The 52,905-nt window shown below is 66.0% G+C and carries 68 protein-coding genes and 1 pseudogene (1 of these 69 only partly in view); 12 read left to right on the top strand and 57 right to left on the bottom strand.

Annotation, left to right across the window (positions count from 1 at the left end):
• Positions 1-441 precede the first annotated feature (441 nt).
• Positions 442-2,826: an ATP-dependent helicase HrpB gene (gene hrpB, locus I0K15_RS11970; protein WP_196101752.1), complete on the top strand. Its 2,385-nt coding sequence runs from the start codon at positions 442-444 to the stop codon at positions 2,824-2,826.
• Between the two features lie 106 nt (positions 2,827-2,932).
• Complete coding sequence (locus I0K15_RS11965) at positions 2,933-3,781, top strand: N-formylglutamate amidohydrolase (protein WP_196101751.1); 849 nt, start codon at positions 2,933-2,935, stop codon at positions 3,779-3,781.
• Here the strand turns inward: I0K15_RS11965 and I0K15_RS11960 are convergent, their stop codons facing one another.
• The 4 genes from I0K15_RS11960 to I0K15_RS11945 all read right to left on the bottom strand — a co-directional run bounded on the left by I0K15_RS11960 (position 3,782) and on the right by I0K15_RS11945 (position 8,276).
• The gene (locus I0K15_RS11960; RefSeq protein WP_196101750.1) at positions 3,782-5,083 is read right to left on the bottom strand and encodes a DUF2254 domain-containing protein; all 1,302 of its coding nucleotides are present in this window, start codon (positions 5,081-5,083) and stop codon (positions 3,782-3,784) included.
• A 296-nt stretch (positions 5,084-5,379) separates the two neighbouring features.
• Positions 5,380-6,633, bottom strand: a complete 1,254-nt coding sequence (locus I0K15_RS11955; RefSeq protein WP_196101749.1) for a DNA polymerase IV — start codon at positions 6,631-6,633, stop codon at positions 5,380-5,382.
• 122 nt (positions 6,634-6,755) lie between these two features.
• Positions 6,756-7,451: an orotidine-5'-phosphate decarboxylase gene (pyrF, locus tag I0K15_RS11950; protein WP_196101748.1), complete on the bottom strand. Its 696-nt coding sequence runs from the start codon at positions 7,449-7,451 to the stop codon at positions 6,756-6,758.
• A gap of 123 nt (positions 7,452-7,574) precedes the next feature.
• Positions 7,575-8,276 (bottom strand): DUF3108 domain-containing protein, encoded by a 702-nt coding sequence (locus I0K15_RS11945; RefSeq protein ID WP_196101747.1) that lies wholly within the window; start codon positions 8,274-8,276, stop codon positions 7,575-7,577.
• A 111-nt stretch (positions 8,277-8,387) separates the two neighbouring features.
• Between I0K15_RS11945 and meaB the strand changes: the two genes are divergently transcribed.
• The 3 genes from meaB to rpmB all read left to right on the top strand — a co-directional run bounded on the left by meaB (position 8,388) and on the right by rpmB (position 10,254).
• Complete coding sequence (meaB, locus tag I0K15_RS11940) at positions 8,388-9,377, top strand: methylmalonyl Co-A mutase-associated GTPase MeaB (protein WP_196101746.1); 990 nt, start codon at positions 8,388-8,390, stop codon at positions 9,375-9,377.
• On the top strand, positions 9,370-9,834 hold the full coding sequence (locus tag I0K15_RS11935) for a DUF3592 domain-containing protein (protein ID WP_196101745.1): 465 nt from the start codon (positions 9,370-9,372) through the stop codon (positions 9,832-9,834). Before meaB ends, I0K15_RS11935 begins: the two co-directional genes overlap by 8 nt.
• A gap of 132 nt (positions 9,835-9,966) precedes the next feature.
• Entirely contained in the window at positions 9,967-10,254 is a 288-nt protein-coding gene (gene rpmB, locus I0K15_RS11930) for a 50S ribosomal protein L28 (RefSeq protein WP_196101744.1), read from the top strand.
• 108 nt (positions 10,255-10,362) lie between these two features.
• Here rpmB and I0K15_RS11925 read toward each other — a convergent pair.
• Positions 10,363-11,067 (bottom strand): annotated as a pseudogene (locus I0K15_RS11925) (NAD-dependent deacylase).
• A gap of 114 nt (positions 11,068-11,181) precedes the next feature.
• Here I0K15_RS11925 and I0K15_RS11920 point away from each other — a divergent pair.
• From I0K15_RS11920 to I0K15_RS11910, 3 genes are all read left to right on the top strand, one after another.
• Positions 11,182-11,535 (top strand): low molecular weight protein-tyrosine-phosphatase, encoded by a 354-nt coding sequence (locus I0K15_RS11920; RefSeq protein WP_338420742.1) that lies wholly within the window; start codon positions 11,182-11,184, stop codon positions 11,533-11,535.
• 66 nt (positions 11,536-11,601) lie between these two features.
• Complete coding sequence (gene lepA / locus I0K15_RS11915; protein ID WP_196101742.1) at positions 11,602-13,401, top strand: translation elongation factor 4; 1,800 nt, start codon at positions 11,602-11,604, stop codon at positions 13,399-13,401.
• A 46-nt stretch (positions 13,402-13,447) separates the two neighbouring features.
• Positions 13,448-14,029 (top strand): hypothetical protein, encoded by a 582-nt coding sequence (locus tag I0K15_RS11910; protein WP_196101741.1) that lies wholly within the window; start codon positions 13,448-13,450, stop codon positions 14,027-14,029.
• Positions 14,030-14,130: 101 nt separating this feature from the next.
• Here I0K15_RS11910 and I0K15_RS11905 read toward each other — a convergent pair whose 3' ends face one another.
• Positions 14,131-14,547 (bottom strand): VOC family protein, encoded by a 417-nt coding sequence (locus tag I0K15_RS11905; protein ID WP_196101740.1) that lies wholly within the window; start codon positions 14,545-14,547, stop codon positions 14,131-14,133.
• Between the two features lie 133 nt (positions 14,548-14,680).
• On the opposite strand from I0K15_RS11905, the gene dctP reads away from it, so the two are divergent.
• The gene (dctP, locus tag I0K15_RS11900) at positions 14,681-15,685 is read left to right on the top strand and encodes a TRAP transporter substrate-binding protein DctP (protein ID WP_196101739.1); all 1,005 of its coding nucleotides are present in this window, start codon (positions 14,681-14,683) and stop codon (positions 15,683-15,685) included.
• Between the two features lie 55 nt (positions 15,686-15,740).
• Here the strand turns inward: dctP and I0K15_RS11895 are convergent, their stop codons facing one another.
• From I0K15_RS11895 to I0K15_RS11850, 10 genes are all read right to left on the bottom strand, one after another.
• On the bottom strand, positions 15,741-16,043 hold the full coding sequence (locus I0K15_RS11895) for a DUF6280 family protein (RefSeq protein WP_196101738.1): 303 nt from the start codon (positions 16,041-16,043) through the stop codon (positions 15,741-15,743).
• Positions 16,044-16,190: 147 nt separating this feature from the next.
• Entirely contained in the window at positions 16,191-16,598 is a 408-nt protein-coding gene (mnhG, locus tag I0K15_RS11890) for a monovalent cation/H(+) antiporter subunit G (protein ID WP_196101737.1), read from the bottom strand.
• Positions 16,591-16,896, bottom strand: coding sequence for an MrpF/PhaF family protein (locus tag I0K15_RS11885; protein ID WP_196101736.1), 306 nt, complete (start codon positions 16,894-16,896; stop codon positions 16,591-16,593). The genes mnhG and I0K15_RS11885 overlap by 8 nt, the downstream gene beginning before the upstream one ends.
• On the bottom strand, positions 16,893-17,231 hold the full coding sequence (locus tag I0K15_RS11880; RefSeq protein WP_196101735.1) for a Na+/H+ antiporter subunit E: 339 nt from the start codon (positions 17,229-17,231) through the stop codon (positions 16,893-16,895). The genes I0K15_RS11885 and I0K15_RS11880 overlap by 4 nt, the downstream gene beginning before the upstream one ends.
• A complete protein-coding gene (locus I0K15_RS11875; protein ID WP_196101734.1) occupies positions 17,228-18,712 on the bottom strand; it encodes a Na+/H+ antiporter subunit D in 1,485 nt (494 codons plus the stop codon). The genes I0K15_RS11880 and I0K15_RS11875 overlap by 4 nt, the downstream gene beginning before the upstream one ends.
• A 40-nt stretch (positions 18,713-18,752) precedes the next feature.
• Positions 18,753-19,112 carry a Na+/H+ antiporter subunit C gene (locus tag I0K15_RS11870; RefSeq protein WP_196101733.1) on the bottom strand — a complete coding sequence of 120 codons (360 nt, stop codon included), beginning with the start codon at positions 19,110-19,112 and terminating at the stop codon, positions 18,753-18,755.
• The gene (locus I0K15_RS11865) at positions 19,112-19,591 is read right to left on the bottom strand and encodes an MnhB domain-containing protein (RefSeq protein ID WP_196101732.1); all 480 of its coding nucleotides are present in this window, start codon (positions 19,589-19,591) and stop codon (positions 19,112-19,114) included. Before I0K15_RS11865 ends, I0K15_RS11870 begins: the two co-directional genes overlap by 1 nt.
• Positions 19,588-21,813: a hydrogen gas-evolving membrane-bound hydrogenase subunit E gene (mbhE, locus tag I0K15_RS11860; protein ID WP_230374098.1), complete on the bottom strand. Its 2,226-nt coding sequence runs from the start codon at positions 21,811-21,813 to the stop codon at positions 19,588-19,590. Before mbhE ends, I0K15_RS11865 begins: the two co-directional genes overlap by 4 nt.
• Positions 21,814-21,974: 161 nt before the next feature.
• Complete coding sequence (locus I0K15_RS11855; RefSeq protein WP_196101730.1) at positions 21,975-22,265, bottom strand: DUF1330 domain-containing protein; 291 nt, start codon at positions 22,263-22,265, stop codon at positions 21,975-21,977.
• Positions 22,266-22,323: 58 nt separating this feature from the next.
• Positions 22,324-22,869 (bottom strand): chloramphenicol phosphotransferase CPT family protein, encoded by a 546-nt coding sequence (locus tag I0K15_RS11850; RefSeq protein WP_196101729.1) that lies wholly within the window; start codon positions 22,867-22,869, stop codon positions 22,324-22,326.
• 241 nt (positions 22,870-23,110) lie between these two features.
• Here I0K15_RS11850 and I0K15_RS11845 point away from each other — a divergent pair, with 241 nt between their 5' ends.
• Positions 23,111-23,515, top strand: a complete 405-nt coding sequence (locus tag I0K15_RS11845) for a nuclear transport factor 2 family protein (protein WP_196101728.1) — start codon at positions 23,111-23,113, stop codon at positions 23,513-23,515.
• A gap of 178 nt (positions 23,516-23,693) precedes the next feature.
• On the opposite strand, the gene I0K15_RS11840 is transcribed toward I0K15_RS11845, so the two are convergent.
• The 4 genes from I0K15_RS11840 to I0K15_RS11825 form a co-directional block, all read right to left on the bottom strand.
• Positions 23,694-24,467, bottom strand: a complete 774-nt coding sequence (locus tag I0K15_RS11840; protein ID WP_277882916.1) for an amino acid ABC transporter ATP-binding protein — start codon at positions 24,465-24,467, stop codon at positions 23,694-23,696.
• Positions 24,468-24,485: 18 nt separating this feature from the next.
• Complete coding sequence (locus tag I0K15_RS11835) at positions 24,486-25,775, bottom strand: amino acid ABC transporter permease (RefSeq protein ID WP_196101727.1); 1,290 nt, start codon at positions 25,773-25,775, stop codon at positions 24,486-24,488.
• A gap of 1 nt (position 25,776) precedes the next feature.
• Positions 25,777-27,000: an amino acid ABC transporter permease gene (locus tag I0K15_RS11830; RefSeq protein WP_196101726.1), complete on the bottom strand. Its 1,224-nt coding sequence runs from the start codon at positions 26,998-27,000 to the stop codon at positions 25,777-25,779.
• A gap of 153 nt (positions 27,001-27,153) precedes the next feature.
• Positions 27,154-28,170, bottom strand: a complete 1,017-nt coding sequence (locus I0K15_RS11825) for an amino acid ABC transporter substrate-binding protein (protein ID WP_196101725.1) — start codon at positions 28,168-28,170, stop codon at positions 27,154-27,156.
• A 459-nt stretch (positions 28,171-28,629) separates the two neighbouring features.
• On the opposite strand from I0K15_RS11825, the gene modA reads away from it, so the two are divergent.
• Both modA and I0K15_RS11815 read left to right on the top strand, forming a co-directional pair.
• Positions 28,630-29,331 (top strand): molybdate ABC transporter substrate-binding protein, encoded by a 702-nt coding sequence (gene modA / locus I0K15_RS11820; RefSeq protein ID WP_230374097.1) that lies wholly within the window; start codon positions 28,630-28,632, stop codon positions 29,329-29,331.
• Positions 29,328-29,936 carry a hypothetical protein gene (locus I0K15_RS11815; RefSeq protein WP_196101723.1) on the top strand — a complete coding sequence of 203 codons (609 nt, stop codon included), beginning with the start codon at positions 29,328-29,330 and terminating at the stop codon, positions 29,934-29,936. The genes modA and I0K15_RS11815 overlap by 4 nt, the downstream gene beginning before the upstream one ends.
• Here the strand turns inward: I0K15_RS11815 and I0K15_RS11810 are convergent.
• From I0K15_RS11810 to fusA, 37 genes are all read right to left on the bottom strand, one after another.
• A complete protein-coding gene (locus I0K15_RS11810; RefSeq protein WP_196101722.1) occupies positions 29,923-30,408 on the bottom strand; it encodes a PaaI family thioesterase in 486 nt (161 codons plus the stop codon). The genes I0K15_RS11815 and I0K15_RS11810 overlap by 14 nt on opposite strands.
• A 1-nt stretch (position 30,409) precedes the next feature.
• Positions 30,410-31,123: an ATP12 family chaperone protein gene (locus tag I0K15_RS11805; RefSeq protein ID WP_196101721.1), complete on the bottom strand. Its 714-nt coding sequence runs from the start codon at positions 31,121-31,123 to the stop codon at positions 30,410-30,412.
• Positions 31,120-31,776 carry an HAD-IA family hydrolase gene (locus I0K15_RS11800; RefSeq protein WP_196101720.1) on the bottom strand — a complete coding sequence of 219 codons (657 nt, stop codon included), beginning with the start codon at positions 31,774-31,776 and terminating at the stop codon, positions 31,120-31,122. Before I0K15_RS11800 ends, I0K15_RS11805 begins: the two co-directional genes overlap by 4 nt.
• Entirely contained in the window at positions 31,773-32,813 is a 1,041-nt protein-coding gene (locus tag I0K15_RS11795; RefSeq protein ID WP_196101719.1) for an RluA family pseudouridine synthase, read from the bottom strand. Before I0K15_RS11795 ends, I0K15_RS11800 begins: the two co-directional genes overlap by 4 nt.
• Positions 32,810-33,184: a fluoride efflux transporter CrcB gene (gene crcB / locus I0K15_RS11790; RefSeq protein WP_196101718.1), complete on the bottom strand. Its 375-nt coding sequence runs from the start codon at positions 33,182-33,184 to the stop codon at positions 32,810-32,812. Before crcB ends, I0K15_RS11795 begins: the two co-directional genes overlap by 4 nt.
• 63 nt (positions 33,185-33,247) lie before the next feature.
• Positions 33,248-33,718, bottom strand: coding sequence for a BLUF domain-containing protein (locus I0K15_RS11785; RefSeq protein WP_196101717.1), 471 nt, complete (start codon positions 33,716-33,718; stop codon positions 33,248-33,250).
• Positions 33,719-33,874: 156 nt separating this feature from the next.
• Positions 33,875-35,188 carry a replication-associated recombination protein A gene (locus I0K15_RS11780; protein ID WP_196101716.1) on the bottom strand — a complete coding sequence of 438 codons (1,314 nt, stop codon included), beginning with the start codon at positions 35,186-35,188 and terminating at the stop codon, positions 33,875-33,877.
• A gap of 3 nt (positions 35,189-35,191) precedes the next feature.
• A complete protein-coding gene (locus I0K15_RS11775; protein ID WP_230374096.1) occupies positions 35,192-36,481 on the bottom strand; it encodes an O-antigen ligase family protein in 1,290 nt (429 codons plus the stop codon).
• Positions 36,482-36,569: 88 nt separating this feature from the next.
• Positions 36,570-36,989 carry a 50S ribosomal protein L17 gene (gene rplQ / locus I0K15_RS11770; protein WP_196101714.1) on the bottom strand — a complete coding sequence of 140 codons (420 nt, stop codon included), beginning with the start codon at positions 36,987-36,989 and terminating at the stop codon, positions 36,570-36,572.
• Positions 36,990-37,162: 173 nt separating this feature from the next.
• Complete coding sequence (locus I0K15_RS11765) at positions 37,163-38,179, bottom strand: DNA-directed RNA polymerase subunit alpha (protein WP_196101713.1); 1,017 nt, start codon at positions 38,177-38,179, stop codon at positions 37,163-37,165.
• 130 nt (positions 38,180-38,309) lie between these two features.
• Positions 38,310-38,699, bottom strand: a complete 390-nt coding sequence (gene rpsK, locus I0K15_RS11760) for a 30S ribosomal protein S11 (protein WP_196101712.1) — start codon at positions 38,697-38,699, stop codon at positions 38,310-38,312.
• A 12-nt stretch (positions 38,700-38,711) separates the two neighbouring features.
• Positions 38,712-39,080, bottom strand: coding sequence for a 30S ribosomal protein S13 (gene rpsM / locus I0K15_RS11755; protein WP_196101711.1), 369 nt, complete (start codon positions 39,078-39,080; stop codon positions 38,712-38,714).
• A gap of 194 nt (positions 39,081-39,274) precedes the next feature.
• On the bottom strand, positions 39,275-39,919 hold the full coding sequence (locus tag I0K15_RS11750; protein ID WP_196101710.1) for an adenylate kinase: 645 nt from the start codon (positions 39,917-39,919) through the stop codon (positions 39,275-39,277).
• A complete protein-coding gene (gene secY / locus I0K15_RS11745) occupies positions 39,919-41,280 on the bottom strand; it encodes a preprotein translocase subunit SecY (protein WP_196101709.1) in 1,362 nt (453 codons plus the stop codon). The genes I0K15_RS11750 and secY overlap by 1 nt, the downstream gene beginning before the upstream one ends.
• 103 nt (positions 41,281-41,383) lie before the next feature.
• The gene (gene rplO / locus I0K15_RS11740; protein ID WP_196101708.1) at positions 41,384-41,869 is read right to left on the bottom strand and encodes a 50S ribosomal protein L15; all 486 of its coding nucleotides are present in this window, start codon (positions 41,867-41,869) and stop codon (positions 41,384-41,386) included.
• A 183-nt stretch (positions 41,870-42,052) separates the two neighbouring features.
• Positions 42,053-42,238 carry a 50S ribosomal protein L30 gene (gene rpmD / locus I0K15_RS11735; protein WP_196101707.1) on the bottom strand — a complete coding sequence of 62 codons (186 nt, stop codon included), beginning with the start codon at positions 42,236-42,238 and terminating at the stop codon, positions 42,053-42,055.
• A 3-nt stretch (positions 42,239-42,241) separates the two neighbouring features.
• Positions 42,242-42,814, bottom strand: a complete 573-nt coding sequence (rpsE, locus tag I0K15_RS11730) for a 30S ribosomal protein S5 (protein ID WP_196101706.1) — start codon at positions 42,812-42,814, stop codon at positions 42,242-42,244.
• A gap of 10 nt (positions 42,815-42,824) precedes the next feature.
• A complete protein-coding gene (gene rplR, locus I0K15_RS11725; protein WP_196101705.1) occupies positions 42,825-43,184 on the bottom strand; it encodes a 50S ribosomal protein L18 in 360 nt (119 codons plus the stop codon).
• 12 nt (positions 43,185-43,196) lie between these two features.
• Positions 43,197-43,730, bottom strand: coding sequence for a 50S ribosomal protein L6 (gene rplF, locus I0K15_RS11720; RefSeq protein ID WP_196101704.1), 534 nt, complete (start codon positions 43,728-43,730; stop codon positions 43,197-43,199).
• A 13-nt stretch (positions 43,731-43,743) separates the two neighbouring features.
• Positions 43,744-44,142 carry a 30S ribosomal protein S8 gene (rpsH, locus tag I0K15_RS11715; RefSeq protein ID WP_196101703.1) on the bottom strand — a complete coding sequence of 133 codons (399 nt, stop codon included), beginning with the start codon at positions 44,140-44,142 and terminating at the stop codon, positions 43,744-43,746.
• 12 nt (positions 44,143-44,154) lie between these two features.
• Complete coding sequence (rpsN, locus tag I0K15_RS11710) at positions 44,155-44,460, bottom strand: 30S ribosomal protein S14 (protein ID WP_196101702.1); 306 nt, start codon at positions 44,458-44,460, stop codon at positions 44,155-44,157.
• 16 nt (positions 44,461-44,476) lie between these two features.
• Positions 44,477-45,037 (bottom strand): 50S ribosomal protein L5, encoded by a 561-nt coding sequence (gene rplE, locus I0K15_RS11705; RefSeq protein ID WP_196101701.1) that lies wholly within the window; start codon positions 45,035-45,037, stop codon positions 44,477-44,479.
• The gene (gene rplX / locus I0K15_RS11700; RefSeq protein WP_196101700.1) at positions 45,030-45,344 is read right to left on the bottom strand and encodes a 50S ribosomal protein L24; all 315 of its coding nucleotides are present in this window, start codon (positions 45,342-45,344) and stop codon (positions 45,030-45,032) included. The genes rplE and rplX overlap by 8 nt, the downstream gene beginning before the upstream one ends.
• The gene (gene rplN, locus I0K15_RS11695; protein WP_196101699.1) at positions 45,344-45,712 is read right to left on the bottom strand and encodes a 50S ribosomal protein L14; all 369 of its coding nucleotides are present in this window, start codon (positions 45,710-45,712) and stop codon (positions 45,344-45,346) included. Before rplN ends, rplX begins: the two co-directional genes overlap by 1 nt.
• A 62-nt stretch (positions 45,713-45,774) precedes the next feature.
• Positions 45,775-46,017 carry a 30S ribosomal protein S17 gene (gene rpsQ / locus I0K15_RS11690; RefSeq protein ID WP_196101698.1) on the bottom strand — a complete coding sequence of 81 codons (243 nt, stop codon included), beginning with the start codon at positions 46,015-46,017 and terminating at the stop codon, positions 45,775-45,777.
• Between the two features lie 3 nt (positions 46,018-46,020).
• Complete coding sequence (gene rpmC / locus I0K15_RS11685) at positions 46,021-46,227, bottom strand: 50S ribosomal protein L29 (protein WP_196101697.1); 207 nt, start codon at positions 46,225-46,227, stop codon at positions 46,021-46,023.
• Positions 46,228-46,451: 224 nt separating this feature from the next.
• Positions 46,452-46,865, bottom strand: coding sequence for a 50S ribosomal protein L16 (gene rplP / locus I0K15_RS11680; protein WP_196101696.1), 414 nt, complete (start codon positions 46,863-46,865; stop codon positions 46,452-46,454).
• 20 nt (positions 46,866-46,885) lie between these two features.
• Entirely contained in the window at positions 46,886-47,584 is a 699-nt protein-coding gene (rpsC, locus tag I0K15_RS11675) for a 30S ribosomal protein S3 (protein WP_196101695.1), read from the bottom strand.
• On the bottom strand, positions 47,584-47,973 hold the full coding sequence (gene rplV / locus I0K15_RS11670) for a 50S ribosomal protein L22 (protein ID WP_196101694.1): 390 nt from the start codon (positions 47,971-47,973) through the stop codon (positions 47,584-47,586). Before rplV ends, rpsC begins: the two co-directional genes overlap by 1 nt.
• A gap of 4 nt (positions 47,974-47,977) precedes the next feature.
• On the bottom strand, positions 47,978-48,256 hold the full coding sequence (gene rpsS / locus I0K15_RS11665; protein WP_196101693.1) for a 30S ribosomal protein S19: 279 nt from the start codon (positions 48,254-48,256) through the stop codon (positions 47,978-47,980).
• Positions 48,257-48,270: 14 nt separating this feature from the next.
• Complete coding sequence (rplB, locus tag I0K15_RS11660; RefSeq protein ID WP_196101692.1) at positions 48,271-49,104, bottom strand: 50S ribosomal protein L2; 834 nt, start codon at positions 49,102-49,104, stop codon at positions 48,271-48,273.
• A gap of 80 nt (positions 49,105-49,184) precedes the next feature.
• Positions 49,185-49,481 carry a 50S ribosomal protein L23 gene (locus I0K15_RS11655; RefSeq protein ID WP_196101691.1) on the bottom strand — a complete coding sequence of 99 codons (297 nt, stop codon included), beginning with the start codon at positions 49,479-49,481 and terminating at the stop codon, positions 49,185-49,187.
• Positions 49,478-50,098 (bottom strand): 50S ribosomal protein L4, encoded by a 621-nt coding sequence (rplD, locus tag I0K15_RS11650; RefSeq protein ID WP_196101690.1) that lies wholly within the window; start codon positions 50,096-50,098, stop codon positions 49,478-49,480. Before rplD ends, I0K15_RS11655 begins: the two co-directional genes overlap by 4 nt.
• A complete protein-coding gene (rplC, locus tag I0K15_RS11645) occupies positions 50,095-50,970 on the bottom strand; it encodes a 50S ribosomal protein L3 (RefSeq protein WP_196101689.1) in 876 nt (291 codons plus the stop codon). The genes rplD and rplC overlap by 4 nt, the downstream gene beginning before the upstream one ends.
• 13 nt (positions 50,971-50,983) lie before the next feature.
• Complete coding sequence (gene rpsJ, locus I0K15_RS11640; protein WP_097930436.1) at positions 50,984-51,292, bottom strand: 30S ribosomal protein S10; 309 nt, start codon at positions 51,290-51,292, stop codon at positions 50,984-50,986.
• Positions 51,293-51,368: 76 nt separating this feature from the next.
• Entirely contained in the window at positions 51,369-52,544 is a 1,176-nt protein-coding gene (gene tuf, locus I0K15_RS11635) for an elongation factor Tu (RefSeq protein ID WP_196101674.1), read from the bottom strand.
• A 54-nt stretch (positions 52,545-52,598) separates the two neighbouring features.
• On the bottom strand, positions 52,599-52,905 hold the end of the coding sequence (gene fusA, locus I0K15_RS11630; RefSeq protein ID WP_196101688.1) for an elongation factor G. It continues 1,811 nt past the right edge of the window; 307 of the gene's 2,118 nt are visible here — the last part of the coding sequence; its start codon lies beyond the right edge, outside the window; its stop codon occupies positions 52,599-52,601.

Genomic DNA, 52,905 nt, shown 5'->3' with positions numbered 1-52,905 from the left:
GATGGGCAACGGTTGGAGCGTTGGCTCGTGCTTTCGCTAGCGGAAACCGACGGGGCCGGGCTCAACCATTGGAACCCGTAAATACCGTCCCGGCCGAAGCGCCGGTACCGATCGCAAATAGAGCACTTCGCAGCGAACGGCCCCGGATCACGTCCGGGGCGGTATCGAAGAGAAGTACCGTCCCGCCCGGCGGGACCGCCGTGCAGCGCCCGACCCTCACCAGGGGAGGGCGACTTTGCTCCGTCTGATGTAGCATCTACCTCGCGCGCACCCTGCGAAGGAGGCGAAGCGAAGCGAGGTCGACCAGCGCCCAACCCAGGCTCGGACGCGGCCCCCCTAGCCCATCACAATGAACCTTAACATGAGCCGGGACCACTACCGAGAGGCGCTTGCCACCGCCCCCCTCGACAACGACCGCGCCCTGCCCCATCCCTTTCGCTCATGTCGCTGCCCATCGATCCGATCCTGCCGGAGCTCGTTTCGGCCCTGACCGCGCAACGCCGCGCGGTGCTGCAAGCAGCACCCGGCGCAGGCAAGACCACCCGCGTGCCGCTCGCCCTGCTCGAGGCGATCCCGGGCAAGATCGTCATGCTGGAACCCCGTCGCGTTGCGGCCCGCGCCGCCGCCGCCCGCCTTGCCGAGAGCCTCGGCGAGGAGCCGGGCCGGACCATCGGCTACCGGATGCGGGGCGAGAGCATGAGGGGCAACCGGATCGAAGTCGTCACCGAGGGCATCCTCACCCGCATGCTGCAATCCGACCCGGAGCTGCCCGGCATCGGCTGCATCATCTTCGACGAGTTCCACGAGCGCTCGCTTCAGGCCGATCTCGGCCTCGCCCTGTCGCTGGAGGTTGCAGGCGCGCTGCGCGATGACCTCCACCTGCTCGTCATGTCCGCGACGCTCGACGCCCAACCCGTGGCCGACCTGATGGGCGGCGCGCCGGTCATCACCTCCAAGGGTCGCGCCTTCCCGGTCGAGACCCGCTGGGCCGAGCGCCCCCTGCCCGCGCGCCATGGCCGTCAGCTTGCCGACGCGGTGGCGGCGCAGGTCCGCGAGGCACTGAACGAGGACGGCTCGATCCTCGTCTTCCTTCCGGGCGCGGGCGAGATCCGTGCGGTGGCCGAGCGCCTGACCGGCCTGCCCAAGGATATCGCCGTCCGCGCGCTCTACGGCGCGATGCAGCTGAAGGCACAGCGCGCAGCCATCGCGCCAGCGCGCGACGGGCGTAAGATCGTGCTCGCGACCTCCATCGCCGAAACCTCGCTGACCATCGAGGGCGTGCGGATCGTCATCGACGCTGGCCTCGCCCGGCGCGCGCGGTTCGATCCCGGCTCCGGCATGTCGCGCCTCGTCACAGAGCGCGTCACGAAGGCGGAGGCCGAGCAGCGTCGGGGCCGCGCGGGCCGCACCGCGCCGGGGCTCTGCTACCGGATGTGGACGAAGGGGGAGGAGGGTGGCTTCGCCCCCTATCCCCTGCCCGAGATCGCGGAGGCGGACCTCGCGCCGCTGGCTCTCGAACTCGCGGCCTGGGGGGCGGAGGCGGCGGACTTGCCTTTCCTGACCCAACCGCCGGAAAAGACACTGGCCGAGGCGCGGGCGCTGCTGACCGAGCTGGGTTGCCTCGACGCCACCGGCATCACGGCGCACGGGAAGGCGGTCGCGGCGCTGCCGACCCATCCAAGGCTCGGCCACATGCTGCTAACCGGAGGCCGCGCCGCCGCCGACCTCGCCGCTCTTCTGGAGGCGCGGCGACCGATCCTGCCGGGGGCCGACATCACTCCTTATGTACGGGCGCTGCCGCGCGATCTGCAGTTGGCCGAGGCGCGGGAGATCGCGAAGCGGCTCCGGCGGCTCGCCCCGGACCGCCCCGCCCTCTCCCCCGGCGCGCTCCTGTCGCTCGCCTATCCCGACCGGATCGCACGGCGGAGGTCGGGCAAGGATCCGCGCTATCATCTCTCCGGCGGCAAGGGCGCGAAGCTGCCGCCGGACGATGCGCTGGCGGGCGAGACTATGCTGGTCGTCGCCGATACTGACGGCCACCCGACCGAGGCCACCATCCGCCTCGCCGCCCCCGTCACCATGGCCGATATCCGGGAGCTGCACGGCAACCGGATCGCGGAGGTCGCAACCTGCGACTGGTCGAAGCGCAACCGCCGCATCGAGCCGCGCCTGCGGGAGATGCTCGGCGCCCTCATCCTCGACGAACGCCACTGGAAAGATGCGCCACCGGAGGCGATCGGCGCCGCGCTGGCCGAGGGCATCCGCGACCTCGGCCTCGACGTGTTGAACTGGACGTCGGCCGCCAAGCGGCTGCGCGCCCGCATTGCGCTGGTCGGATCGCCTCTGCCGCCCGTCAATGACACCGCCCTGCTCGACACGCTGGAGGACTGGCTCGTCCCCCATCTCAACGGGCAGCGCAGTGCGGAGGATCTCGCCCGCTTCGATCCGCACGACGCGCTCTTCGCCCTGCTCGACTGGCCGCAGCGCCAGCGGCTCGACGCCGAGGCGCCGTCGCACTTCACCGCGCCCACCGGCTCGAAAGTGCCGGTGGACTGGTCCGACCCGGCCCAGCCCGGGATAGCGATCCGGCTGCAGGAGCTCTTCGGCCTCACCGAGCATCCGCGGGTCGGGCGCACGCCGCTACGGATCGACCTGCTCTCCCCCGCCGGGCGGCCGGTGCAGACGACCTCCGACCTGCCGGGCTTCTGGGCCTCGTCCTACGCGGATGTGCGCAAGGACATGCGCGGCCGCTATCCGAAGCATCCGTGGCCGGAGGACCCGGCCGTCGCCGCCCCCACCCGCCGGGCCAAGCCGCGGGGCACCTGACACGACTTCTGACACGGGGCCACAAGCGCGCGAGATTCCGCCACATGGCATGGACGCACGCGCCCGAGCCACTATGGTAGTCCTCACTCGTTTAGGGAGGGAGCGGATGGAGCCATTCACCCTGTCGGCCGCGACCGGAACGCCGGGTGCAGTGGTATTTTCATCTCCTCATTCCGGCGACTTCTATCCCGCGACGTTCCTGCGGGACAGCCAGCTCGATCCGCATACGCTCCGCTCCTCCGAGGATGCCTTCGTCGATGAGCTGTTCGCGGCGGCACCAACCCATGGTGCGCCCCTGATCGCGGCGCGCTATCCGCGGGCCTATGTGGACCTGAACCGGGCGGCGACGGAGCTCGACCCGGCGGTCGTGACCGTGGCCCCCCGGCCCGGCGTCAATCCGCGGGTGGCCGCGGGGCTTGGCGTCATCCCGCGGGTGGTGGCGGAGGGGCGGGTGATCCGCTCCGGCCGCATGACCCTGCGCGCGGCCCAAGCCCGGCTCGACAGCGTCTACCACCCCTATCACACCGCGCTCTACCGCCTGCTGGAGGCGGCGCGCATCCGCCACGGCACTTCGCTGCTGATCGACTGCCACTCCATGCCGCGGGAGGCGCTGCGCAGTCAGACCAATAGGGAGCGGCCGGATGTCGTGCTGGGCGACCGGTTCGGGACCTCTTGTGCCACCTGGATCACCGATGCCGCGGTCGACGCGTTCTCCCGCGCGGGGTTCAAGGTCGCACGCAACACGCCCTTCGCCGGTGGCTACATCACACAGAGCTATGGGCGGCCCGTGCAGGGGCGGCACGCGCTGCAGATCGAGATCGACCGCTCGCTTTACATGAACGAGAAGACGATCGTGAAGCGACCCGATTTCGGAGAGTTGGCCGACCGACTCGGCAACGTGATCGCGGAGCTGGTGACCCTGCTCCCTTCGGCCAACCGGGTCGCGGCGGAGTAGCTATCCGCCAAGCTCCGCATCGACGCGGGACTCCAAGGCCTCCAACGCCGCCTGCGAGACCGGATCCTTCAAAAGGCCCCGCGACATGGCGAGGAGGTCGCGCACCTCCCGCTCTACCAGCGCCCGCCGTGGTCCCTGCGCGAGACGGGCGGCCAGCGTCAGCAGCAGCTCCACCGCCGCCTGCGTCACGTTGAGATCGGCGGCGACATAGGGCCGGATCTGTCCGTGACCGCGGGCGAGGATGTCAGCGAAGCCCACGGATCGCACCCGCAGCCGTCCCGAGGAACTGAGCCGCTCGCCGGGCGGCAGCTCTGCCGCCGCGCGCAGGGCCGCATGCAGCCAGTTGAGGCAGTTGATCGCGGTAAAGGGATCGTTGATGCCGGGCGACAGGGCACGGCCCACGATCTCACCGAGCTGATCGACGACGAAGAGCAGGTTCTGATGCTCCGTCCGTGCGCTGCCGAGAGCGAACGTGCCGCGCAGGTCCTGCGTGATCTCATCGGTCAGCACGGGGCCTGCGAAGACCCGAAGCACCTCGGCCTGCCGATCGACGAAGTCGCCGGGCATGGCCGTGACCTCGATCCAGAAGCCGCGATCCTGCGCGATCCGGTCGAGCGCCACCGTATCGAGAGTCTGGAGATAGCCCGAGGCGCCGGCGCTCACGGCCTGCACCTCCGCCCCGTCGGGCCAGGGCGCATCCCGCTCCCGCGCATCCGGGGTGCCCGCCGTCTGCTCAACCGCGGCGCACAGGCGGGTGCCGAGACCGGCGGTGATGTTGGCGATGTTGATCGTCTCCGGCACGTGATGGACGAAGAGGATGACCGTGACGGTCGAGACAAAGGCGAGGCCGATCGCCACCACTACCGAAAGATGCGGCACGAACATCTCGACCGCGCCATCGCCCGATCCCGCATCCTGCACCGCACGCAGGATCAGGAGCGTGTAGGCGAAGGTCGCGATCAGGATGCCGAGGCTGGTCTGATTCCGCCCGTCCCGCATGAAGTTGCCAATGAGCCGCGGGCCGTAATTGGAGCTCGCGAAACTCACCGCGACCATTGTCATCGAGAACATGACGCCCGCGACCCCGATGGTTGATTGCGCGATGACGCCGAGCACCGCACGGGCACCCGCGGGCTGCGTGTCGAGCAATCGTTGCGGCAACACGGCACCCCACCCCGCCCGATCCGCGGCCTGCGTGAACTGGGCAAGCAGCACCGCGAGCACCAGGAGGACGATCGGGCGAAACCAGTAGCTGGCGCGCACGTCCTGCAACATCTTGCGGAGAAAGGCGGTGGATCCCATGGCCGCACACCATATGGAGCGCGATGGGCCCAGGACGAAAAAAAGGCCGTGTCAAATGACACGGCCCAAGTCTAGGGAGGAAACGCCCATGAAGGGCGACAATGCAAAAGCATCGTGGGATTGAGTATATGCTGCATCGCACATAAGGCAAGCACGGATGACGCTCCGTCAGCTAAACCAAGGATCAAAAAGCCTTTTACCCTTGTTTTGCAGGCCTCTTATACCGTTTGGCAGACGCTCAGCCGCCCACCTGATGCATGGCTGCCATGCGTCAATGTTGCAACGCGAAAAACCGCCTAGCGCAACGCACGACCCTTGAGGATTGCATCGGGCCCGAACCGCGCGCGGATCGAGTCGCTTGCCCGCTCCGCCGCTCGACGCTTCGGCGCACCCGGATCGAGCAGATCGGGCGCCGCATCCGCGCCCTGCCAGTCCGACAAATGCGAGAGGCCCACGCCCAGCAGGCGGAACGGTCCCTTGTCGAGTTCCCTGTCTAGCAAGGGCCGCGCGGCGTTGTAGATCTCGTCCGCGAGCTGCGTCGGCTCCGTCAGCCGCGTCTGACGGCTGAGGAGCCGGAAATCCTTGCGTTTCAGTTTGAGGTTCACCGTGGCACCGACCAGATCCTTCGCCTTCGCCCGGTCGGAGACCTTGAGCGCCAGCCGCCACAGATGCCCGTCGAGCTCGTCGAGCGCGCCGATATCCTCGTTGAACGTCCGCTCGTTGGAGATCGACTTCACCGGGTCGCGATTCGACACACGGCGGCTGTCGATCCCGTAGGCGAGGCGCCAGACATGGGCGCCCATACCCCCGTACTTCCTGAACAAATCCTCTTCGGAGTAGCGGCGGATATCGGTGATCGTCCGGATCCCGTCACGCGCCAGCCGGTCCTGCATCGCGCGGCCGACGCCCCAGATGATGCTGACCGGCTGCCCGTCGAGGAAGTCCTCCGTCTCCGCCCGCCCGATGACGGAGAAGCCGCGTGGCTTGTCGAGGTCTGAGGCGATCTTAGCCAGGAACTTGTTGTGGCTCAGCCCGATGGAGATGGTGACGCCCAGCTCCTCCTCGATCCGTTTTGCAAGTCTTGCCAACAGGATAGCGGGCGGCGCGCCGTGCAGGCGGCCAGTGCCGGTGAGGTCGAGAAACGCTTCGTCGAGGCTGATGGGCTGGATCGCGGGGGTCAGCTCCTCCATCAACCGGCGAATGGCGCGGGAGACCTCGGCATAGACGTCCATCCGGGGCGGGACGACGGTCGCCTCCGGACAGAGCTTCAGCGCCTTGAACATCGGCATGGCCGAGCGCACGCCGCGGATCCGAGCGATATAGCAAGCCGTTGTCACGACGCCCCTTTTCCCGCCACCGACGATGACCGGCTGGTCACGCAGATGCGGATGGTCCCGCTTCTCGACGCTGGCGTAGAACGCATCGCAATCCATGTGCGCGATGCCGAGATCGAAGAGTTCATCGTGGCGCTGCACACGCGGAGAACCGCAATTCGGGCAGCGGCCCGAATCGGTCGTCGGCTCCAGACAATCGCGGCAGAAAGCGGCCATAGGACGATGCACAACCCGTACACAATGCGTGCACCAAGCGTATGACACCCGTGCACCGAACTGTAGATGTGCCGCAACATGCGTGCACCAAGCGGTTTTTCGAAGCGAACGCTAACCGGATCTCAATGCCAGGTGGGTAGCTCCGCCAGAATCGCCTCGGCCGCCGCGCGCGGATCGGCGGCGGCATGGACCGGGCGGCCGACGACGATGTGATCGGCGCCGTCCGTGATCGCCTGTGCCGGGGTCGCCACCCGCTTCTGATCGCCGAGTGCCGCGCCCGCGGGCCGCACCCCGGGGGTGACGATCAGCTTGCCGACGGCCTGCGGCAGTGCGCGGATCATCGCGGCCTCCTGCGGGGAGGCGATGACGCCGTCGGCCCCCGCCTCCAGCGCGCGACCGGCCCGCTCGGCCACCAGATCGGGGACCGCGCCGTCGCGGATCAGGCTCGCGTCGAGGTCGTCGCGGCCGAGGCTGGTGAGGATCGTCACGGCCAGGATCTTGAGCCCGCTGTCCGCCGCGCCCTCCGCCGCCGCGCGCACCACGTGCGGGTCGCCATGCACCGTAAGGAAGTCGAGATCGAATTGTGCGAGGCCCCGCACCGCCGCCTCCACCGTCGCGCCGATGTCGAAGAGCTTCATGTCGAGGAAGACGCGGTGCCCCTTCTCCGTCAGCTCGTTGGCCAGCGCCAGCCCGCCGCCCGTCAGCATGCCCAGACCGATCTTGTAGAAGCCGACCGACGGGCCGATCCGCTCCACCAGCTCCAGCCCGGCGAGGGCGTTGGGCACGTCGAGTGCCACGATGAGGCGGTCGTCGGTCATAGGCAGGCTCCTCGTCCGGGGTCGCGCCTGCGTAACGGTGGGCCGGATGCGCATCAAGCCTGCCTTCCAGCTTGGTCCAAATATCCCCGCCGGCAGGCGGAACCTGCAGCCCGCGCGCCGCCGTCAGTTCGTGCGCGAGATGATCGCCCGGCCGAAATCGGTGGGACCGACAAGGCGGGAGACCTCGTAGATGTTCCCCTCCATCGGGCGCAGCTCGACCGTGTAGGTGTCCGGATCCTTCGCGCGCATCGTCTCGGGGTCGATGTTGCGGTACGTCGCCACGCAGCTTTCGCCGGGGCCTTGCGACATCTCGATCCGCGTGCGCTTGGTGAAGGTGAAGGCGTCGAACGCGCGGGAGCAGATCTCCTCCATCGTGCCGGGATAGGTCAGCGTCATGACTGCCGTGAGGAAGTCGATGGTCCCGGTCTGCTTGGACAGGGTCGGGATCGGGTCGTCGTCCGGGTCCCGCTCCGGCGTATAGACGGCGGAGACAGGGGTGCCCGCGGCGTAGGTGAGGTCCAGCCGCCGCTCCTCGCCCCGCCAGTTCCCGGTCTGGGAGAAGCGCTCGGGCGTGAAGGTGCCGTTGCCGTCCCAGGTGCCGCGCACCTCCGCCTCGAACGAGCCGTCGGTAAAGACGTCGACGATGCCGGAGGCGGCGAGGTTGGCGTTCACCGCATAGCGATTGCCCTCGGCCACGCCGGCCACAGCGGCGCTGGCCAGACGCAGTCCGCCGACGCGCATCTCGTAGGTGTGGGTAAAGCGCTCACCGGCGGCGGCAAGCGTGGGCGCCGTCAGGCAGAGGGCGGTCAGAAGCGGGCGCAACATCCTTTTGCTCCGTGCATCACCAAGCTAGGGTCCGCGAAGTTTACGCCGGAGGGGGCCGATCGGCTCCGTCCCGGCCATCACGACCGCGTGACGCGGCAGACGAGGGACTAGATGGGAACGGCCCGGATCGATGTCGAGGCGCTGGTGGCAGGCGACCGGCGCGCGCTCTCCCGCGCGATCACGCTGATCGAATCGCGCCGGGCGGAGGACCGGACCGCGGCGCGGGCGCTGCTGGGCGAGTTGCCGAAGCGCGACGCGCTGCGCATCGGGCTGTCTGGCACGCCGGGCGTGGGCAAATCCACCTTCATCGAGGCGTTCGGCATGATGCTGGTGGAGGCCGGGCACCGGGTCGCGGTGCTCGCCGTTGATCCGTCCTCGGCCCGCACCGGAGGCTCGATCCTCGGCGACAAGACGCGGATGGAGCGGCTGGCGCGGGCGAGATCGGCCTACATTCGCCCCTCCCCCTCGCAATCGGCCCTCGGCGGCGTGGCCCGGCGTACGCGGGAGGCGATGGCGCTGTGCGAGGCCGCCGGCTTCGACATCGTGATCGTGGAAACGGTGGGGGTCGGCCAGTCGGAGACGATGGTGGCCGATCTCACCGACCTCTTCGTGCTGCTGCTGGCGCCGGGCGGCGGGGACGAGTTGCAGGGCGTGAAGCGCGGCGTGATGGAGCGCGCGGATCTGATCCTCGTCAACAAGGCCGATGGTGAGATGCGGGCGGCGGCCGCGGCCACGGTCTCCGACTACGCCGCGGCGTTGCACCTGATGCGCAAGCGCCCGCAGGATCCGGAGGGTTGGCCGCGCGCCATGCCCGTCTCCGCCCTCGCGGTCGAGGGGCTGGCGGATGTGTGGGACGCGCTGACGGAGTTGGCGGAGGTGCGGCGGACGGCCGGGACCTTCGACGCCACGCGCTCGGCACAGGCGCGCATCTGGATGGATCGGGAGATCGAGGACGGTCTACGCGCCCGGTTCGAGGCCGCGCCGGCGGTCCGTGCCGCCCTGCCCGATCTCGGCGCCGCGGTGTCGGCGGGCGAGATGACCCCGGACGAGGCGGCCGAGCGGGCGCTCGACCTCTTTGCGAAGGACACCGGCGATGTTTGACGGGCCACCGCTTTTCGTCTGCGTGCTCGTCGCTCTCGGGGGCGTTGCGCTCGGCGTCTCCAGCCTGCGCACCCGCCGCCGGGCGGAGAGCGCGCGGGGCTGGCCGATCGTGCCGGGCCGGATCACCCGGTCGGAGGTCTACGTCAAACGGCGCGGTCAGCCCAACGAGGTGCGCCTGCGGATGGAGTACGACTACACCGTCGACGGGGTGGCGCAACAGGGCGACCGCGCGACCTTCTTCCACGAGTTCCAGAACGACCGGGTCGAGGCGCTCGTGGACCGGTTCCCGGTCGGGGCCGAGGTTGCCGTCCATGTCGATCCCACTAATCCGGGCAACACCGTGCTGGTGCCGGGGCTGGAGGGCGCGCGGCGGAGCCACGGCCTCGTGATGGGCGTGCTCGTCACGCTCGCCGGTCTCATCCTGATCGCGGTGCGCCTGATGGAGATCCGGCCTTGACGCGCGCGAGTCGCCGGAGTAATGCAGCGGCTCGAAATTGACTGAGGCGAAAGCCCGCCCGCTGGCGTGTGCGTCGCTGATCCGATGGGCGGTCACCCCGAGGTGCCCGCAGGAAAGACAAGAGGACATGCCATGTCGCGTCGTTGCGAGTTGACCGGAAAAGGCGTGCTGACCGGAAACAACGTCAGCCACGCGAACAACAAGACCCGTCGTCGGTTTCTGCCGAACCTCAATGAGGTGACGCTGCAATCCGACACGCTGGGCCGTGCCTTCAAGTTCAAGGTGTCGGCAGCAGCCATGCGGACCGTGGACCACCGCGGTGGCCTCGACAACTTCCTCGCCAAGGCGAAGGTCGACGAGCTGTCGCCCGCCGCGCTGAAGGTGAAGAAAGAGATCGAGGCGGCACAGGCCTCCGCCTGATCCCAGCCCGATCCGATTGCAAGCGCCCCGCCCGGATGATCCGCGGCGGGGCGTTTTGCGTTTGTGTGTTGGATATTTGAGCGAAGCCGAAGGGGCTTTCGGATTCGCTCAAATATCCCCGCCGGAGGCGGCGCTGCCGAGGATCTCCTCCACCCAGGCAGGGACCAGCGCGGTGGCGGGTCCGGTGCGCGCCTCGTCGAAGGCGCCGTTCGACGCTTCGAGGTTGAGCTCCAGCGTGCGCGCGCCGTTCATCCGGGCCTTGTGGGCGAAACCGGCGGCAGGGTAGACCTCTCCGCTCGTGCCGATTGAGACGAAGAGGTCGCAGGTCGCCAGCCGCTCGGCGATCCGCTCCATGTGGTAGGGGATCTCGCCGAACCAGACGACGTCGGGGCGCAGCGCGGTGCGGATGCAGGCCGGGCAAACGCTGCCGCCGTCGAGGTCTTCGGTCCAGGGGTGGCGCGTGCCGCAGGCGGCGCAGAGCGCCTGCATCAGTTCGCCATGCATGTGGATCGGATCCGCGAAGCCGCCCCGTTCGTGCAGATTGTCGACATTTTGCGTAACCAGCGTCACACGCTCCGCGGGTAGGCGCGCCAACGCGCGGTGGGCCGCGTTGGGCTCCGCCCCGCGCGCATCCCGGCGACGCATGTTGTAGAATTCTTAGACTAGATCGGGATTTCGCGTGAAACCCTCGGGGGTTGCCACATCTTCCAGCGGGTAGCGGGTCCACAACCCATCCGCATCGCGGAAAGTCCCCAAACCACTCTCGGCAGAAATGCCGGCACCGGTCAGAATGACGATTTGAGGCTGCGGCATTGGAATTCCTCGCTTATGCTGCTGCGACGTTAGTGGGAGCGTGAGGGAATGACGACCCGCATACTGTTTGTGTGCCTGGGCAATATCTGCCGGTCGCCGGCGGCAGAGGCTGTAATGCGGTCCCATGCGCCGGGGCTCGAACTCGACAGTGCCGGCACGGGCGCGTGGCACGCCGGCAGCCCACCAGATCCCCGCGCGCTCGCCGAAGGGTTGCGCCGGGGCATCGACTATAACGACCTGCGCGCCCGGCGGGTGGAGCCGGCGGACTACACGAGCTTCGACATCATCTTCGCGATGGACCGCCAGAACCTCGCCGATCTGAAGGCGCGCGCGCCCAAGGACTGCACGGCGCGCATCGAGCTTTTCTTGGGCGATCGCGAAGTGCCCGACCCCTACTACGACGACAGCTTCGAGCAGATGTTCGACCTGATCGAGGATCGGGTGCAGGAGCTGATGGCGACGCTTTGAGCCGCATGGACATTTCCGCCGTTTCTTGGCAAGCGGGCGGGTAACTTTCCGTTCAGGCGTGGGCCCATGACCGATCTTTCGCGTATCCGCAACTTCTCCATCGTGGCGCATATCGACCACGGCAAGTCGACGCTGGCCGACCGGCTGATCCAGTCGACCGCCACCGTGGCCGAGCGCGACATGAAGGAGCAGCTTCTCGATTCGATGGATATCGAGCGGGAGCGCGGGATCACCATCAAGGCGAACACCGTCCGCATCGACTACACGGCGAAGGACGGGGAGGCCTACGTGCTGAACCTGATCGACACGCCGGGCCACGTCGATTTCGCCTACGAGGTGTCACGCTCCATGCGCGCGGTGGAGGGCTCCCTGCTGGTGGTCGATGCCAGCCAGGGGGTGGAGGCGCAGACGCTGGCCAATGTCTACCAGGCCATCGACGCGGATCACGAGATCGTCCCGGTCCTCAACAAGATCGACCTGCCCGCGGCCGAACCGGAGCGGGTGCAGGAGCAGATCGAGGACGTGATCGGGATCGATGCCTCGGACGCCGTCATGATCTCCGCCAAGACAGGTATCGGGATCGAGGATGTGCTGGAGGCGATCGTCACCCGCCTGCCCGCCCCGGAAGGCAACCGCGACGCACCCCTCAAGGCGATGCTCGTGGATAGCTGGTACGACGCCTATCTCGGCGTCGTTGTCCTGATCCGTGTCATCGACGGCACGTTGAAGAAGGGCGAGCGGATCAAGATGATGTCAACGGGCGCCGTCTACCCGGTGGACCGCGTCGGCGTCTTCCGCCCCGGCATGCAGCCGGTCGATGCGCTGGGTCCGGGAGAGATCGGGTTCCTGACGGCGAGCATCAAGCAGGTGCGCGATACCCGCGTCGGCGACACCATCACCCATGAGAAGAAGGGGGCGGAGACGCCGCTGCCCGGCTTCGCCCCGTCCGTCCCGGTGGTGTTCTGTGGCCTCTTCCCCGTCGACTCGGCCGAGTTCGAGGACCTGCGCGACGCGATCGAGAAGTTGGCGCTCAACGACGCCTCGTTCTCGTCGGAGATGGAGACGTCCGCCGCCCTCGGCTTCGGCTTCCGCTGCGGGTTCCTGGGCCTGTTGCACCTGGAGGTGATCCGCGACCGGCTGGAGCGGGAATACGGCATCGACCTCATCACCACGGCACCCAGCGTCATCTACCACGTCTACCTCAAGGACGGGGAGATGCTGGAGATGCACAACCCCGCCGACATGCCCGATCCGGTGAAAGTCGACCGGGTGGAGGAGCCGCGGATCAAGGCGACGATCCTCGTGCCCGACGAGTTCCTGGGCGACGTGCTCAAGCTCTGTCAGGACCGGCGGGGCGTGCAGCTCGACCTCACCTATGCGGGCACACGGGCGATGGTGGTCTACGACCTGCCGCTCAACGAGGTGGTGTTCGACTTCTACGACCGGCTGAAATCGGTGACGAAGGGCTATGCGAGCTTCGACTACCAGATGACGGGCTACCAGCAGGACGAGTTGGTGAAGATGCAGATCCTGGTGAACGACGAGCCGGTGGACGCGCTCTCGACCATGGTGCACCGCAGCCGGGCCGAGGCGCGGGGGCGGGTGATGTGCGAGAAGCTCAAGGAGCTGATCCCGCAGCACCTCTTCAAGATCCCGATCCAGGCGGCCATCGGCGGCCGCATCATCGCGCGCGAGACAATCTCGGCCCTGCGCAAGGACGTGACCGCCAAGTGCTATGGCGGCGACGCCACCCGGAAACGCAAGTTGCTCGACAAGCAGAAAGCGGGCAAGAAGAAGATGCGCCAGTTTGGGCGGGTCGAAATCCCCCAGGAGGCGTTTATCAATGCGCTGAAGATGGATGGGTAAATACACTCAAACCTTATCGAGGATTGGGACAGGCTATTCTGTGATCTTGAGCCTGATTTGGTTACTATGGCCATCAGATCTCAGCTTTATAGACAATCCGGAGGCTTGGGCTGCCTTGGTCGGAGCTTTTGTCGTTTGGCACTTTACGGAATTTAAACTTAGTGAGGAGCTCGGAAGCTCGCAGGTGTCCCAAAATGATGTGCGTGTCGCGCGCGAGCTTGTAGAGCTCCACGCAGGGCAACTGCGCGGCCTTCTGAAAGATGCGGACTTATGGGCACTCATCAACAGCGACCGTTACACCGAAGTCCACTCGCTACTTAATAGGTGGAAGCGTGGTACTTTTATGTTCCACAACAAGACGCTGAACACTGATCTAAATGCGTTTATGAAACAGTTAGATGCTCTTAGCAGCAAAATCTCACAAGACACAGTCCCGGAGATGGTTGGCGGCCAATGGCGAACTGGCTACAAACCAGTCTCGATCGTTTCACAGCAGGAATACCACAGGCTGATGAGCGAAAGTAAATCTGCCAATGCGATCGCAGGAAACACCTGGGTACTGCTTGATCAGATCGTTGAGAAAATTCGCACAAAAATCCCAGAAGTTTGGGATCAGCCCGTCGACTAAAAGCGCGAATGGCGCCTCGGAAGAGTTCACTGAATAGCTCCAAAACTTTCTGTGATCACTTTAATATCATAGCCCCAAACATCTATAAGATGTGCTTAGATTTACTGTGCTCCATTCACCTCAATCAAATTCCCCTCCGGATCGCTGACATAAATGTGGCGCAGGCCGGGGATCGCGAATTCGCCGGCTTCCGAGAAGGGGATGCCGGCGGCGCGGAGGCGGGCCTTGACGGCTTCGAGGTCCGCGACGTTCAGCGCGACGTGGCCGCCGACCGAGGGGTTGTGGGCGAAACCGTTCTTCGCCGCGAAGTCCGGGTCGGGCGCGATGAAGTGGAGGCCGGTGTGGCTCTCCCGTCCATCCGGGAACAGCGCCAGCCGGTCCGCGCCGCCGGGCAGGTAGCCGCGGCTGGCGGGATAGGTCCAGACCCCCTGCTCCAGCCCCAACACCTCCGCATAGAAGCGGGCGGTGGCGCGGACGTCCTTCGCCTCCAGGTTGACGTGGTGGATCGACCATCGCATCGCATGCCCTCCTTTAGTCGCGACACCGGTATGCAACGGTGCACCGAAAACGCGGAGCCGTTGCCTCTTTTCGCTGAGTAATTTAATGATTCGCGACACTATGTAACGAGTTCTTTCGTTACGAGGCTCACCCATGCTGCGCGCCGCACTTTTACTTACGCTCCTCTCCGGTCCGGCCCTCGCGGTCTGCGATCCCGGCGAGGTCACCATCCGCTTCCCCCATGACGCCCCGGCCACGGGCCATCCGAAGGGGGAGGCCGCGGCCTTCCTCGCGGACCTCGTGAACCGGGAGCTCGACGGCCGGGCCTGCATGGTCGTCGAGGCCGAGGCGGGCGACTATTCCGATGCCGAGGTCCTCGCCGGTCTCGCGGACGGGCGCTGGCAGATGGCCGCGCCGTCGATGGGCAATATGGGCGAGATCTCGCCCCGCTTCCTGGTCTTCGACCTGCCCTTCCTGTTCCGCGACATGGCGGTGGTGCTGGAATATCAGGAGAGCAATCTGGGCCGCGGCCTGCTGACCGAGGCGGTGGACGAGGGCCTGCTCGGCCTCGCCTTCTGGGCCGACGGGATGAAGGCGATGTCGGCCACGCGGCGGCTGGAGGCGCCCACGGACCTGGAGGGGCTGACCTTCGGCACGCAGGACGCGCTGATCGAGCAGGACTACTTCGCGGAGCTGGGGGCGGAGACGCATCTGCTCTCCCCCATCGCGATGGCCGAGGCGCTGCAGACGGGGCGCGTGGCGGGGCAGAACAGCACCTGGACCGACATCTCCGCCCGCGGGCTGCACTATGCCCATGACAGCGTGACGGAATCGAACCACGGGCTGGTGCAGTACATGCTGGTCACGGCCCCGGACTTCTGGGAGGGGCTGGATCCGGAGCTGCGGGCGGAGCTGGAGCTGCTGATCGAGCTGGTGAGTCTGGAGCGCAACCGCTTCGCCTTCGAGCTTGCGAACATGTCGAAGATGCAGATCCGGCAGGACCAGGTACGTGTCGTGCAGCTCGACGACGTTCAGCGGCATGCGTGGGTGGTGGCGATGCAGCCGACCTGGTTCCGCTTCGGCGGGGAGATCGGCTTCGACCAGATCGCCGCGGTGATCCATACGGAGCGGGGCGCAGGCTCGATGATCGACCGCTGACATGCGAAAGGGCCGCCCCGATGGGACGGCCCCTTTCATGGCGCTCGGGCGGCGATCAGGCCGCTGCGCGGCGCTCGCTTTCCTCGCGGGAGAGCGCGACGGACGTGCGAACGCCCTTCTTCACGAACTCCATGAGACCCTGCACGCACCGCTCGGTCGGGTCGATGCCCGCGCACATGAGCACTTCGCGCCCGTCCTTTGACCGCGCCCAACGCGCGATCACATCCGGACCGTTGCCGTATTTCTTGTCGTCGGCGATGGCATCGTCGAGCGCGGCCAGCACCACGGCGGCAAACAGTTTCTGCGCTCGGCTGCCCTGGTCATTCGACCAGGCCTGCCCGTCGAAATCGTCGAACATCCCGTCCTCGTAACTCTCTAACTGTCTTGGAACGCTTGTTATATGCGTTCACCAAATTGTAACAGAAGCCCCGTTTAGAGCATTGCCGCGTTGCAATCAACGCAAGTGCGTCTGGCCGAAAGCTTCCCCGCAGGTGGCGACGTCACGTCAGGACGACCCCTCCTGCGATTGATGTGACGGAGATATGTCACCCTCAGACTCGTTCAAGGGTTTTTCCTCGCGACGGGGCGTCCCGAAGGTCTCACATCCCGGCTCGAAGGTGGTCGCATCGCTGAAAGGTACGCCGGCGGCGTAGGACGCGCGGCCGATGAGATGCGCGCCGATCGGCGCCGTGATCAGCAGGAACAGGAGGATGATCATCGCCTCGACCACCTGGAACCAGCCATCGGCCACCAGCATCAGCGCGATGCACAGCAGACCGAGCCCCACGGTGCCCGTCTTGGTCGAGGAATGCATGCGGATGTAGACGTCCGGCATCCGGACGAGGCCCAGCGCCGCGATGACGGAGAACGCCCCGCCGAGCAGCACCAGGAAAGCGGCGATCCACTCAATCATCGGACCCTCCGATCGTGCGTTCGATGAAGCGAGCGAATGCGACGGTGGCCAGGAAAGCGACCAGCGACATCACGATCGCCACGTCGAGATAGGCCCCGACGCCGGAGGCCATGGCGAAGACGACGAAGAACGCCACCAAGAGGATCGAGATCGCGTCGAGTGCCACGACCCGATCGCTGAGCGAGGGGCCTACGAGTAGGCGCCAGGTGCACATCGCCAGCGCCACCGTCAGCATCAGCGCGGTGGCGGCAAGCGCGAAGCCCAGCGGGCCGACAAGGGTGATACCGAGTATCGTCATCTGAACACCCTGAGCACGCGGCGCTCGATCCCGTCCTTGAGGTCCCGCTTCGTGGCCTCGGGGTCCTGGGCGCCGAACATGGCATGGACCAACAGGTAGTCACGATCCTCGCTCACATCGAGGGACAGCGTGCCCGGCGTCAGCGAGATCAGGTTGGCGGTGGCCGTGATCTCCATATTGCTCTTCGCATCGAGGGGGATGCGGATGAGCTTCGGCTCCGAGCGGTGGGTCGGCGTCAGCACATCCCACGCCACCTGGATCGAGGATGCGAGCAGATCGTAGAGGAAGTAGGCGACCAGGTTGAGAAACCAGATCGGCTTGAGGATCAGTCTCATTCGCGCGCTCCCAGAACGGCTTCGATATAGGCGGTCGGATCGAGGATCTGTTCGGTGGCGGCCAGCGCCGCGTCGACGAACATGCCGGCCGAGAGGCCGATGATGACCGTCAGCGTGGCGAGGCTGAGGATCGGCACCAGCATCGCCATGGGCACCTTGCCGACCACGGCGTCGGGGCCGTCCGGATGGGGCTTCCAGAAAGCCTCCAGCCAGATCTTCGACATCGAATAGAGTGTGAGCAGGCCCACCGCGAGGGCGGCGAAGGTGATGAGCCAGGCCTCCAGCTCGAGGCTCGCCGCAACGATCAGGAACTTCGCCCAGAAGCCCGAGAGCGGCGGGATGCCCGCGAGGCTGAGCGCGGGAATGAGGAACAGGACGGCGAGGAGCGGGCGGGCGGCGTAGAGCCCGCCGGTGATCTTCAGCTCCTCCGAACCCACCATGCGACGGGCGGCACCTGCGATCAGGAACAGGTTCGCCTTCACGATGATGTGGTGGAAGAGGTAGAAGATCGCGCCCAGCATCGCTGCGGGCGTGGCGAGCGCAAGGCCGAGGACCATGTAGCCGATCTGGCTGATGATGTGGAAGCCGAGGATGCGCCGCCAGTGGTTCTGCGCCGCGGCCCCCAGAACGCCCACGATCATGGTCAGCACCGCACCCCAGAGCAGCATGTTCTGCACCAGAGGCACGTCGAGGTCGTAGATCAGCGTGAAGACGCGGATCAGCGCGTAGACACCGACCTTGGTCAGCAGGGCCGAGAAGAGCGCGGCGGCCGTCACGGAGGGCGTGTGATAGGACGCCGGCAGCCAGAAGAAGACCGGGAACATCGCCGCCTTCGCCCCGAAGGCAAAGAGCAGCAGCATGGCGGAGACGAGAACGGCGACCTCCTCCTGCCGCCCCTCCAACCGGCCCGACAGGTCGGCCATGTTGAGCGTGCCGGTGACGCCGTAGAGCAGGCCGACGCCGGACAGGAAGGCGAGCGTGGCGATGAGGTTGAGGCCCACATACTTCACCGCGCCATCGGCGGACTTCTTGGTGCCGTTGACGACCAGCAGGCCGAAGGAGGCGATGAGCATCACCTCGAACCAGACGTAGAGGTTGAAGATGTCGCCGGTCAGGAATGCACCGCAGACCCCCGCCAGCAGCGCGTGCACCAGTGCGTGGTGGCCGTGCCAGCCCTCGGTCCGGTCGATCTCCGCCAAACCATAGATGGTGACGGCGACCGCAACGATGCCGGTGATGACGACCATGGCCGCCGACAGGATGTCGGCCACCAGCGTTATGCCGAAGGGGGCGGGCCAGCCGCCCATTTGCGCTGCCACCGGCCCGGTCTCCAGCACCGTGGCGAGCAGCCAGATGCCCGCGGCCAGCAGGGCCACGGCCGCAGCGACGGAGCCCCAGCGCACCAGCCCGCTCCACTTCCGGAACAGCAGGAGCAGCGCCGCGCTCGCCAGCGGGATCACGATCGGCCAGACGAGGATCATGCGTGGGCTCTCTCTTCTTCAAATATCCCCGCGGGAGGCATCATCCCTCCTCCCGCGGCTCGGCCACGCGCATCGAGTCCATCCGCGCCGTGCCCATGGCGTAGTAGGCGCGGTAGGCGAGCGTGAGGGCGAAGCAGAAGAGGCCGAAGCCGATGACGATGGCGGTCAGGATCAGGGCCTGCGGCAGGGCGTTGGCAACGCCCTCAGCCGGAACCTTCTCCCCGTAGAGGGTCAGGGGCGGGGCCGCCTCGGTCATCCGCCCGGCGGCGAAGATGACCAAGTTCGCGGCGTTCGACAGCAGCGTGAGGCCGAGGATGTAGCGCACCAGGTTGCCCGAGAGCATGAGGTAGGCGCCCCCGGCGACCAGAACGCCCGCGAGGATCGAGACGATGCTTTCCATCAGGCACCCTCCTCCCTGTCCTGGGGAACACCGTCCTCTTCCTCGCGATCCTCGGGGATGCCCGCCTCCTCCAGCGCGAAGAGGATGGCGCTGACCACGCCGACGACGACCAGGAAGACCCCGGTGTCGAAGAGGAGGATGGAGCCAACGGGCAGCCCCTCCCAGCTTCCGTCGACGGAGGCGTAGAACGGCCAGACGCCCGAGAGGAACGCGCCGTTGACGACCGCGCCCCAGAGGCCGCCCGCGATGGCCGCCGTCAGGCCGAGGCCCGCGATCATCATGGGCGACAGGCGCAGCCAGCGGCGCGCCTCGTCCACGCCGAAGGTCTTTTCGTAGAGGGCCACGCAGATCGCCGCGAGCAGCCCGCCGATGAAGCCGCCGCCCGGGTCGTTGTGCCCGCGCCAGAGCGTCATCAGCGCCACGATGATGAAGACGGGGACAAGCACCCGCGTCGCGGTGTTCAGGATGATGGAGTTCATTTGTTGACCTCACGCCCCGCGCGCAGGGCGGCCAGGGCCGCGATACCGGCGATGACGACCACCGCAACCTCGCCCAGCGTGTCGAGGGCCCGGAAATCGACGAGGATGACGTTGACGATGTTGCGGCCCGCGGCCTCCGGATAGGCGTTGGCCTCGAAGAACTGCGTCACGTCGCGCTCGAGCCCCGCGCCCAGCACGGCGAGCATCGCGAAGGTGATGCCGAGGCCGAGCACGGCGGAGATGATCGCATCCCCGATGCGGAGCGCGCCGGTGCCCGCCCGCGGCAGCTTGATGAAGGCGACGGCGACGAAGACCACGATCAGGATCTCGGTCAGGAGCTGCGTCATCGCGACGTCGATCGCCGAGTAGAGCACGAAGATCACCGCGATCCCCGAGCCGACGCCGCCCAGCGCGGTAATGGCGATCAGGCGCGAGCCGGTGAAGATGATCGCGATCACGCAGGCCACGATGATCGCGACGATCACCCAGTGGAAGATCGGGGCGGCGGGATCGATGCGCGCCACGTTGCCGGAGCCGAAGAAAATCGCGGCCCAGACCATGAGCGCCAGCGTGATGAAGGTCGCGCGCAGGTAGCTCATCATCCGGCCGTCCTGAACGGTGCGCGCGGTCCAGCTCGCCGTGTCGCGCAGCGCGTTGAGGAGCACGTCGTAGACGGCGGCGCTGTCGGGCACGCGCTGCTCCTCCCGCGTCAGCGACCGGCGCAGCTCGGGCAGGCCCCAGAACAGCACCCCGCCGATGGCGAAGGTGAGGAGCGAGAGCATGAGGGCCGCGTTCACGCCGTGCCAGAGCTTGACCTCCGGCGCGCCGGGCTCGCCCCGCACGACCTCGACCATCGCGGTGATCAGCGCGTCGAGCCCGCCGGGGAAAAGGCCGAGCAGGAGGCCCAGCAAGGCAAGGATCGCGGGGCCGGACCACATGTAGATCGAGGGATCCTTCGGTGTCTCCTTCTTGCTCTTCTGCTGGCCGAAGAAGGGGCGGATCGCGACGAGTCCCGCGGCCGCGAACATCAGCGCATTGGCGATGACCGACATGGTGGCGACGAAGATCTCCTCCGTCTGGGTCTGAAGACCGCCCTCGTAGCTGAGCTCCTTGCCGATGAAGCCCACGAAGGGCGGCAGGCCGGCCATGGAGGCGCCCGCGAGCACCGCGATGCCGAAGCTGATCGGCATGGCGTGGCGCAGCCCCGAAAGATCGTCGACCTCCCGACTGCCAGCCCCCTTGTCGAGGAGGCCCACGGCGAGGAAGAGCGACGCCTTGTAGAGCGCGTGGACAAGGATGAAGGTGAGCGCGCCGCCCACGGCATAGTAGCTGCCGCCGCCGAGCCCCATCATCAGCGTGCCGAGGCCCATCAGCGTGGTCCAGGCGAGCATCAGCTTCAGGTCGGTCTGGCGCAGGGCCCAGAAGCTCGCCACCACCATGGTGACGGCGCCGACGAGGGTCAGCGTCCAGGTCCAGACCTCCGTCCCGCCGAGTTGCGGCGTCAGGCGCGCGACGAGGTAGACACCCGCCTTCACCATGGTCGCCGAGTGCAGGTAGGCCGAGACCGGCGTGGGTGCTGCCATCGCGCCGGGAAGCCAGAAGTGGAACGGGAACTGCGCGGACTTCGTGAAGCAGCCCGCGAGCACGAGGCCCAGCATCACGAGGTAGAGAGAGTGATCGGCGAAGCTGCCCATCTCCGATATGCGATAGGTGCCCGCGACGCTGCCCATCAGGATCAGTCCCGCCATCAGGGCAAGACCGCCGATGCCGGTGACGATCAGCGCCTGCTGCGCCTTGTGCCGCGCGTCATCCTTCTGGTGGTCGTAGCCGACCAGCAGGAAGGAGGTGATCGTCGTCAGCTCCCACGCGACGAAGAGCGTGATGGCGTCGTCGGCGAGCACGAGGATCAGCATCGAGGCCGCGAACATCGACATCAGCGTCAGCAGCCGCTTCAGCCGCCGGTCCGCGTGGAAGTACTCGGCTGCATAGAGGAAGCAGATCGCCCCGATGCCGGTGATCAGCAGCGCGAAGAGCAGCGAGAGCGCGTCGATGCGGAACGCGGCCTCGATCCCCAGTGCCGGGACCCACTGCCAGATGAAGTCGACGGGCGTTCCGGCCGAGGCCGTCGGCAGGAAGGTGCAGAACCAGACGAAGAGCGCCGCCTGAACGGCGGCGGGTACAAAGCGCCAGGGGCCGGCTTCGTAGGAGTCGGTCTCTTTCACAGGCGGAGCCTCGGGATTAGTGCGGCAGACAAGCCGCTTTGGCGACATATAGGTGACGGTTCCGGGCTGGCTACCGTTGCAGGTGCGAAAAAGCGACCCGATCCGCCGGCGAGCGGGCGTGCGCCTCCGGCGGGGATATTTCGGCAAGCTGGAAGGGCGGCTCAGTCCGGGATTTCGTAGGCCGTGATGGTCATGTCGGCGGCGGCCTCGCGCACGGGGATGAGGTCCTGGTAGGCATCGGAGCCGTACCAGGCGCGGATCGACGCGAGATCGGGAAAGCGGAAGATGGCGGCCATCTCGTGATCGCTCTCTCCGGTCAGGTCCGTGGCTTTTTGCCCGCGCAGGACCGGTTCACCGCCATGGGGCTCCATCGTGGCACCGACCTCGCCCGCGTAGATCCTGAACTTCTCGGCATCCTTGACGGTCACCTGCGCGATGAAGAAGGCGGGCATGGCGGGGGTCCTCCTGCTGTGGTGTTGGGCAGGAGATGGGGATGCCGCTGGGAAAGCTCTAGAGCAGCTGGTCGAAAGCGGAGGGGGCGCTGCGGCAGCGCCAGGCGGCAAGCAGCGCCTCGACATTGTCGGCGAGCGGGTCGATGGCCTGAAGTTCGAGATCATAGCGTTTCCCCTCGTGCACCGTCTCGAAGTCTCGCGCGGCGCTGCCTGCGGGCCGGTCGCCGCGCGCCGCCTCCCGGCGGATCAGTTCCTCCCGCGGGCAGTGCAGTCCGACGAAGAAGACGTCGAATGGGGCGAAGAGGCGGGAGAGCTGCTCCAGCCAGCCGTCGGTATCAAGGATATGCTCCAGGATCAGGTCATTGCCCGCGCCGGCATAGGCCGCAAGCGAGCGGTGGAAGCCATCGAAGAAGGGCGCTCTCGCAGCCCGCCAGTCGAACTCTCCGGAGCGGAAACGGTCGGTCGGCAGCACGCCGCTGTCACGCAGGTGATCGATGGAGATGTGCCAGAACGGCGCCTCGATCCGGGCCTGGAGCGCTCGGGCCAGCGTCGACTTACCGCTGCTCGACGCGCCGTGGAGGAAGATGATGCGGGCGGGGGACATGAGCGCTTTCCCTATACGAAGGCCGGGTGCGAGAGGATTGCGCTGACCGGGAGCAGTGGCTGGGTGGCCAAGGGAGGAATAGCATTTCTCGAGGGATTGGTTGAGTTCTGAAGTTCGCTCGACATGGCGCCGAGCGCTGCAGATCGTCCGCGCCGCCGTTGACCGAGATCAAGAGCCACCGACACGGGCACACTATCCTGTGTCTTACTATCACGTCCGAGGACGGTTACAGGGCACGCGTATGGAAGAAGAGCACCCAAACGTCGCGCTGCTGTCGCGGCTGGATCTTCGAGACCTCGCGGGGGCAGCCGATCTCTTCAGCGAGGACTTCGTCTGGCATTACTTCAACCCGGCCTTGCCGGATGTCCATGGCGACTACCTGGGCGTGGAGGGCCTGCGGACCTTCTTTGGGAAGATTGCAGACATGAGTGACGGTACCTTCAGGATCGCACCCGTATCCGCGATGCCTATGGGAGACGAGCTGGTTGTCGTGCACGTTCGGAACACGATGGTCAGCCAAGGTCAGTCCACCGCTTTGGATGCCGTCGTCGTGTGGCGCGTTGTCGACGGGCGTTTTGCCGAGGCATGGGACATTCCAGCCATCAATACGATGGCGGTCACAGCGGGCGCCGACGGCCTTCAGTGATCACATCAAAGCGTCGGCCGGGTGTGGCGGGCTGTTCCCGATCCCAAATGCGACCGGTCGCATTCGTGGACGCAGCGGTGTCCGGTAGCATCAAAGACTTTCTGGTATTGTAACCGGCATCCTGTAACGAAAAACGGCGCCGGAGGGGTCCGACGCCGTCTTCGCGATGTCGCAGGGCTCAGTGGCCGAGAATCTGGCTGAGGAAGAGCTTGGTGCGGTCGCTCTTGGGATTGTTGAAGAACTCCTCGGGCTCGTTCTGTTCGACGATCTGGCCCTGGTCCATGAAGATCACGCGGTTCGCGACCTGGCGGGCGAAGCCCATCTCGTGGGTCACGCAGAGCATGGTCATGCCCTCGTGCGCCAGCTCGATCATGGTGTCGAGCACCTCCTTGATCATCTCCGGATCGAGGGCCGAGGTCGGCTCGTCGAAGAGCATGATCTTGGGCTTCATGCAGAGCGAGCGGGCGATGGCCACGCGCTGCTGCTGACCACCCGAAAGCTGGCCGGGATACTTGTCGGCCTGCTCTGGGATCTTCACCTTCGCGAGGTAGTGCATCGCGATCTCTTCCGCTTCCTTCTTGGGCATCTTGCGGACCCAGATCGGCGCGAGGGTGCAGTTCTCCAGAATCGTGAGATGCGGGAAGAGGTTGAAGTGCTGGAAGCACATGCCGACCTCGGACCGGATCTTGTCGATGTTCTTAAGGTCCGAGGAGAGCACGGTGCCGTCTACCGTGATCTCGCCCTTCTGGTGCTCCTCCAGCGCATTGATGCAGCGGATGAGCGTCGACTTGCCCGAGCCCGACGGGCCGCAGATCACGATCCGCTCACCGCGCTGCACCGTCAGGTCGATGTCGCGCAGCACGTGGAAGTCGCCGTACCACTTGTTCATGCTGCGGATCGAGATGGCGACCTCGTCGCTCACCTTCATGTTCGGGGTGGTCTGTTCTGCCATGGCCATGGGACCGGCTCCTTAACGATGGTCGGTGCGCAGCTTGCGCTCGAGATATTGCGAGTACTGGGACATCGAGTAGCAACTGATGAAGAACAGCAGCGCGATGAAGCCGTAGAGCTCCCAGATGATGCCGTTCCAGTCCGCATCGGCGCGGATCGCGTTGGACAGGCCCAGCATGTCGAACATCGAGATGATGGCGACCAGCGTGGTGTCCTTGTAGAGGCCGATGAAGACGTTCACGATGCTCGGGATCGAGATCTTCAGCGCCTGCGGCATGATGATGAGCCGCATCGCCTGCCAGTAGTCGAGGCCGAGACTGTCCGCCGCCTCGTACTGGCCCCGCGGCAGCGCCGCCAGGCCCCCGCGGATCACCTCGGCGATATAGGCCGACGCGAAGAGCGTGATCATGATGACCACCCGCAGGATGAGGTCGAAGGTCGTACCCGGCGGCAGGAAGTAGGCCAGGAGCACGTTCGCCACGAAGAGGAGCGTGATCAGCGGCACGCCGCGGATGAACTCGATGAAGATGACGCTCAGCGACTTGATGATGAAGAGATCCGAGCGCCGACCGAGGGCCAGCAGCACGCCCAGCGGCAGCGAGGCGGAGATCGCCGTGATGCCGAGGATCACCGTCAGGAGGAAGCCGCCGATGTTGCGCGACGCGACCTCGGACAGCTCGATCGGGACGATGCCGTTCACGAAGCCCGCGATCGGGCCGAGCAAGTAGATCGACCAAATCCCGATCGTCACGATGGCCGCACCGATCGCCAGCGGGAAGCTGAAGCGTGAGACCTGCTGGAAGACGACACCCGCCAGCACGAAACCCGCGATGGCGAAGACGGGCCCCCAGACCGAACCGCCCCAGATCAGCCAGTAGGCGATGAAGGGGAAGAGGGCCGTAAAGATCAGCATCTTGCGCGGCACCTTGTCGAACAGCACCGGCGCAAGCGCCCCGAAGAGCATCACGAAGGCCAGTACCGGCCGCCAGTATTCCTCCCGCGGGTAGAAGCCGAAGAGGAGCTGGTTCCACCGCTCACGGATCACCGCGAAACAGGCGCCGTCCCCGATCTCGCGGCATTCGCGCAGCGAGTTCGCGTTCCAGACGCTATCGGCGAACCACGGGTAGAAGTCGTAGATCAGCAACCCGATGAAGTAGATCGACAGGATGCTGAGCAGTCCGTTGAACCACGAGGAGAACAGGTTCTCGCGCAGCCACAGCACCAGACCCGTCTTGCCTGCCGGCGGTGGGGCCGGGGGAAGCTGCTCATGGCGGACGAAGGCGATGGATTCGGAATGGGTATCGCTCATCTCACCGCTCCTTCAGCGTGACGCTGCGGTTGTAGAGATTGCCGAAGAACGAGATCGTCAGCGAGATCGTCACGTAGATCAGCATCAGGAGCAGCACCGTCTCCATCTCCCGCCCGGTCTGGTTGCGGGTGATGTTGCCGAGCGTGCCGACGAGGTCCTGGTAGCCGATGGCGATGGCCAGCGACGAGTTCTTCGTGAGGTTCAGGTAGTTCGAGATCATCGGCGGCACGATCACGCGCAGCGCCTGCGGCAGGACCACGAGGTTCATGATCCGGTTGGGCCGCAGGCCGAGCGAGGCCGCGGCCTCGGTCTGGCCCTTGCTGACCGCGAGGATGCCCGCCCGCACGTTCTCCGCCACGAAGGCGCCGGTATAGAGCGAGAGCGCAAGCCAGAGCGCGATGAATGTGGAGCGGAGCTGGACGCCGCCGCTGAAGTTGAAGCCGGCGAGCTCCGGCCGCTCCAGCCCCATGGCGCCGCCGAGGATGAAGTTCACCAGCAGCACCGGAACGAAGAAGAGCGCGAGCCCGGTCCAGAGCACCGGGAAGGTCTCCCCCGTCGCGGCCTGCCGGGCCTTCGCCCAGCGCCGCACGCCCCAGATGGCGACGAGCGAGAGCAGGAAGACGATGGTCAGGATCGTCGCCGTCCCCTCCTCGAAGGTGATGGCGGGCACGTAGATGCCGCGGTTGGTGATCGCGACGGAATCGAAGAACAGCATCGAGGCGGCCGGATCCTCACCGCGGAAGGCGCGGGGGGCCGGCGTGCTCTCGGTCAGGACCGCGAAGACGAGGATGATCCACAAGAGCGTCGGCACGTTGCGGAAGACCTCGACATAGACGCGCGCGATATTGCGCACGATCCAGTTCGGCGACAGGCGCAGGACGCCCATGAAGACGCCGATGATGGTGCAGGCGATGCAGCCCAGCACTGCGACAAGCAGCGTGTTGAGCAGACCGACGATGGTGGCGTCGAGGTGCGTGCTCTGGCTGGAATACTCGATCAGGTGCTGGCCGATATCGTAGCCGGAGGTGTTCGACAGGAAGCCGAAGTTGAAATCCTGACCCGCCGCTTCGAGGTTGCGGACCGCGTTGCGGATCAGCCAACCGAGCCCGGACAGGACGAGGATCAGCGCGATGATCTGGATGGTAAGTGAACGATACCTGGTATCGTAGATCAGCTGGGAGAGGCGAAAGCCTTCATCCGGCTGTGTGTCTGTGATTGCGGTCATGCCCGCCCCTCTTCCATGGAAAACGTCCCGCTACCGGCGGGCTCGCCCGTATTCCGCATCGCCCCGGTCATTCGACGTGCCGGTCGGTCGTGCGGCGGTCCCCGGAAATGGCGACGGGGCGCGCCGTAGCGCGCCCCGACCCACTGGTTCAAATCAACGGAACGGCGGGGAGTAGAGCAGGCCGCCGTCGGTCCACTGCGCGTTCAGGCCGCGCGCGAGGCCGATCGCGGTGTCCGGACCGATGTTCGCGTTGAAGATCTCGCCGTAGTTGCCGCTCGCGGCAATCGCGCGCTGCGCCCAGTCGGCGTCGAGGCCGAGCATCTCACCCAGGCTGCCCTCGGTGCCGAGCAGACGGTTGATCTCCGGGTTCTCGGTACCGGCTGCCAGCTCCTCGACGTTCTCGGAGGTGATGCCGAGCTCTTCCGCCGCGATCAGGGCGTTCAGCGTCCAGCGCGTGATGTCGCCCCAGGCGTTGTCGCCGTGGCGCACAAGCGGGCCGAGCGGCTCCTTGGAGATGATCTCGGGCAGGAGCATGTGCGCGCTCGGATCCTCGAACGCGGCGCGGGTCGCGGCCAGACCGGAGGCGTCGGTCGTGTACACGTCACACGCGTTGGCGAGGTACTGCTGCTGCGCTTCCGCGTTGGTCTCGATCGGCACGGGCTCGTAGCTCATGTCGTTCGCGCGGAAGAAGTCGGCGAGGTTGAGCTCGGTGGTGGTGCCGGTCTGGATGCAGACGGTGGCGCCGTCCAGCTCCAGCGCGGAGGTCACACCGAGGTCTTCGCGGACCATGAAGCCCTGGCCGTCATAGTAGTTAATGCCGGTGAATTCGAACTCGAGGTCGACGTCGCGGCTGAAGGTCCAGGTGGTGTTCCGGGCCAGCATGTCGATCTCGCCCGAGGCCAGAGCGGTGAAGCGGGTGGAGCCGGTGGTCGGGATGAACTCAACGGCCGTCGCATCGCCGAGGACCGCTGCGGCAACCGCGCGGCAGACAGCGACGTCGAAGCCTTCCCACTCACCGTTCTCGTCCGGTGCCGCGAAGCCGACCAGGCCGGTGGTCACGCCGCAGCGCAGCGAGCCGCGGTCCTGAACCTCCTGCAGGGTCTGTGCGTAGCCTGCGCCCGCCACCAGACCGGCAGCGGCCAGCGCGCCGAAGAATACGGATTTTTTCATAGAGTACCTCTTCCCTGAAGTCTCCCGCCGTGTCCCCACGCCGGGTGCCGGCCTCATGGACCGATCATACGTTTGGCAGTCCTCTCGTGGACTGGGCAAAAGTTTGGACAAGCGCGCGGGGAAACGTCAAGGGTACCGGGCCCTCGCAATTCCTTATGTCAGCCGCCCTGACCATTCCGGTTGGCGAACATTTCGTGACAGTGCGCGGCGGAGGGCCTCAACCTCAGATTTCGACCCGGCGCGGCGAAGTGCCGTCGCCCCGACGTCACGCATTGTCCCATCACAATTCCTGATTGCGTTCGTGATCTTACGGAATGCATTTCAGAACGATGACAGGTCATGCTTACTGACCCTTTCATGCGGCGCGCGATTGACGCTTGCTGCGGGTGCGACACACTGCCCCGCGGACGGCTCGCGCCGCCCGCGCCGGATTGGAGGCAAAAGCCGATGGGCCATCGCATGTTTCGGGTCGCGATCGCGATTCTTACGACCTTCGCAGCAGTTGACGGTGCCCGATCCGAATCAGTTCAGGTCTACGCCGCGGCCTCGATGACCGATGCGGTGGCGGCGCTGGAGGAGGCTTACGAAGACCTCTATCCGGGCCATGACGTGACCGCGGTCTTCGCGGGCAGCGGGGTGCTCGCGCGCCAGATCGCGCAAGGGGCGCCCGCGGATCTCTACCTCTCGGCGAACGTGGTCTGGGCCGAGTGGCTTGCCGAGCGCGTGCCACCGCGGCGGGTGGAGACGGTGGCACGCAACACGCTGGTCTGGATCGGTGCGGCACCCGAAGCCGATGGCCTGCCCGCAGGGCGCATCGCGCTGGCCGACCCCGAGGCGGTGCCCGCGGGCCGCTACGCCCGGCAGGCGCTGGAGGCGCGGGGGCTGTGGCACGCAGCGCAACAGCGGATGGTGATCGCCGCCAACGTGCGCGACGCCCTCAACTGGGTGGTCCGCGGCCATGCCCCGAGCGCCGTGGTCTACGCCACCGATGCCGCCCTGCTGCCGGAGCTCACCGCGACACCGATCGACCCCGCGCTGCACGACCCGATCACCTACCGCGCCGCAGCGCTCAACGACGCCGGCGCGCCGTTCCTCGACTTCCTGCTGTCGGAGGAGGGCCAGATAATCCTCGCGGGCTTCGGCTTCCGCCCCCCGCAATGATCACGGTCGTCGAGGGGATCAGCGCGGCTGGGAAAACCACCTGGTGCCGCGCCCACGCCGCCGCGCATCTGGTACCCGAGACCTTTCCGGAGGAACGCCGGTCGTGGCCAGAAACCGGATCGGAGGTCGCGCGGGCCTGGACGGACTGGAATGCCCATCGCTGGACGCAAGCGCTGGAGATGGAGCAGCGAACAGGTCACGCCGTCTGCGACACTGATCCACTCAAGCTGCACTACCTGTGGGGTCTGTGCCGGATCGGCGAGATGCCATGGCCTCAGTGGGACCTTCAACTCGCCGAGACCCGGGCAGCGATAGCCGAACATCGGCTCGGCCTCGCCGATCTGTATCTCATCAAGACCATCACTCCGGAGGCGGCGCGCACCCAGCGCGATGGCGACATAAGGCGGACGCGCGATCGGTTCGAGCTGCATCTGAGGCTGATGGAGCCACTCACCGAATGGTACGTCGCCATGGAGGGCGCGCTTGCCGGCCGGGTGCGGTGGACCCTGCCACCAGACATGCCGGACAACACTGCTCCAAACCCTGCGCGCTACGATCTTGCGGCGTTTGACGGGCTGATCGCAGCGCTGCCTAGAAGTCGATGACCATGCAGGTGGTGGAGCCGGTGGCGTAGAGCTTGCCGTCCTCGACGCCCACGATCTGGCCCTCGGCCACGGCGGTGCGGCGGCCCGCGTGGCTGACGGTGCCGATGGCGCGGACCTCGCCGGAATGAGGGAACAGCGGGCGGACGATGTTCACCTTGTACTCCAGCGTGGTGTAGCCCTGCCCCTTCGGCAACGTGGTCTGCACGGCACAGGCCATGCAGCTGTCGAGCAGGGTGCCGAACCAGCCGCCGTGGATCGTGCCGATCGGGTTCATGGCCTTGAAGGCGGGCTTGCCGCGGAAGACGACGCGGCGCTCCTCGACCTCCTCTAGCCAGTAGTCCAGCGTCTCCGCGATGGGCGGGGCGGCGAGGTTGCCCTCCAGCATGTCGCGGATGAAGTCGAGGCCGGAGCGGGTCGCGATATCCTCCCGCGTCGGCAGATCCTCGGCGGACTTGGCGTAGTAGGGGGGCATGTCAGTCTCTCCGGCTGAGCCTCAGGAAGCGGTCGGCATCGGCGAGGGCGGCGGCCTTGCGGGCCCGCACCTCGGCGGCTTCCTCATCCGTGCCCCAGAGCCGCTCCTGCCAGATGGCATCGAGCTCGGCGACCTCCGCTGCCTCGGCAACCGGCATCCGGTCGTCGCGCACGGCGAGGGCCAGGATGAGGCTGCCGCTGAAGACGACGAGATCATGGAAGGCGGTCAGCGCGAAGGGTTCCATTGCGTCAACTTCGGCGCGCAGGCGGGCGATGCTGTCGGCAGGCTGGTCCTGCGGGATCACGCCCTCGATGCGAATGAGCGGCGCGCCGAACGCCTCCGCCGCCCAGTCGAGGGGCGGGTCCCAGCGGGCGTACTGCTCGGCCACCAGGCTCTCCGGCCCCTCGGCGCGGTAGCAGAGAAGGTCCGTCTCGCCATACTGGGCGAGCATCTCGACCACTGCCGCGCGCTGGGGGATCACCTTGTCGATGGCGGAGTTCGCGGCGCGAGTGAGCGGCATGGTATCGGGCACGATCTGCTCACCCTGCCCGGCCCATTCGGCGGCGATGGCCTCGGCTAGTGCCGGGCTCGGCAGGACGAGCTGCGCCTTGGCCGGCGTGCGCACCGCGCGGCCGTCCAGCTGGACAGCGAAACCGCCCTCGACGGGCACGGCCTCGGCCGCGGTCCAGAAGCGCTTCGCCGCCCACTCGCTCATGCGTGGACCTCGGCCAGCAGAGGCGCGAGCTCGTCGAAATGGCTGATGACATGGTGCGCGCCCGCGTCGTGGAGCGCGGTGACCGCGTGGTAGCCCCAGCTCACGCCGATGCAGCGCACACCCGCGGCGCGGCCCATCTCGATATCGAAGGTGGTGTCGCCGATCATGACGGCGTCGCGCGCCTCGACCCCGGCCTCGGCCAGCGCCGTCTCGACCATCGAGGGATGAGGCTTGGAGGGGTGGAGGTCCGCGGTCTGCACGGTCATGAAGTGGTGCCCGATCGGGTGGGCGGCAAAGACATGGTCCACGCCGCGCTTCGCCTTGCCGGTCGCCACGCCCATCAGCCAGCCCGCGGTGTCGAGCGCGGTCAGCGCCTCAACGGCACCCGGATAGAGCGGCACCGCCGCCTCGCCGCCCATCTCCGCGCGCATCTGGACGAAGGCGCTCCGGTAGGCGGCGGACAGAGCCTCGGCATCATGTTGCGGGGCGAGGCGGGACATGGCGACGGGCAGGCTGAGGCCGACGATGGACAGGATCCGGGGCCGGTCGGGCACTGCGAGCCCCTCCGCCGAAAAGGCCGCCTGCATCGCGCCGACGATCAGCGCCTGGCTGTCGAGCAGCGTACCGTCCATGTCAAAAATGGCGAGTTTCATTCGAGCTCCTCGAACGGGTCGGCCGCGACCTCACGCGGGTCCCAGCCGAAGGTGGTCCAGGTGCGGGCCATGTGGTCCGGCAGGGGCGCGGTCAGGTTGACGGTCGCGCCGGTGACGGGGTGGGTGAAGGTGAGGTGGCGCGCGTGCAGGTGCAGCTTGCGCGAGATGTCACCGCCAAGCTGCGCGCCCCAGCCGTCGCCCTCGTTGACCTGGGCGTTGGTGCCGTACTTGCCGTCGCCCACGATGGGGTGCCCGATCTCGGCCATGTGGGCGCGTAGCTGGTGGGTGCGGCCCGTGATGGGGCTGAGGGCAACCCAGGCGGCGCGCTTCGCTGCGGCCTCGATCACCATGTAGTCGGAGGTCGCGCGCTTCGCCCCCTCGGTGCGGGAGACGGCGTCGGGGTGGACCGCCACCATCTTCTCCCCCGCACCGTGCGGGCCGTGGCCCGGCGCCTTGACGAGGCCGAAGCGGATGGTGCCGGCGCGCGGGCTCGGCACACCGGCGACGGCGGCCCAGTAGATCTTGCGGGTCTGGCGGGACTGGAAGGCCTTTGTCAGCGCCGCCGCGATGCGGCCCGTGCGCGCCATCAGGAGCACGCCGGACGTGTCGCGGTCGATGCGGTGGACGAGGCGCGGCGGGGCCTCGGCATCGAACCGGATCGCCTCGGCCAGCCCGTCCACATGCCGCGTCTGGCCCGAACCGCCCTGCACCGCAAGGCCCGGCGGCTTGTTGAGCGCGATGATGTGGTCGTCGCGGAAGATCACGGCGGCGCGCATCATCTGAGCGTCCGCGTCGCTGATCTGCGGACGATCCGGCGCCGGCGCGTCGTTCTCGGGCAGCGGCGGCACGCGCATCACCTGTCCCTCGGCCAGACGGGTGTTCGGTTTCACCCGGCCGCCATCGACGCGGATCTCGCCCTTGCGGCACATCTTCTCGATCCGGCCCTGGGTGACCTGCGGAAAGGTCTTGCGGAACCAGCGGTCGAGGCGCTGGCCCTCCGCCTCCGCATCCAGGGTCACCTGCTGCACGCCGCTCATGGAAAGAGCCCCCGCGCGATCCAGGTGCCCGCGAAGATCGCGAAAAGACCGAGGGCGAGGCTGGAGCCCGCATAGGCCATGGCGAGGCCCAGCCGCCCGCTCTCCATCAGCCGCATCATGTCGAGGGAGAAGGTGGAGAACGTGGTGAAGCCGCCGAGCACGCCCGTGGTCAGGAACAGCGAGAGCTGCGCGTTGCCGACGCCGCGGCGGACCAGCCAGACGGCCACGATGCCCATCAGGAAGGAGCCGAGCACGTTGACGCCGAGCGTCACCAGCGCGAAATCCGGCAGCCCGGCGCGCAGGGCCAGCCGCCCGGCGCCGTAGCGCGCGGCCGCACCGATCGCGCCGCCCAGGGCCACGAACCAGATCATCTTGTACGGGATCCCATGCTCATCGCGCCGTCTATGCGCCGACGACGCCCGGCGTGCAAGGGTTCAGGGCAGGCGGCGCATCTGGGCAAAGACCGGCCCCAGACCCTCGACCCGGTTCTCGCGATAGAAGTCGATCAGACGCTGGGTCATGGTGTCGGTCCACACCGGCTCCACCTGCTCGTTGTCGAGCACGCCAGGGTCCAGCGGCGCCTGCCGGTCCGGCACGTCGGAGAAGTCGAAGCAGCCCATGGACCATTCGGGAAAGCGCCGCTCGCCGACATTGCCGTGCCAGAGCACGCGCAGCCGCTCGTTCCGCGGGTCTGCGGCGATTCGGGCGCTCAGCGACAGCACCTCGACGGTGCTGCCCTCCAGCACCTGGACGAACACACCGTCGGAGAAGATCAGCATGCCAGTGATGTGGTGCTTGGAATTGAAGGCGTTAGCCTCAACGCTGATGTCGTTGAGCACCTGTCCCTCGATCCAGGGCGGCCGCGCGAACGACCGGTAGATCAGACTGTAGATCGGTCCCGGCAACCTGACTCTCTCTTCCGATTAATCTAAATTAATTTCTTTACGAAACCCAATGCAACATTAGTTACCCAACGCCCGAGCGGCCGTCATGCCCCGTGGACGCGGTAGGACACTTTGTCTCGACGGATTTGGTAGGTCGTTCTCGCCGTTGGAAGGGGCTCAGCCGTCTTCCGTCCGCCGGGCGCGCAGCTTGGCGAAATACTCCACCCGCTTCTTGAGCTCGCGCTCCGCCCCGCGTTCGACGGGGACGTAGTAGACGCCGCGCTTCATGCCGTCGGGGAAGTAGTTCTGGCCGGAGAAGCCATCCTCCGCATCGTGGTCGTAGGCATAGCCCGCACCATAGCCTTCCTCCTTCATCAGTTTGGTGGGGGCGTTCAAGATGTGCTTGGGCGGCGGCTCCGATCCGGTCTGCTTCGCCGCGCCCATCGCGGCCTTGTAGGCGGTGTAGGCCGCGTTCGATTTCGGGGCGAGGGCGAGGTAGATCACCGCCTGCGCCAGGGCGAGCTCCCCCTCGGGCGAGCCCAGCCGCTCGTATGTCTGCCAGCCCTGCAGGCACAGCGCCTCGGCATGCGGGTCGGCGAGGCCGATATCCTCGACCGCCATCCGCGTGATGCGTCGGGCGAGGAACCGGGGATCCTCGCCGCCCTGGAGCATCCGCGCGAACCAGTAGAGCGCGGCGTCGGGGTCGGAGCCGCGCACGGATTTATGGAGGGCGGAGATCAGGTTGTAATGCTCGTCGCCCGACTTGTCGTATTTCGTAGCGCGGCGGGTGAGGCGGGTGGTCAGCGTCTCGCGGTCGATGGGCTTCGACGCGCCCCAGCCGATCACCTGCTCCGCGAGGTTCAGGAGGGCCCGTCCGTCGCCGTCGGCCATCTCGGTCAGCGCCTCGCGCGCCGGGCCGTCGAGGGGCAGCGCGCCCTCCTCCTGCTCCACCCGCTGGAGGATCCGCTCCAGCGCTGGCAGATCCAGACGGTTGAGCGTGATGACCTGCGCGCGGGACAGAAGCGCCGAGTTAAGCTCGAAGGACGGGTTCTCCGTCGTCGCGCCAACCAGCACGATTGTGCCGTCCTCCATGTGCGGCAGGAACCCGTCCTGCTGCGCCTTGTTGAAACGGTGGATCTCATCGACGAAAAGGAGCGTGCCGCGGCCCTGGGTGCGGCGCAGCTTCGCCGCCTCGAACACCTTCCTGAGCTCCGGCACGCCGGTGAAGATCGCGCTGATCTGGACAAAGGCGAGGTCGGTCTCCTGCGCCAGCAGCCGCGCGATGGTGGTCTTGCCCACCCCCGGCGGCCCCCAGAAGACGATAGAGCCGAGATTGCCCGCCGCGAGCATCGCGCCGAGCGGCCCCTCCGGCCCCAGCACGTGATCCTGCCCGATCACCTCGGCAAGGCTTTGCGGCCGCATCCGGTCGGCCAGCGGACGCGGCGCCTCGGCAGAGGGTTCGCGGGCAGCGGTGTCGAAGAGATCGGCCATATCTCAACGCATATAGGTGTGCCGATCCGGGCCCGCACCTGGAAGACGTGCTAGAGTCACCCCCCAAGCGATCGACATGAGGATTACCGGCACGCCGTAGAAATAGGTACCTGAAATCAGCGAATATGCGGTCGCCACGTTCAAAACTCCCAGAGCAGCAGCCTGCTCAATCCCCATACGCCGCTGCGCTTTGAACCAGTAGACGAGCACAAGCAGGCATGCCAACCCTCCCATCGGCAGCCCCCAGGCGAGCAGCAGCTCCAGCGGCCAGTTGTGCAGGTGGAGCATCGGAGCTTCGTAGGCCGCGAAGGGGGCGTGAGCGTAGCCCCAACCGGTTAACGGTCGAAGCTGAATGTTAGCAACCGCATCTTGCCACATGCCCATGCGATTGCTGGACAGAGTATCCAGACTCGGCGTTGATGCTGCACCCGTGAGGATACTCTCGAGGCCTGGCAGTGATGCCAACATGTTCACCAGTCCGAAATTGGTATTCGGAGTCGGGATCAGCAGCGAAAGCGCGGCAGCAATCAAGAGCGCGGCCATCAACCGCATCAAGGTCCGTATCTGCAGCTGTCCACTTACCAGCAGCGTGAAGGGGAGCGCCGTCACCAAAACGACAATTGTGCCTCGCGCACCTGCCCAGAATGCGATGGTGGCGGCAAGCAAAGTCAGAGCCACCGTCCATCGCCCCCCCAGGCGCAATGCGACCAGCATTGCTCCTGCGGTCGCACTCAGCGTCAAAAGGTGACCTGCTCGACGAACGTTACCGAAGGCGGGAAGGAGACTTGTATACTCCTGTGGGATCACATCACCGTAAAGCTGGTAGTAAAGCACGAGCACCGCGCCGTAGAGGGGACCCGACCAGAGAAGCGCGCGCAGAAAGAGAAGCACGAGATCGACTCCGTGACGCTCGACGGCCGCTCGCATAATGCATGCCGCCAAGACGCCCCACACAACAAACTGGGTCCAGAAAAGGGCCCACAAGGGTACCTGAGCCACATAAAATACGCTGAAGATAGCCCAGCCGAGAACTAACAGGATCGATGCGCGTAGACGAGGATGCGGTCGATGTGTGGTCGATGAAGGCCGCACGGCCAAATCACCGAAAATGAAAAACAGCGTCGCTGGAACGAGCGCGAAAAGGGTCTGGGCCAGACCAACGAAGATTCGCTCTTGAGGCGGCAACATCAGCAACGCCGCAAATGCCGGCAACCCCGCGATCAGAATGAAGGGGAAGTAGTGAAGCGGCCTCAGGGCCAATGCAGGACGGATCGCCATCGAGGCGGACGACATTATCGAGGTCTCCAAACAAAAGGGGCGACCCCTGGCCGCCCCTTACGTTAGTCGAACTCGTTCCAGACGAGCAATTGCTGTGGGCGGATTACTCCTCCGCCGCCTCTTCCTCGGCGACGCGGGCCTTGTCGGCGGCGCCCTTCGCGGAGGTGTCGCGGTCGACCAGCTCGATGATCGCCATCGGGGCCATGTCGCCGTAGCGGAAGCCGGCCTTCAGCACGCGGGAGTAGCCGCCGTTACGCTCGGCATAGCGGGGGCCGAGCACGTCGACGAGTTTCGCGACGGCGGCGTCCTGCTTGATCTGCGCATGGGCGAGCCGGCGGGCGTGGAGGTCGCCGCGCTTGCCGAGCGTGATCAGCTTGTCGATGATCCGCTTCAGTTCCTTCGCCTTGGGCAGCGTGGTCTTGATCTGCTCATGCTCGATCAGGGACGCGGCCATGTTGGCGAACATCGCCTTGCGGTGTTCGTGGGTGCGGTTGAGTTTGCGGTAACCGTTACCGTGACGCATGTGTCCATTCCTTCTTTATGCTTTGTCCGGCGGCCCTGCGTGGGGACCGCTCTCCTTGGGGCGGACCGCGAACCCATTTCGCGGCTGGCCCTTTGTTGTTGAACCGCCCCGGACGTGATCCGGGGCCGCTCAAATTCAAAAGGTCCCGGGTCAAGCCCGGGACGGTCGGGACCTTAGAACTGGTCCTCGTACTTCTTGGCCAGATCCTCGATGTTCTCAGGCGGCCAATCGACGATGTCCATGCCGAGGTGCAGGCCCATGCCGGTGAGCACTTCCTTGATCTCATTGAGCGACTTGCGGCCGAAGTTCGGGGTGCGCAGCATCTCCGCCTCGGTCTTCTGGATCAGGTCGCCGATATAGACGATGTTGTCGTTCTTCAGGCAGTTCGCGGAGCGGACCGACAGTTCGAGCTCGTCCACCTTCTTCAAGAGAAGCGGGTTGAACTCCAGGTCGTCCTCTTCCTCGGCGCGGGTCGCGGCCTCGGGCTCCTCGAAGTTGACGAAGACGTTGAGCTGGTCCTGCAGGATGCGCGCCGCATAGGCGATCGCGTCGTCCGGTGTGACGGAGCCGTCGGTCTCCACGTTCAGGGTCAGCTTGTCGTAGTCGAGCACCTGGCCCTCGCGGGTCGGCTCGACCTTGTAGCTCACCTTGCGCACCGGCGAGTAGAGCGCATCGACCGAAATCAGGCCGATCGGCGCGTCCTCGGGCCGGTTGCGGTCGGCGGCGACGTAGCCCTTACCCGTCTCGACCGTCAGCTCCATGTAGACGGAGGCACCATCGTCGAGGTGGCAGATCACGTGGTCCTTGTTGAGAACCTCGATGCCCGCGCTTTCGGAGATGTCGGCGGCGGTCACGACGCCCGGTCCCTTGGCCGAGATCGACAGGCGCTTCGGCCCCTCGACGTCCATCGAGAGGGCGACGCCCTTGAGGTTCAGGACGATGTCGGTCACGTCCTCGCGCACGCCCGCGACGGAGGAAAACTCATGCAGCACCCCGTCGATCTGGACGGAGGTGATGGCGGCCCCCTGCAGCGAGCTGAGGAGCACGCGGCGCAGGGCGTTGCCCAGGGTCAGGCCGAATCCCCGCTCCAGCGGCTCGGCGACGGCGGTCGCCTGGCGCTTGGGGTCGTTGCCCGGCTTGATCTCGAGGCTGGTGGGGCGGATGAGAGCCTGCCAGTTCTTGTGGATCATCTAGTATCCTCCATACCAGTTCCCGGCCGGATCCGGTGCCGGGAACGCCCGAGGGAAGTCATTCGAACTTCAAACGGAACGGGGGCACGGGCGGAAAATCCGCCCGCACCCCTGACCTTTCAGATCGCGATCAGACGCGACGGCGCTTCGGCGGGCGGCAGCCGTTGTGCGCGATCGGGGTCACGTCACGGATCGCCGTGATCGTGAAGCCGACAGCGCTGAGCGCGCGTAGGGCGCTCTCACGGCCGGAGCCGGGGCCCTGCACCTCGACATCGAGGGTGCGCATGCCGTGCTCCTGCGCCTTGCGGCCCGCATCCTCTGCAGCGACCTGCGCGGCATAGGGCGTGGACTTGCGCGAGCCCTTGAAGCCCATCGCACCGGCGGAGGACCACGCGATCGCGTTGCCCTGGGCGTCGGAGATCAGGATCTTCGTGTTGTTGAACGAGGAGTTCACGTGCGCGACGCCGGCCGAGATGTTCTTGGAGACCTTCTTCTTCGCGCGAATCTTTTCACGTGCCATGGATCAGCCTCCTTACTTCTTCTTGCCTGCGATCGGCTTTGCCGGGCCCTTACGGGTGCGCGCGTTGGTGTGCGTGCGCTGACCGCGGACCGGAAGGCCGCGGCGGTGACGCAGGCCGCGGTAGCAGCCGAGGTCCATGAGGCGCTTGATGTTCATCGAGTTCTCGCGCCGCAGGTCGCCTTCGACCGTCATGTTGGCGTCGATGTGCTCGCGGATCTTCAGCGCGTCGGCGTCGGAAAGCTCGTTCACACGGGTGGTCGGCTCGATGCCCGTCGCAGCACAGATATCACGTGCGGAGCTGCGGCCGATGCCGTGGATGTAAGTCAGGGCGATCTGCACCTGCTTGTTCGTCGGGATGTTAACGCCTGCAATGCGCGCCAAGGGTATTCTCCAGCTTGTTGCGGTTCCGTAGTTCCAGAACCTTTTTTCACAACTGAGGCCCACCGGGGTGAGCCGATGGACCGGGGGTGGACCCGACGGGCCCGATTCTCCCTTTCACGGGGAAGGCGCGACTTATAGCCGAAATGACGGTCGCGTCAACAGCCGCTCCGAACTTTGTCCGGAGCGGTGCGGTCTCAGGAGGCGAGCGCCCCCTCGACCCGCTCCTTCACCTCGTCGATGGCGCCGAGGCCGTCGATCGAGCGGAGCTGACCATGGGCATGATAGTACCCGATCAGGGGCGACGTGTCGCGATAATAGACGAGGAGGCGATGCCGCATGGAATCCTCGTTGTCGTCGGACCGGCGCGTGAACTCGGTGTGCCCGCACTTCACACACTTGCCGTCGTCGGGGATCGGCTTGGTCTGGTCGTGGTAGACCTCGCCGCAATTGGCGCAAGTCGACCGGCCGGTCACGCGGGAGATCAGCGCCTCGTCATCGACGCGCATGGCGACCACCGCATCGAGGCTCTCACCCCGCTTGCCGAGCAGATCCCGCAGCGCGTCGGCCTGGGCCAGCGTCCGCGGGAACCCGTCGAAGATCACGCCGGCGCCGGTGTCCCCGTCGAGATGCTCGGCGATCAGGCCGATGACGATCTCATCGGTCACCAGGTCGCCGCGCGCCATCACGTCGGCGACCTTGTTGCCCATCTCCGTGCCGGAGGTCTTGGCCGCCCGGAGCATGTCGCCCGTGGAGAGCTGGACCATGCCCCGCTCCTCGACCAGCATCCGCGCCTGAGTGCCTTTCCCGGCACCCGGCGGGCCCAGCAGGATTATGTTCATCAGCGCCGTCCCAGTGGTTTTTTCTTCCGGGCTGCACCCTTACCACGCAGACGCGACTTTTCAATCAGGCTTTCGTATTGGTGCGCGAGCATATGGCTCTGGATCTGGCTGACGGTGTCCATGGAGACCGAAACCACGATCAGCACCGACGTGCCGCCGAAGTAGAATGGCACCGCAAGCTGGGAGATCAGGACCTCGGGCAGCAGGCACACCGCCGTGAGGTACGCCGAGCCAACGACCAGCAGGCGCGTGACCACGTAGTCGAGATACTCCGCCGTGCGCGCACCGGGCCGGATGCCGGGCACGAAGCCGCCCTGTTTCTTGAGGTTGTCGGCCACGTCGTCCGTCTTGAAGGCGACGTTCGCGGTGTAGAAGTACGCGAAGAACACGATCATCGAGCCGAAGAACAACAGGTTCAGCGGCTGCCCCCGGCCCAGATAGGCGGAGACGTAGCTCAGGATCCCGCCGCCCTCCGCCGTGCCGAAGGTCGCAAACGTCTGCGGCAGCAACAAGAGCGAGGAGGCGAAGATCGCCGGGATCACGCCCGCCGGGTTGAGCTTCACCGGCAGGTGCGAGCTCTCGCCGCCATACATCTTATTGCCGACCTGGCGCTTGGGATACTGGATGTGGATCTTGCGCAGCGCCCGCTCCATGAAGACCACGAAGCCGATCACGACGATCACCATCAGGATGATCCCGACGACCACACCGCCGGAAATCGCACCCGTGCGGCCCGCCTCGAAGAACTGGGCCAGCGCCGCCGGCAGCTCCGCGATGATGCCCACGAAGATGATCAGCGAGATGCCGTTGCCGATGCCGCGCGCGGTGATCTGCTCACCGAGCCACATCAGGAACATGGTGCCGCCGACCAGCGTGATGACGGTGGAGGCGCGGAAGAACCAGCCGGGATCGAGGGCGAGGCCCCCTGTCTCCAGCCCCACGGCGATGCCGTAGCCCTGCACGATGGCCAGCGCGACCGTCCCGTAACGCGTGTACTGGTTGATCTTGCGCCGTCCGGCCTCGCCCTCCTTTTTGAGCTGCTCCAGGCTCGGCACCATGGCCGTGAGGAGCTGCACGATGATCGAGGCAGAGATGTACGGCATAATGCCGAGCGCGAAGACCGCCATCCGGCCCACCGCGCCGCCGGTGAACATGTTCACCATGCCGCCGATGCCGGACTGTGCCTGCTCGAAGAACTCGCGAAGCTGCACCGTGTCGATGCCCGGCACCGGGATGTAGGTCCCGATGCGGTAGACGATGAGCAGTGCGAGGGCGAAGAGGATGCGCTGCTGAAGTTCCTTGGCTTTGCCGAAGGTGCTCCAGCTCATGTTCGCGGCCATCTGTTCCGCTGCGGATGCCATGTGGACGAGGCCCTTTCATGCAAGCGCCGCCGAACCATGAAGGCTCAGGCGGCGCGAAAAGTTCGTTGTCAGATGTAAGGGGCGGGGTCCGCCCCCACAACCGTTATTCCGCGGCCGCCTCTTCAGCTTTCGCGGAGGTGATGTTGATCGCGCCACCGGCCTTCTCGACCGCCTCGACCGCGCCTTTGGACGCGCCGGTCACCTTCAGGATCACCTTTGCCGAGATCTCGCCCTTCGCAAGCACGCGGATGCCGTCATGCTTGCGGCGCACGAGGCCGGAGGCGACCAGCGCGTCCTCGTCGATCTCGCTCTTCGCGTCGAGCTTGCCCGCATCGACGAACTTCTGGATCAGGCCCAGGTTCACGATGGCGTACTTCTTCGGGTTCGGCACGTTGAAGCCGCGCTTGGGCAGCCGCTGGTAGAGCGGCATCTGGCCACCCTCGTAGCCGTTGATCGCCACACCCGAGCGGGACTTCTGACCCTTGATCCCGCGGCCACCCATCTTGCCCTTGCCGGAGCCGGGACCACGGCCGATGCGCTTCTTGGGTTTCGCGGCACCGGGATTGTCACGCAGTTCGTTCAATTTCATGTCGCTCTCTCCTCTTGCCGGATGCGCCCGCCAGAGCGTCTGCGGGGACCACGGCTTCAATCTTCACAACCGTCCCGGGCTCGACCCGGGACCTTTCGGGATGGACGGCCCCGGATCCATGTCCGGGGCGGTTCCAAGTCTTGCATGCGACCCCGGATCACGTTCGGGGCCATCGGAGAGGGCTCAGCCCTTCTCCTCGATGATCTCGACCATGTGCGGGATCTTGGCGATCATGCCGCGCACGGCCGGGGTATCTTCCAGCTCGCGGGTCTTGTGCATCTTGTTCAGACCCAGACCCTTGAGGGTGGCGAGCTGGTCCTTCGGGCGGCGGATCGGGGAGCCGATCTGCTTCACGACGATCGTAGCCATGCCTTATGCCTCCACCGTCTCTTCGACCGCTTCGGCCGGAGCGTCGGTCTTCGGCAGGATGTCGGCCACCTTCTTGCCGCGGCGCTGCGCGACCTGGCGGGGGGACGATTCCTTCTTCAGACCGTCGAGGGTCGCGCGGATCATGTTGTAGGGGTTCTGGGAGCCGGTGGACTTCGCCACCACGTCCTGGATCCCCAGCATCTCGAACACTGCGCGCATCGGGCCACCGGCGATGATGCCCGTACCCTGCGGCGCCGTGCGCATCACGACCTTGCCGGCGCCGTGGCGGCCCTGCATGTCATGGTGCAGCGTCCGGCCTTCCCGCAGGGGAACGCGGATCATCGAGCGCTTGGCCGCCTCGGTGGCCTTGCGGATCGCCTCGGGCACCTCGCGGGCCTTGCCCTTGCCGAAGCCCACGCGGCCCTTCTGATCCCCGACAACCACGAGAGCGGCGAAGCCGAAGCGCTTACCACCCTTTACGGTCTTGGAGACCCGGTTGATCGCGACGAGGCGATCGGCGAATTCCGGGTTTTCGTCGCGGTCGCGACGGTCCCGGCGATTGTCTTCACGAGCCATGATCGCCTCCTTAGAACTTCAGGCCGCCTTCGCGGGCCGCATCCGCAAGCGCCTTGACCTTCCCGTGGAACAGGAAGCCGCCACGGTCGAAGTAGACATCTTCGATGCCCTTCGCCTTGGCACGCTCTGCGATCGCGGCACCCACCTTGGCGGACGCTTCGACATTGTTTTTGCCCACGACACCCAGGCCCGGCTCCAGCGTGGAGGCCGCGGCAAGGGTCACGCCCTGAACATCGTCGATGACCTGAACCGAGATGTTCTTGGACGAGCGGTGGACGCTCAGGCGGGGACGGCCGTTCGCCGTCTTCCGCAGCTTGTTCCGAACGCGCAGGCGGCGTTTCTGGAACAGTTCACGTTTGCTGTTCGCCATCTGATGCGCTCCTTACTTCTTCTTACCTTCCTTGCGGAAGATGAACTCGTCCTTGTACTTGATGCCCTTGCCCTTGTAGGGCTCCGGCTTGCGCCATTCGCGGATGTTGGCCGCGACCTGGCCGACGAGTTGCTGATCGATGCCCTCGACCACCAGTTCGGTGGGCTTGGCCGCCGTGATCTTCACCCCTTCCGGGATCGCGAAGTCCACGTCGTGGGAGTAGCCGAGCGCGAGCTTGAGCGTGTTGCCCTGCACCTGCGCACGATAACCGACACCGTTGATCTCCAGCTCCTTCTTGAAGCCTTCGGTCACGCCCTGGACGCAGTTGGCGACCTGGGTGCGGGACATGCCCCACTGCTGGCGCGCGCGCTTGGACTTGCCGCGCGGGGCCACGGTGATGGCGTTGTCCTCGACCTTCAGATCGACATCGTCGGTCGCGGTGAAGCTGCGGACGCCCTTGGGCCCCTTCACTTCGATGGTCTGGCCGGACACCGTGGCGGTGACGCCGCTGGGCAGGTCGACCGGTTTCTTTCCGATACGAGACATTATTCAGGCCTCCTCAGAATACGGTGCAGAGCACTTCACCGCCGACATTGGCGGAGCGTGCCTGCGCGTCGGACATGACGCCGCGCGGGGTGGAGACGATGGCCACGCCGAGGCCCTGACGGACCTGCGGGATGTCCTTCACGCCGGAATACACGCGACGGCCGGGCGTGGACACGCGACGCAGTTCGCGGATCACGGGCTCGCCGTCGAAGTATTTCAGCTCGATGCGCAGCGCCGGGTGGCCGTCGGCCCCCGTCGTCTTCTCGTAGCCGCGGATATAGCCCTCGGCTTCGAGCACATCGAGCACCCAGGCGCGCACCTTGGATGCGGGCGAGACCACGGAGGACTTGCCGCGCATCTGCGCGTTGCGGATGCGGGTCAGCATATCGCCGAGAGGATCGTTCATCGACATCTCAAATCCTCCTTACCAGCTCGACTTGACCATGCCGGGGATCTGCCCGATGGAGGCGTAATCCCGCAGCGCGATCCGGCTCATCTTCAGCTTACGATAGTAAGCCTTCGGACGGCCCGAGACCTGGCACCGGTTGTTCAGACGGGTGGGCGAGGAGTTGCGCGGCAGCTTTGCCAGCTGCATGCGCGCCTTGAACCGGTCGGCCCGGTCGAGGCTCTCATCGTTTGCCCGCTCTTTCAGTTCTGCACGCTTCGCGGCGTACTTCGCGACCAGACGCTCACGCTTCTTCTGCCGCTCGATCATGGAAACTTTTGCCATAGGTTCTCTCCGCGGCTCAGTTCGTGAACGGCATGTTGAAGTGCTTCAACAGCGCCTTGGCTTCGGCATCGGTCTCGGCGGTGGTACAGATGACGATGTCCATACCCCACATCTGGTCAACCTGGTCGAAGTTGATCTCGGGGAACACGATGTGCTCCTTCAGGCCCATGGCGTAGTTGCCACGGCCATCGAAGCTCTTGCCCGGGATCCCGCGGAAGTCGCGGATGCGCGGCATCGCGATGGTGATCAGACGGTCGAGGAAGTCGTACATCCGGTCGCCGCGCAGCGTGACCTTGACGCCGAGCGGCATCTCCTCACGCACCTTGAAGCCCGCGATGGACTTCTTGGCCTTGGTGATGACCGGCTTCTGACCCGCGATCTTCATCAGATCGTCGTGGGCCGCCTTGATCTTCTTCGAATCCGCAACGGCCTCGCCGACGCCCATGTTCAGGACGATCTTGTCGAGGCGCGGGATCATCATGTCGTTCTTGTAGGAGAATTCCTCCTTCAGAGCGGCACGGATCTGCTCGCGGTACTGCGTCTTGAGACGCGGGGTGTAGGTCGCTGCATCAAGCATCGATGGTCTCCCCGGATTTCTTGGCGAAACGCACCTTCTTGCCGTCTTCCACGCGGAAGCCGACGCGGGTCGGGCCACCGTCCTTGGGATCGACCAGCGCGAGGTTGGACAGCTGGATCGGCATCTCCTTGGAGATGCGGCCGCCCTGGCTGTTCTGCGTCTGACGGGTGTGGCGGATCGCGACGTTCACGCCGGAGACCACGGCCTTGCCTTCCTTGGGCAGGACCTGGGTGATCTCACCCTCGCGGCCCTTGTCCTTGCCGGCGAGCACGACGACCTTATCGCCCTTGCGGAGTTTCGCAGCCATCACAGCACCTCCGGCGCGAGCGAGATGATCTTCATGAAGTTCTTCGCACGCAGCTCGCGCACCACCGGACCGAAGATCCGGGTGCCCACGGGCTCGTTCGAGTTGTTCAGGATCACCGCGGCGTTGCGGTCGAAGCGGATGGCGGTGCCATCTTCGCGGCGGACTTCCTTGGCGGTGCGCACGACGACGGCCTTGCGGACGTCACCCTTCTTCACGCGGCCGCGCGGAATGGCCTCCTTCACGGAGACCACGATGATGTCGCCGACGGAGGCGTACTTGCGCTTCGCCCCGCCGAGAACCTTGATGCACTGCACCCGGCGCGCGCCGGAATTGTCAGCGACATCCAGATTCGTCTGCATCTGGATCATGGATTATCTCCCGACCTGCGGGGACCGGTGCAGTCCGGCCCCGCGGTTTCGTTGATGTTGGGTTACTCTGCCGACGTGTCGGTCAGAACCTCCCAACGCTTCGACTTCGAGTAGGGCGCGCATTCGCGGATGCGAACGACATCGCCCACCTTGAAGGCGTTCTCTGCGTCATGTGCCCGATACTTTTTGGAGTCGCGGACGGTCTTGTGCAGCAGCGGGTGCGTGTAGCGCCGCTCGACCAGCACCGTGACGGTCTGGTCGTTCTTGTCGCTGGTGACGGTGCCTTGAAGGATACGCTTGGGCATCGATTACTCCTCCGATGCCGCGGCAGCGGCCTTTTCGTTCAGGATCGTCTTCACACGGGCCACGTCGCGGCGGACGGAGCGCATGCGTGCGGTGTTCTCAAGCTGGCCGGTGGCGCCCTGGAAGCGGAGGTTGAACGCCTCCTTCTTCAGCGCGACGAGCTGATCGCGCAGCTCGTCCGGCGTCTTGTCGCGAAGTTCGGTGGCATTCATTGCCAGTCTTCCTTTTTCAACAATCACCGGAGGGCCCCTGCGGGGTCACCCTGATTCCGATGGAGTTCTTGGATGAGGGCGTCGGATACGCCCTCCCCCGCAAACTTTCAAGTCCTTATCGCCTTGAACCGCGGGATTTCCGCGAGCTCCGGCCCGTCAAAGAGAAGAGCCCCGTGCCATTCGGCGCCGGGGCTCCCCCAAACTCGTATGTGCGAGGCGCGATCTTACCAGTCTTCGCGCTGGACGAAGCGGCACTTGACCGGGAGCTTCATGGCCGCGAGGCGGAGCGCCTCCTTGGCCACGTCCTCGTTCACGCCGTCGATCTCGAACATCACGCGGCCCGGCTTCACCTTGGCCGCCCAGTAGTCGACGGAACCCTTACCCTTACCCATCCGGACCTCGGTGGGCTTCGACGTGACGGGCACGTCGGGGAAGATGCGGATCCACACACGGCCCTGACGCTTCATGTGGCGCGTCATGGCCCGGCGTGCCGCCTCGATCTGACGGGCGGTGACGCGCTCGGGCGTCGTCGCCTTCAGACCGTACTGGCCGAAGTTGAGGGTGGAGCCACCCTTGGCCTCGCCGTGGATCCGGCCCTTGTGCTGCTTGCGGTACTTCGTACGCTTTGGCGAAAGCATGTCGTCTCTCCCCTACCCGCTCAGCCGCGCCCGCCGGGGCGGCCGCCGGACTGGAGCTCTTCCTGGCGGCGGTCACGAGCCGACGGATCGTGCTCCATGATTTCGCCTTTGAAGATCCAGACCTTGATTCCGATGATGCCGTAGGCGGTCTTGCCCTCGACATGTGCGTAGTCGATGTCGGCCCGCAGGGTGTGGAGCGGCACGCGGCCCTCCCGGTACCACTCGGTCCGTGCGATCTCGGCCCCGCCCAGACGGCCGGCGGCGTTGATCCGGATGCCGAGCGCACCCATGCGCATGGCGTTCTGCACGGCGCGCTTCAGCGCCCGGCGGAAGGACACCCGACGCTCGAGCTGCTGGGCGATGTTCTCGGCCACCAGGCGTGCGTCGATCTCGGGCTTGCGGACCTCGACGATGTTGAGGTGCAGCTCGCTGTCCGTCAGCTTCGAGAGCTCCTTGCGCAGCTTCTCGATGTCCGCGCCTTTCTTGCCGATGATGACACCGGGACGGGCCGCATGGATCGTGACCCGGCACTTGCGGTGCGGGCGCTCGATGATGATGCGGCTGATGCCGGCCTGTCCTTGAGTCTTGTGGATGTACTCGCGGATCTTGATGTCTTCGTGCAGAAGGTTGCCGTACTCCTTGGTGTCGGCATACCAGCGGCTGTCCCAGGTCCGGTTGACCTGAAGGCGCAGCCCGATCGGATTGACCTTGTTACCCATTAGGCTTGCTCCTCTTCGGCGCCGACCTGACGCACCTTGATCGTGACCTGGGAGAACGGCTTGAGGATGCGGCCGAACCGGCCACGTGCCCGCGGACGGCCGCGCTTCATCACCAGGTTCTTGCCGACATAGGCCTCGGCCACGATCAGCTCGTCCACGTCGAGACCGTGGTTGTTCTCCGCGTTGGCGATCGCGGACTGAAGGGTCTTCTTCACGTCCTCGGCGATGCGCTTCTTGGAGAAGGTCAGGTCCGTCAGCGCCTTGTCGACCGGCTTGTTCCGGATCATCTGCGCCACGAGGTTGAGCTTCTGCGGGCTCGTGCGCAGCATGCGGCTCACGGCCATCGCTTCATTCTCCGCGACGCGGCGGGGGTTCTTTTCCTGTCCCATCGTCTTACTTCCGCTTCGCTTTCTTGTCCGCGGCGTGACCGTAGTAGGTCCGCGTCGGAGCGTACTCACCGAACTTCTGACCGATCATCTCCTCGGTCACGTTGACCGGGATGTGCTTGCGGCCGTTGTAGACGCCGAAGGTCAGGCCGACGAACTGCGGCAGGATGGTGGACCGGCGCGACCAGATCTTGATCACGTCGTTGCGGCCGGATTCGCGCGCCTTCTCCGCCTTCTTCAGGACGTAGCTGTCGACGAACGGGCCTTTCCAGACTGAACGTGCCATCTTGTCAGGCCTCCTTATTTCTTACGCTGGTGGCGCGACCGGACAATGTACTTGTCGGTCGTCTTGTTGGTGCGGGTCCGGGCGCCCTTGGTGGGCTTGCCCCAGGGCGTGACCGGGTGGCGGCCACCCGAGGTCCGGCCCTCACCACCACCGTGCGGGTGATCGATCGGGTTCATGACGACGCCGCGGACGGACGGGCGGATGCCCTTGTGCCGGTTGCGGCCTGCCTTGCCGAGGTTCTGGTTCGAGTGGTCGGGGTTCGACACCGCGCCCACCGTCGCCATGCACTCCTGGCGCACCATGCGAAGCTCACCGGAGGAGAGGCGGATCTGCGCGTAGCCACCGTCACGGCCGACGAACTGGGCATAGGAGCCCGCGGCGCGTGCGATCTGACCGCCCTTGCCCGGCTTCAGCTCGATGTTATGGACGATCGTGCCGATCGGCATGCCGGTGAACGGCATCGCGTTGCCGGGCTTCACGTCAACCTTCTCGCCGGCGACGACCATGTCGCCCACCGCGAGGCGCTGCGGCGCCAGGATGTAGGCGCGCTCACCGTCGGTGTACTTCAGAAGCGCGATGAACGCGGTCCGGTTCGGGTCATATTCGATGCGCTCGACCGCGGCGGGGACGTCGTACTTGCGACGCTTGAAATCCACGATGCGATAGAGACGCTTCGCCCCGCCGCCCTTGCGGCGCATGGTGATCCGTCCGGTGTTGTTGCGGCCGCCGTTCTTGGTCAGACCCTCGGTGAGGGATTTGACCGGACGACCCTTCCACAGCTCCGAACGGTCGATCAGAACCAGCCCGCGCTGGCCAGGCGTTGTCGGCTTGTACGACTTCAATGCCATCTTGCTGTCTTCCGTTGGTTGATCTTGGTCTTCAAAAAGCGATCACGGCCCCCGAAAGGGCCGTGAGTCGGTGCTCTGTATCAGAGGCCCGTGGTGACGTCGATGGTGTTACCCTCTTCGAGCGTCACGTAAGCTTTCTTGACGTCCTTGCGGGTGCCGAGGCGCCCGCGGAACCGCTTGACCTTGCCCTTGGTGACGGTGGTGTTCACCGACTTCACCTTGACGTTGAAGAGACCTTCGACGGCCTCCTTGATCTGCGGCTTGTTCGCGTCGATCGCCACCTCGAACACCACCGCGCCAGCCTCGGATGCGAGGGTGGTCTTCTCGGTGATGATCGGCCGGCGGATCACGTCGTAGAGTTCCGGTTTCACGCTCATGCCAGCCGTGCCTCCAGTGCTTCGACGGCCGACTTCGTCAGGACCAGCGTGTCGCGCTTGAGGATGTCGTACACGTTGGCGCCGACGCTCGGCAGCACGTCGAGGGTTTCGATGTTGCGCGCGGCGCGGGCGAAGTTCTCGTCCACATCCGCACCGTCGATGACCAGCGCACGCTTCCAGCCGAGCTTGTCGAGCCGCTTGGCGAGTTCCTTGGTCTTGGCCTCGGTCAGCTTCGCCTCCTCGATCACCACCAGCTCACCGGCAGTCATCTTGGCGCTGAGCGCGTGCTTGAGGCCCAGCTTGCGGAACTTCTTGGGCAGGTCATGCTCGTGGCTGCGCGGGGTCGGGCCCTTGTAGACGCCACCCTTGCGGAAGATCGGCGCCTTGCGGGAGCCGTGGCGTGCGCCGCCGGTGCCCTTCTGGCGATAGATCTTCTTCGTGGAGTAGCTGACCTCCGAGCGGCCCTTGACCGAGTGCGTGCCGGCCTGCGCGCGGGCACGCTGCCAGCGCACGACGCGGTGCAGGATGTCCGCGCGCGGCTCCAGCCCGAAGACCTCGTCATTGAGGTCGATCGAGCCCGCCGCTGCGGCATCGAGGTTGATCACGTCGAGTTTCATTTCTCCTCACCCCCTTCAGGAGCGGCATCCTCTGCCCCGCCCTCGGTCGCCTTGTCAGCCTCGATCTGGGCTTCGGCTTCCTTCAGCGCGGCTTCCTCGGCAGCGGCCTGCTCAGCTGCGGCGGCCTCGGCGGCGGCTGCAGCTTCGGCTTCGGCTGCGGCGGCTGCTTCGGCTGCGGCCTTCGCGGCTTCCTCGGCTGCGGACTTCAGAGCCGCCGGGAAGATCGCGTTCTCGGGCACCGGCTTCTTCACGGCGTCCTTGATCGTGACCCAGCCACCCTTGGAGCCCGGCACAGCGCCCTTGACCATGATGAGGCCGCGCTCGCTGTCGGTCTTGACGACCTCCAGGTTCTGCGTGGTCACGCGGACCGCACCCATGTGGCCGGCCATCTTCTTGCCCTTGAACACGCGGCCCGGGTCCTGACACTGACCGGTCGAGCCGTGCGAACGGTGGCTGATCGACACGCCGTGCGAGGCGCGCAGACCGCCGAAGTTGTGCCGCTTCATGGCACCGGCGAAGCCTTTACCGATCGAGGTGCCGGCAACGTCGACATACTGACCCGCGAAGTAGTGGTCCGCGGTGATCTCCTCACCGACGCCGATCAGGTTGTCCTCGGACACCCGGAACTCGGCAAGCTTCCGCTTCGGCTCCACCTTCGCAACCGCGAAGTGGCCGCGCATCGGCTGGCTCACGTTCTTCGCCTTGGCCCGGCCCACGCCGAGCTGAACGGCGGTGTAGCCGTCCTTGTCAGCCGTGCGCTGTGCGACGACCTGGCAGCTTTCCATCTGGAGAACCGTGACCGGCACCTGCCGCCCGTCCTCCATGAACAGCCGGGTCATGCCCAGCTTCTTTGCAATCACTCCGGAACGCATCTTCCCTGCCCCCTCAGAGTTTGATTTCGACGTCCACGCCCGCGGCGAGGTCGAGCTTCATCAGCGCGTCCACCGTCTGCGGCGTCGGGTCAACGATGTCGAGCAGCCGCTTGTGCGTGCGGATCTCGAACTGCTCACGGCTCTTCTTGTCCACATGGGGACCCCGAAGAACGGTGAATTTCTCAATCTTGTTCGGCAGCGGGATGGGCCCGCGGACCGTGGCACCCGTACGCTTGGCGGTCGACACGATCTCCTGCGTGCTGGCGTCCAGCACACGGTAGTCGAAGGCCTTGAGCCGGATGCGAATGTTCTGACCGTTCATGGGTCGCCTCATCCATCACAATTTCAAAGAGCACGGCCGGGGAAACGGGTCCCCCGGCCGCAGCTTACGGGTTCGCTTACTCGATGATGCTCGAGACGACGCCTGCGCCGACGGTGCGGCCGCCTTCGCGGATGGCGAAGCGGAGCTTCTCTTCCATCGCGATCGGGGCGATCAGCTCGACCTCGAACTTCAGGTTGTCGCCCGGCATCACCATCTCGGTGCCCTCGGGCAGCTTCACCGTGCCCGTCACGTCCGTCGTGCGGAAGTAGAACTGCGGGCGGTAGTTCGCGAAGAACGGCGTGTGACGCCCACCCTCTTCCTTGGTGAGGATATACGCCTCGGCCGTGAACTTCGTGTGCGGCTTCACCGAGCCCGGCTTGCAGAGCACCTGGCCCCGCTCCACACCCTCACGGTCGATGCCGCGCAGAAGCGCGCCGATGTTGTCGCCCGCCTCGCCGCGGTCGAGCAGCTTGCGGAACATCTCGACGCCCGTGCAGGTCGTCTTCTGCGTGTCGCGGATGCCGACGATCTCGATCTCGTCGCCCACATTGATCACGCCGCGCTCCACGCGACCGGTCACAACCGTGCCGCGGCCGGAGATCGAGAACACGTCCTCGATCGGCATCAGGAACGGCTGGTCGACCGGGCGGTCGGGCTGCGGGATGTACTCGTCCACCGCGGCCATCAGCTCGGCGATCTTCTCCTTGCCGATGTTGTCGTCGCGGTCTTCCAGAGCCGCCAGAGCGGAGCCCGCGATGATCGGGATGTCGTCGCCCGGGAAGTCGTAGGAGGAGAGCAGCTCGCGCACCTCCATCTCGACGAGCTCCAGCAGCTCCTCGTCATCGACCTGGTCGACCTTGTTGAGGAAGACCACCAGCGCCGGCACACCGACCTGGCGCGCGAGCAGGATGTGCTCACGGGTCTGCGGCATCGGGCCGTCGGCCGCGTTCACCACCAGGATCGCGCCGTCCATCTGCGCGGCACCGGTGATCATGTTCTTGACGTAGTCCGCGTGGCCCGGGCAGTCGACGTGGGCGTAGTGACGGGCTTCCGTCTCGTACTCCACGTGTGCGGTCGAGATCGTGATGCCGCGCGCCTTCTCCTCCGGCGCACCGTCGATCTCGTCATAGGCCTTGAACTCGCCGAACTGCTTCGTGATCGCCGCCGTCAGCGTCGTCTTCCCATGGTCAACGTGACCAATCGTGCCGATGTTGCAGTGCGGCTTGTTCCGCTCAAACTTTTCCTTCGCCATAATGGCCTCCTGTCAGTCTGTGGAGGCGGGCCCGTTGGCCCGCCCAATTCGGGGTCAGGCGAACTTCGCCTGGATCTCTTCGGAGATGTTCGACGGCACGGCCTCGTAGTGGTCGAACTGCATCGTGAACTGCGCGCGGCCCGAGGACATGGAGCGCAGGTTGTTGATGTAGCCGAACATGTTGGCCAGCGGCACATAGGCGTCGATCGCGATGGCGTTGCCGCGCGTGTCCTGCCCCTGCACCTGCCCGCGACGGGAGGTCAGATCGCCGATGATGTTGCCGGTGTATTCCTCCGGCGTGACCACCTCTACCTTCATGATGGGCTCGAGCAGCTTCGCGCCCGCTTTCCGCATCCCTTCG

It is taken from the genome of Pontivivens ytuae, assembly GCF_015679265.1.
Taxonomy (GTDB): Bacteria; Pseudomonadota; Alphaproteobacteria; order Rhodobacterales; family Rhodobacteraceae; genus Pontivivens; species Pontivivens ytuae.
Note: the sequence above shows the minus strand (reverse complement) of the source record. Positions and strands in the feature narration are given on the sequence as shown.

Coding starts and splice junctions, on each gene's coding strand:
- rpsH (WP_196101703.1), bottom strand. CDS start 44,142: ATGTCGATGAACGATCCTCTCGGCGATATGCTGACCCGCATCCGCAAC.
- I0K15_RS11815 (WP_196101723.1), top strand. CDS start 29,328: ATGATCACGGTCGTCGAGGGGATCAGCGCGGCTGGGAAAACCACCTGG.
- secY (WP_196101709.1), bottom strand. CDS start 41,280: ATGGCATCCGCAGCGGAACAGATGGCCGCGAACATGAGCTGGAGCACC.
- rplF (WP_196101704.1), bottom strand. CDS start 43,730: ATGTCTCGTATCGGAAAGAAACCGGTCGACCTGCCCAGCGGCGTCACC.
- rplP (WP_196101696.1), bottom strand. CDS start 46,865: ATGCTTTCGCCAAAGCGTACGAAGTACCGCAAGCAGCACAAGGGCCGG.
- I0K15_RS11850 (WP_196101729.1), bottom strand. CDS start 22,869: ATGTCCCCCGCCCGCATCATCTTCCTCCACGGCGCGTCGAGCAGCGGT.
- I0K15_RS11895 (WP_196101738.1), bottom strand. CDS start 16,043: ATGTTCGACGATTTCGACGGGCAGGCCTGGTCGAATGACCAGGGCAGC.
- I0K15_RS11840 (WP_277882916.1), bottom strand. CDS start 24,467: ATGGCAGAACAGACCACCCCGAACATGAAGGTGAGCGACGAGGTCGCC.
- mnhG (WP_196101737.1), bottom strand. CDS start 16,598: ATGATTGAGTGGATCGCCGCTTTCCTGGTGCTGCTCGGCGGGGCGTTC.
- rpsN (WP_196101702.1), bottom strand. CDS start 44,460: ATGGCAAAAGTTTCCATGATCGAGCGGCAGAAGAAGCGTGAGCGTCTG.
- I0K15_RS11855 (WP_196101730.1), bottom strand. CDS start 22,265: ATGCCCGCCTTCTTCATCGCGCAGGTGACCGTCAAGGATGCCGAGAAG.
- dctP (WP_196101739.1), top strand. CDS start 14,681: ATGCTGCGCGCCGCACTTTTACTTACGCTCCTCTCCGGTCCGGCCCTC.
- I0K15_RS11830 (WP_196101726.1), bottom strand. CDS start 27,000: ATGACCGCAATCACAGACACACAGCCGGATGAAGGCTTTCGCCTCTCC.
- rpmD (WP_196101707.1), bottom strand. CDS start 42,238: ATGGCTACGATCGTCGTGAAGCAGATCGGCTCCCCGATCCGCCGCCCG.
- I0K15_RS11875 (WP_196101734.1), bottom strand. CDS start 18,712: ATGATCCTCGTCTGGCCGATCGTGATCCCGCTGGCGAGCGCGGCGCTG.
- rplR (WP_196101705.1), bottom strand. CDS start 43,184: ATGGCGAACAGCAAACGTGAACTGTTCCAGAAACGCCGCCTGCGCGTT.
- I0K15_RS11920 (WP_338420742.1), top strand. CDS start 11,182: ATGCGGTCCCATGCGCCGGGGCTCGAACTCGACAGTGCCGGCACGGGC.
- rplC (WP_196101689.1), bottom strand. CDS start 50,970: ATGCGTTCCGGAGTGATTGCAAAGAAGCTGGGCATGACCCGGCTGTTC.
- I0K15_RS11765 (WP_196101713.1), bottom strand. CDS start 38,179: ATGATCCACAAGAACTGGCAGGCTCTCATCCGCCCCACCAGCCTCGAG.
- I0K15_RS11945 (WP_196101747.1), bottom strand. CDS start 8,276: ATGTTGCGCCCGCTTCTGACCGCCCTCTGCCTGACGGCGCCCACGCTT.
- crcB (WP_196101718.1), bottom strand. CDS start 33,184: ATGATCTGGTTCGTGGCCCTGGGCGGCGCGATCGGTGCGGCCGCGCGC.
- rpsJ (WP_097930436.1), bottom strand. CDS start 51,292: ATGAACGGTCAGAACATTCGCATCCGGCTCAAGGCCTTCGACTACCGT.
- I0K15_RS11880 (WP_196101735.1), bottom strand. CDS start 17,231: ATGAGACTGATCCTCAAGCCGATCTGGTTTCTCAACCTGGTCGCCTAC.
- I0K15_RS11775 (WP_230374096.1), bottom strand. CDS start 36,481: ATGTCGTCCGCCTCGATGGCGATCCGTCCTGCATTGGCCCTGAGGCCG.
- modA (WP_230374097.1), top strand. CDS start 28,630: ATGTTTCGGGTCGCGATCGCGATTCTTACGACCTTCGCAGCAGTTGAC.
- rpsC (WP_196101695.1), bottom strand. CDS start 47,584: ATGGGTAACAAGGTCAATCCGATCGGGCTGCGCCTTCAGGTCAACCGG.
- rpmB (WP_196101744.1), top strand. CDS start 9,967: ATGTCGCGTCGTTGCGAGTTGACCGGAAAAGGCGTGCTGACCGGAAAC.
- I0K15_RS11750 (WP_196101710.1), bottom strand. CDS start 39,919: ATGAACATAATCCTGCTGGGCCCGCCGGGTGCCGGGAAAGGCACTCAG.
- I0K15_RS11965 (WP_196101751.1), top strand. CDS start 2,933: ATGGAGCCATTCACCCTGTCGGCCGCGACCGGAACGCCGGGTGCAGTG.
- rplQ (WP_196101714.1), bottom strand. CDS start 36,989: ATGCGTCACGGTAACGGTTACCGCAAACTCAACCGCACCCACGAACAC.
- rplE (WP_196101701.1), bottom strand. CDS start 45,037: ATGCTTGATGCAGCGACCTACACCCCGCGTCTCAAGACGCAGTACCGC.
- I0K15_RS11800 (WP_196101720.1), bottom strand. CDS start 31,776: ATGAAACTCGCCATTTTTGACATGGACGGTACGCTGCTCGACAGCCAG.
- tuf (WP_196101674.1), bottom strand. CDS start 52,544: ATGGCGAAGGAAAAGTTTGAGCGGAACAAGCCGCACTGCAACATCGGC.
- I0K15_RS11780 (WP_196101716.1), bottom strand. CDS start 35,188: ATGGCCGATCTCTTCGACACCGCTGCCCGCGAACCCTCTGCCGAGGCG.
- I0K15_RS11960 (WP_196101750.1), bottom strand. CDS start 5,083: ATGGGATCCACCGCCTTTCTCCGCAAGATGTTGCAGGACGTGCGCGCC.
- I0K15_RS11845 (WP_196101728.1), top strand. CDS start 23,111: ATGGAAGAAGAGCACCCAAACGTCGCGCTGCTGTCGCGGCTGGATCTT.
- I0K15_RS11835 (WP_196101727.1), bottom strand. CDS start 25,775: ATGAGCGATACCCATTCCGAATCCATCGCCTTCGTCCGCCATGAGCAG.
- rplO (WP_196101708.1), bottom strand. CDS start 41,869: ATGAAATTGAACGAACTGCGTGACAATCCCGGTGCCGCGAAACCCAAG.
- rpsS (WP_196101693.1), bottom strand. CDS start 48,256: ATGGCACGTTCAGTCTGGAAAGGCCCGTTCGTCGACAGCTACGTCCTG.
- I0K15_RS11885 (WP_196101736.1), bottom strand. CDS start 16,896: ATGACGATACTCGGTATCACCCTTGTCGGCCCGCTGGGCTTCGCGCTT.
- rplB (WP_196101692.1), bottom strand. CDS start 49,104: ATGGCATTGAAGTCGTACAAGCCGACAACGCCTGGCCAGCGCGGGCTG.
- rplV (WP_196101694.1), bottom strand. CDS start 47,973: ATGGGACAGGAAAAGAACCCCCGCCGCGTCGCGGAGAATGAAGCGATG.
- I0K15_RS11865 (WP_196101732.1), bottom strand. CDS start 19,591: ATGAACTCCATCATCCTGAACACCGCGACGCGGGTGCTTGTCCCCGTC.
- rpsK (WP_196101712.1), bottom strand. CDS start 38,699: ATGGCACGTGAAAAGATTCGCGCGAAGAAGAAGGTCTCCAAGAACATC.
- pyrF (WP_196101748.1), bottom strand. CDS start 7,451: ATGACCGACGACCGCCTCATCGTGGCACTCGACGTGCCCAACGCCCTC.
- rpmC (WP_196101697.1), bottom strand. CDS start 46,227: ATGAATGCCACCGAACTTCGCGACAAGACGCCGGACGAGCTGCGCGAT.
- I0K15_RS11870 (WP_196101733.1), bottom strand. CDS start 19,112: ATGGAAAGCATCGTCTCGATCCTCGCGGGCGTTCTGGTCGCCGGGGGC.
- meaB (WP_196101746.1), top strand. CDS start 8,388: ATGGGAACGGCCCGGATCGATGTCGAGGCGCTGGTGGCAGGCGACCGG.
- I0K15_RS11935 (WP_196101745.1), top strand. CDS start 9,370: ATGTTTGACGGGCCACCGCTTTTCGTCTGCGTGCTCGTCGCTCTCGGG.
- I0K15_RS11810 (WP_196101722.1), bottom strand. CDS start 30,408: ATGCCCCCCTACTACGCCAAGTCCGCCGAGGATCTGCCGACGCGGGAG.
- lepA (WP_196101742.1), top strand. CDS start 11,602: ATGACCGATCTTTCGCGTATCCGCAACTTCTCCATCGTGGCGCATATC.
- I0K15_RS11795 (WP_196101719.1), bottom strand. CDS start 32,813: ATGAGCGGCGTGCAGCAGGTGACCCTGGATGCGGAGGCGGAGGGCCAG.
- I0K15_RS11955 (WP_196101749.1), bottom strand. CDS start 6,633: ATGGCCGCTTTCTGCCGCGATTGTCTGGAGCCGACGACCGATTCGGGC.
- rpsQ (WP_196101698.1), bottom strand. CDS start 46,017: ATGCCCAAGCGTATCCTTCAAGGCACCGTCACCAGCGACAAGAACGAC.
- rplD (WP_196101690.1), bottom strand. CDS start 50,098: ATGAAACTCGACGTGATCAACCTCGATGCCGCAGCGGCGGGCTCGATC.
- I0K15_RS11825 (WP_196101725.1), bottom strand. CDS start 28,170: ATGAAAAAATCCGTATTCTTCGGCGCGCTGGCCGCTGCCGGTCTGGTG.
- rplN (WP_196101699.1), bottom strand. CDS start 45,712: ATGATCCAGATGCAGACGAATCTGGATGTCGCTGACAATTCCGGCGCG.
- rplX (WP_196101700.1), bottom strand. CDS start 45,344: ATGGCTGCGAAACTCCGCAAGGGCGATAAGGTCGTCGTGCTCGCCGGC.
- I0K15_RS11805 (WP_196101721.1), bottom strand. CDS start 31,123: ATGAGCGAGTGGGCGGCGAAGCGCTTCTGGACCGCGGCCGAGGCCGTG.
- hrpB (WP_196101752.1), top strand. CDS start 442: ATGTCGCTGCCCATCGATCCGATCCTGCCGGAGCTCGTTTCGGCCCTG.
- I0K15_RS11905 (WP_196101740.1), bottom strand. CDS start 14,547: ATGCGATGGTCGATCCACCACGTCAACCTGGAGGCGAAGGACGTCCGC.
- rpsE (WP_196101706.1), bottom strand. CDS start 42,814: ATGGCTCGTGAAGACAATCGCCGGGACCGTCGCGACCGCGACGAAAAC.
- I0K15_RS11655 (WP_196101691.1), bottom strand. CDS start 49,481: ATGAGCGTGAAACCGGAACTCTACGACGTGATCCGCCGGCCGATCATC.